This window comes from Ramlibacter albus, assembly GCF_014297445.1.
In the GTDB taxonomy this organism is placed as follows: domain Bacteria; phylum Pseudomonadota; class Gammaproteobacteria; order Burkholderiales; family Burkholderiaceae_C; genus Ramlibacter; species Ramlibacter albus.
The window spans coordinates 1-52,218 of record NZ_JACORU010000014.1 but is presented as its reverse complement, the minus strand read 5'-3'; the positions used below and the strand labels follow the sequence as shown (position 1 = coordinate 52,218).

Below are 52,218 nucleotides of genomic sequence, written 5' to 3'. Positions count from 1 at the left end.
CCTCACCCACACGTGCCGGCCCGTGGCATCGAGGATCTGCAGTTCCAGGTCGAACGGCGTGCCTTGAAGCACGCACTGGTCGAACGCCCTGCGGATCGTGTCGCGGCAATTCGGCAGGTAGAACTCGATGGCGCGCTCCACGGAGCACTTGTAGCCGGGGGCGACGCCATGGATCGCACAGACCTTGTCCGACCAGGTGAGGTCCATGGCAGGCACTTCGACCGACCAGGCACCGAGCCGCCCCATCCTCGCGGCCATCGTGAGCAGAGACTCCGCCCTGCGAACGTCCTGGTGGGTAAGCAACAACGCGTCGCCGCGGGAAGCGAGCATGCCCTTGAGGGCGCTGCCCGCGATCGCATCAGCTGCAGGACCTTTGAGCCTATCCATTGCCGACTCCCTGTACGACTGGGTGGGAAGGAATGGTAGAGCTGCGCCGCGAAGCGGGAGGCAGGAATTTTCTTATGGGGAGAACCCTAGTTCGCTGCGTGCCAGAAAGCCTCCGCGGCCCGCCCGATCGCCTCGCGCTGGCGATAGAGGCGAATCTCCAGGTCGACGCCCCAGGCATCCTCCGCCGCCGGCACGAGCCGCTTCAACGCGAGGTCTTCCTCGATCAACGTGTGCGGCAACCAGGCGATACCGCGGCCGTCCAATGCCATCGAACGAAGCACCGAAGCGAGGTGCGCGGTGAAGATGACATGGCCCGGGATCGCCTCCAGCTTGCGCCCGAGCACCGAGCGGACCACTCGGCCCATGCCGGACTCCTCGGAATAGGCGAGTACCGGCACGCTGCCTTGCGCGGGCTTCTTCTCGAGGCGATGCACGGGCTTGCTGCCGGATGACGGCTTCGACACGGCGACAAGGCGATCGCGGCCGATGACCGCGGACTGGTAGGCGTCAGTCTCGAGCGCGCCCTGGACCAACGGGTGCGAATGCGCGAGCACGAAGTGGACCTTGCCCTCTCGCATCTGGGCCTCGCAACGCGCCATCACGTCGGACGTGAGTTCGACGGGGCCGAGGGCCAGCGTCGATTCCAGCCCGCGCAGCCACTTCGGCAGGAACGTGAACGCCAACGTGTGCGTGCTCGCGATCCGAAGCGTGCCGGCGCTCGCTTCGGCAACCTGCTTCGCCTCGCCCGGCAGGCGGGTGGTGCGCGCGACGAGTTCCTGCGCCACCGCCCTGAACCATTCACCGACTTCGGTCAGCCGCGCCGGCTGCGTGCTGCGGTCCACCAGCGGTGCCCCGATCCACTCCTCCAGCGCGCGGATGCGGCGGCTGAAGGCCGGCTGCGAGCTGTGCCTGTCCTCGGCCGCGCGGGTGAAGTTGCCCGTGGCGGCGAGCGCCAGGAAGTCCTCGAGCCAGGTGAAGTCGAATTTCATAAGGGGCGGTTCGTGCCGCGCATCGTACGAGCCAAAACCAGCATTGGCCTTGCGGCCGCCGAACGACGAACATCACGGCCATCCCTTCCAACACCAGGACACCGTGCCATGAAGATCGTCGAAATCCGCGAAAAGACCGTTCCCATCAGCTCGTCGATTCGCAACGCCTACATCGACTTTAGCAAGATGAACCTCAGCCTCGTGGCTGTCGTCACCGACGTCATCCGCGATGGCAAGCCAGTCATCGGCTACGGCTTCAACTCCAACGGCCGCTACGGCCAGGGCAACATGATGCGGGAGCGGTTCATTCCGCGCATCATGGAGACGAACCCGGCGGACCTGGTGGACGCCACCGGGAACAACCTCGACCCGCACAAGATCTGGGCGGCAATGTTCAAGAACGAGAAGCCGGGTGGCCACGGCGAGCGCTCGGTCGCCATCGGCACGATCGACATGGCCGTGTGGGATGCGGTGGCCAAGATCGAAGGCAAGCCTCTGTTCCAGCTGCTGGCTGACCGGTACGGGGACGGCAAGCCCAACCGCCGGATCTTCGTCTACGCGGCCGGCGGCTACTACTACCCCGGCCAGGACTACAGGAAGCTGCAGGACGAGATGCGCAGCTACATCGACCGCGGCTACACGGTCGTGAAGAAGAAGATCGGCGGCGCCTCGCTGGATGAGGACCTGCGCCGCATCGACGCGATCATGGAAGTGCTGCAGGACGGCCAGAAGCTGTGCGTGGACGCCAACGGCCGCTTCGACCTGGACACGGCCATTGCCTATGCGAAGGCACTCTCGCAGTACGACCTGTTCTGGTACGAGGAGCCGGGCGACCCGCTGGACTTCGAGCTGCAGGCGACGCTGCGCAACTACTACAAGAACCCGATGGCGACGGGCGAAGACCTCTTCTCCATGCAGGATGCGCGCAACCTGATCCGCTACGGCGGCATGCGCCCCGACCGCGACTGGCTGCAGTTCGACTGCGCGCTGTCGTACGGCCTGGTGGAATACCTGCGCACGCTGGAGATGTTGAAGCAACACGGCTGGTCGCCCAGCCGCTGCATCCCGCACGGCGGCCACCAGATGTCCCTGAACATCGCGGCGGGCCTGGGCCTGGGTGGCAACGAGTCGTACCCCGACCTGTTCCAGCCCTATGGCGGCTTCCCCGATGGCGTGAAGGTGGAGAACAGCTACGTGACGCTGCCCGACCTGCCCGGCATCGGCTTCGAAGGCAAGGCCGACCTGTATCGCGAGATGAAGGCACTCGCCGGCTGACGGGAAATCCCCAGTAATACCCGAGGAGACAACATGACAGCAAAGCGCAACTACGTTGCGGCGCTCGCGCTCGTCCCGCTGATGGCGGCGGCGCAGGGCGACTTCCCGAGCAAACCGGTCACGCTCGTCGTGCCGTTCGCGGCCGGCGGCCCCAGCGACAAGATCGCCCGCGACCTGGCCGAGGCCCTGCGCAAGCCGCTCGGCCAACCGGTAGTGGTGGACAACACGGCCGGTGCCGGCGGCACCATCGGCTCGGCCAAGGTAGCCAAAGCCACGCCCGACGGCTACACGCTGCTCGTGCACCACATCGGCATGGCGACGGCGCCCGCGCTGTATCGCAAGCTGACGTACAAGGTGCCGGACGACTTCGAGATGCTCGGCGTGATCAACGAGGCGGCTTCCGTCGTGATCAGCAAGCCGTCGCTGGCTGCGAACACCTTCGCGGACCTGCGCAAGTGGATCGCCAGCACCGGCGACAAGGTGACGCTCGCGAACGCGGGCCTCGGCTCCGCGTCGCACCTGTGCGGCCTGATGCTGCAAAGCGCGCTGAACGTGAAGATGACGCCTGTGCCCTACAAGGGCACGGCCCCGGCGATGAACGACCTCATCGGTGGGCAGGTGGACCTGATGTGCGAGCAGGCGACCAACGCCGTGCCGCAGATCGAAGGCAGGAAGGTGAAGGCCTTCGCGCAGACGGGCGTGAAGCGCCTGGGTGTGCCGGCGCTCAAGGACGTGCCGACGCTGGCCGAATCCGGTTTGCAGAACGTCAACGTGCAGGTGTGGCACGGCCTCTACGCGCCGAAGGGCACGCCGCCCGCCGTGCTGGCGAAGCTGAATGCCGCGCTTCGCACCGCGCTGAAGGACCCGGAGCTGATCAAGCGCGAAGAGGCCCTGGGCCTGAGCGTGATCACCGACAGCCGCGTCGGACCCGCGGGTCACCGCAAATTCATCGAAGCCGAGGTGGCGCGTTGGGGCAAGGTGATCAAGGAAGCGGGCGAGTACGCGGACTGATCAGGCTGCGTTGGAGTTTCGTGAAACTCCGGACATATATGACCGCTTATCCGGCTTTATCGGTCATATATGTCCCTTTTTCACACCCCTACCGGTACCGCGCCGCCGTGATGAACTGCGAGAACGCCTCGCACCACACCACCACGGCGCGGTACTCCTCCAGCACCGTGCCGGCGGGCAGGTGCACGAGGAAATTCTCGAAGGTCTTGATGTCGCCCGCCATGAGCGAGCGCGCTTTCAAGCGCTGGAAGTCCTCGCCGGTCTCCACGAACTCGGGCACGAGGTAGAGGCGGTACGCAGGCCCGGGCGCGATGCGGCCTTCGAGGCTCACCGCCTGCGGCGAGATGCTCACGCGGCCTTCGCCCCAGTGCAGCGCGTCGCTGCCCTTCAGCGCGCGGCGGAATTCACCGTGGTAGCTCGCACCCTTGGAGACATCGCGCACCTGCGCCGTGGTCGGCGACGGCGGTGCCGCGAGGATGGGCAGGAAGTACACGCCGAGCGCGAACCCGGCCACGACAGCAAGCGCATGCGTCGCTGCGAGCACGAGCGCCCGGCGCTTCACAGCTCAATCGCCTTCCTGGTAATTGCGCCATCGCGCGAACGCATTGCGCATGGTCAGGATCTGCCGCTCGAAGTCCGGGCACGCCTTGCACGCCGCCAGGTGCAGCCGCAGCGCCAGGCGGTCGACCGCCGACAGCTCGCGGTCTTCGCGAGCCACCAGGAGGGCGGCGACCTCCTTGCAGGTGCGGCGCAGCATTGTCACGACGAGGCTTCCTTGTTACCGAACCAGTTCAGCTCCAGGCACTCGCGCAGGCGCAAGCGGGCGCGGTGCAGCTGGACGTACAGGTTCGTCGGCGTCAGCTGGAGTTCCTTACAGATGTCCTCGCTGGACAGCTCCAGCCACTCCCGCATCAGGAAGAGCCGGCCCATGGCGGGCGGCAGCTTGTCGGTGCACGCTTCCAGCACCGCGAAGAACTGGCGCCGGCTCAGGTCCTGCTCGGGGTTGCCCCAGTCGGCCGGCTGCTGCTGGAAGTGGCCGTCGGCCTTGAAAGCCAGCGCCTCCAGCTCCTCGCTGCCGTCGCCCTCGTCCGTGTCCAGCGCCACCTCGCGGCTGCGCTGCCGCAGCGCGTCGACAATCTTGTGCTTGAGGATGCCCACCAGCCAGGTCTTGAGCTGGCTGCGGTTGGCAAAGGATTGCGGCTTGGCGACGGCCGCCAGGAGCGTCTCGGAAACGGCATCCTCCGCCCAGGCGTCGTTGCGCAACTGCAGCCGGGCGTACCTCAGCAGGTACACCCGGTGGTCGGCAAGTTGGCTTTCGATGCTCATCGGTGTAAGACTTGATGATCGCACACGACCAAACGGTGCGAAACCCGTGGAGGTTCCATGAGCGATACCGAATCCCGGTTCAGCGTCCTGCGCCAGTCCGCCGACCCCGCCGCGGTCGCGGCCCTCGAGGCCCTCGTCCGGGACGGCGCCGACCCGGACCTCAACCGCGTCAACGTGATCGAGTTCGCCGAGCAGCGCAACCTGCCCATGGAGAAGGCACTCGACGCCTTCCTGCACGCTTCGCGGCTGGGCATGTTCGACATGTCCTGGAACATCCTGTGCCCCGGCTGCGGCGGCGTGCTGCACGCCAACGCCACGCTGCGCTCCGTCGACCGCAGCGAATACAACTGCGCGATCTGCGCGGCCCACTACGAGCCCACGCTCGATGAAGTGGTGGAGGTCTCCTTCACCGTCAACCCGCGCGTGCGCAGGATCGCGGCCCACACGCCGCACGAGCTGCCAATGTGGGAATACGTGCGCCAGATGTTCTGGGCGTCGGGCATCGTGCTGCCCCCGCCGGAGGATTTCGCGAAGCACATGCAGGACATGGTGCTGGACTGGGTGGAGATCGGCGCGGGCGAGAAAGCCACGATGTCCGTGCAGCTGCCACCGGGGTTCATCATCGCGTTCGAGCCCGTCACGCACGCGGCGGTCTTCATGGACATCCAGGGCGAGCCCACGCGCGAGCGGCAGGAGCTGGGCATCGTGTTCAACCAGGTGCAGTCGCCCACGGCCAAGCACATGATGCGGCCCGGCCCGCTGCGCCTGACGCTGGAGAACCGCACCGACACGCGCGTGCTGCCGGCCCTCTTCATCGCCGGGGACGCGCTGCACCACATGCTGGGCCGGCGCAAGCAGTTCCTCACCGCGCAGCGCCTGCTCACGCACCAGACCTTTCGCAACCTGTTCGGCGCCGAGACGCTGGCGCCGGACCAGCGGCTGAAGATCACCAACCTTGCTTTCGTGTTCACGGACCTCAAGGCGTCGACCGAGCTGTACGAGCGCGTGGGCGACCTCGCCGCGTACGAGCTGGTGAAGGCGCACTTCGGCGTGCTCGGGCACGCGGTGGCCAGCGAGTCGGGCGCGGTCGTCAAGACCATCGGCGACGCGGTGATGGCCACCTTCCCTTCATCGGACCGCGGCATCGCCGCCGTGCTGCGCATGCGCGAGGCCATGCAGCGCCTGAACGAGTCGCACGGCCGCGAGGACCTGATGCTCAAGATCGGCATGCACGAAGGGCCGTGCCTGGCCGTCACGCTGAACGACCGGCTCGACTACTTCGGCCAGACCGTGAACATCGCCTCGCGCGTGCAGGCGCTGGCCGATTCCGCGTCGGTTTTCGCGACCGAGCCGGTCATCTCGCACCAGGCCTCCAGCGAGCTCATTTCGCGTGCCGGCCTGAAGGCGACCCCGCGCAAGTGCGCCCTGCGCGGGATCGCCGACGACTACACCGTCTACGAGATCGGCTGATCAGCCGCCCGCCCGCATGTACGACAGCAGTTCCTGGAACTGCTGCACGGTGAGCATGTCGCCCTTGGCGCCCATCTTCCTCGCGTTCATGTCCCAGGCCATGCCCATCATGTCCATGAACTCCTTCTTGGACACCATGCCGTCCTTGTTCTTGTCCATCATCTTCATGGCCATGATCTCGGCGAAGGGGTAGTACTCGGCGTTGGTAGGGCCGGCGGCGAAAGCGCTGCCCGCGCACAGGATGGAAGTGGCAACCGCGATGCGGCCGGCGATTTTCTGGAAAGTCATTTCGATTCCTCAAGTTGAAGCAGACAGGCAAGGACCTCGCGCAAGTTCCCGAAGTGCGAGGCGATGTACGGCGCGACCCACTGCCGCACCGCGGTGCGCAGTGCGGCGTGCGGGCAACGAGCCGCGAACAGGGCCACAGCCCAGGAGCCTTCGCCGACCGCCCAATCGAACAGGTGCGGCGGCACATGGATGCCGCGCCTGTGCGCGCATCGCACGATCTCGGCGACGAACTCGTCGAGCTCCTCCACCGCGCGCAAGCGCGTGTCGGCATCGGGTTCGGCAGGGTGCAGCATCGAAAGCTCCCGGGCTGTGGGTTCGGCCATGAGCAGGCCGGACGGTGAACTGTCGTTGCGCGAGCCCCGCTCCTGTTGCCCGATCGGCCGCGAGTGTTTGCTATCCGGCCCAGGCGGCGGGCGGCAGGCCCACCACGCCCTTGAAGCGGCGCACGAAGGCGGCAACGCTGGTGTAGCCGACCCGGCCGGCGACGGTCTTCACCGGCACGCGGCGGCGCAGCAGCTGCTGCGCGACGCCGATGCGGTAGTGCGTGAGGTAGTCGTGCGGGCTGGTGCCCACCACCGCGCGGAAGCGCTCCACGAAGCGCGAGCGCGACATGCCCGCTTCGGCCGCGAGCGCGTCGATGTCCAGTGCGGTGGGGTAGCGTGTGTGGATGGCGCGCAGGGCCGCTGCGATCTGCGGGTCGCTGGCACCCGCCAGCGCGCCTGCAGCGCAGCGGCCGCTTTCGAGCGCATGGCGCGCGATGTAGCCGAGCACCACTTCGCACAAGCGGTCCGCGAGCTGCCGGCTGCCCGGCGCTTGTGACGCCGCTTCGGCGAAAAAGGCGTCAAGCAGTTGGCGGATGCCGTCGAGGCGCGCGAGCGGCATCACGAGCACTTCGGGGAACGACAGCGAGATGGCCTGGCTGAAGCCCTCGCCATAACTCGTGAAAGCGCACACGAGGTCGAAGCCCTCGTCGTCCATGGCGCGCACCCAGTGCGGGCAACCGAGCGGGAAGAACACCAGCGAAGGCTCCTCGATGCGGATCGGCGCACCTTGCCCGGTGAGCACCTCCGCGCGGCCCGAGCGCACGAAATGGATGGAGCCCGTCCGGTAATTGCGCAGCAGGTTGTCGCGGGAGCAGCGCGTGCCCACGAACACCACGCGCGCGGCCAGCTGGCCGCTGTCGAAGATCAGGTCGTACATGACGAGAGGTCGCACGCACGCGCCGCGCCTTACATCGCATGCGGCGTGTAAGAACCTGCGCGCAGCCCCGACAGACGCCCAACCAGCCGCTGCTGGTTGACCTTTCAACCCTTCAAGGAGCCATCGAACCATGAACCAACGTGCCCTGATCGCCGCCGCCGCGCTGTCCGTGCTGTCCACCACGCTGCTGGCCGGCCCCGCCGCGCCGCAACCCGGCAAGGACAAGTGCTACGGCATCGCCAAGGCCGGCCAGAACGACTGCGCCAACATCGCCGGCACGCACTCCTGCGCGGGCCAGGCCAAGGCCGACAACGACCCCGGCGCCTGGAAGTACGTCGAGAAAGGCAGCTGCAAATCCATGGGCGGCCTGACGGCCGACGAAGCCAAGGCCAAGGCCAAGAAGGCGTAAGCGGGCCATGACGCAGGTCGGCATCGGCTGGCGCCACGCGCACTACGGCGAGCTGCTCGAGCAGCGGCCCGCGCTGGACTTCATCGAAGTGCATTCGGAGAACTTCTTCGGTGAAGGCGGCGCCGCGCTCGCGGTGCTCGAGGCGGGCCGGCGCGAGTACCCGGTCAGCCTGCACGGCGTGGGGCTCTCGCTCGGTTCGGCCGCGGGTATCGACGCGTGGCACCTCAACCAGCTGGAGCGGCTGGTCGACCGCATCGACCCGGTGCGCGTGAGCGACCACGCGTCGTTCGCGCGCGGGTTGATCGGCGGCCGCTGCCTGCATGCGGCCGACCTGCTGCCCCTGCCCTTCAATGCGCAGGCGCTCGCCGTGCTGTGCGCCAACGTGCAGCGCGTGCAGGACCGCCTGAAGCGCCCCCTGCTCGTGGAGAACCTCTCCGCGTACATCACGCTCGCGGGCGCCGATCGCGACGAGCCGGACTTCCTGGCCGAACTCGCGCGGCGCACCGGCTGCCAGCTGCTGGTCGACGTGAACAACATCTACGTCAATGCGCTGAATGCCGGCGAGGCCGATCCTGTCGCGGCCTGCAACCGCTGGCTCGACCGCATCCCCACCGGCTGCGTCGGCGAGATCCACGTCGCGGGGCACAAGGTGCTGGACGACATCGTCATCGACGACCACGGCAGCCGCGTCGCGGCCGGCGTGTGGCGGGTCTACGAACATGCGCTGCTCTGCTTCGGCGAGGTGCCCACACTGGTCGAATGGGACACCGATGTGCCTGCGCTCGACACCCTGCTGGACGAAGCGGCCATCGCACAGCACGTGGCCCGCAACGTGCTGCAGCAAGTGGAGCTCGCCGCATGAACGCCCTCGCCGCCCAGCAACGGGCGCTGCTGCGTTCCTTGTGGTTGCCGGGGATCGAGACGGCGGCGTTGCTCGCCGGTCCGCAGCTGGCTCGCGCGGACGGGAAGTCGGTGCGAGGGTTGCGCGCTTATCGCGCCAACGGGCGCGCACTCGCCAGTCGCGCGCTGGCCGCCGCGTACCCCACCGTGCTGCACGTGCTCGGCGAAGAGAACTTCGACGGCCTCGCGCGCACGCACTGGCTGCGCCGCCCGCCCGCGCAAGGCGACATCGCACGCTGGGGCGCAAGGCTCGCGCAGCACATCGAGTCGATTCCCCAGCTGGTGGCCGACGAGCCGCAGCTCGCGCACCTCGCACGTGTCGACTGGGCGCTGCACTGCGCAGCAACGGCCGCCAACGACGCGCAGCAGTTGCCCACGCTGCAGCTGCTGGTGAACCTGCCGCCCGACCGCGTGACCTTGCGCCTCGCGCCCGCGACGGCGCTCGTGGGCGACACGCTGGTGTGGCGGCAGGGTTTCCGGCCCGTGTCGCGGCCGCTCGCGCAAGGTGAGGCCGAACTCGTCGCCGCCCTGCTCGCGCGGCAACCGCTCGCATCCGCGCTCGACGCCGCACCCGGCATCGACTTCGCGAGCTGGCTCGCATCCGCGGTGGAGCAGCAACTCGTGCTGCGTGCCTGCCGCATCCGCACTTTGGAGAAGCCTTCATGAAATACATCGACCGCATCCTGGCCGCCTGGCAGTCCATCGTCGCCGCGCTTGACGCCCTGCAGCCCCTCGCCGCGCTCGCCGCGAGGGCGTACGTCGCGCAGGCCTTCTTCCTTTCCGGGCTGACGAAGATCCGCGATTGGGACACGACCCTGGCGCTGTTCACGGACGAGTACCACGTGCCGTTGCTGCCGCCGCAGCTGGCCGCCGTGATGGGCACGGGTGGCGAGCTCGTGCTGCCCGTGCTGCTCATCCTTGGGCTGGGCGGCCGGTTCGCGGCGCTGGGGCTTTCGGTCGTGAACGTCGTCGCCGTGCTGTCGCTCCCGGAGATCGCGCCTGCCGCCTTGCAGCAGCACGTGTTCTGGGGCTCGCTCCTCGCCGGCATCGCCGTCTTCGGGCCGGGCAAATGGTCGCTCGAGCGCGTCGTCTGGCCGCGAATCACGGCCGGGCTGCGGCCTGCGTAAAGCCGACGCCCAGCCGGGCCGCAGGCACTACACTGTGGGTTCCACTGAGTCGGCTCTTCTGGTGCCTCCTGCCGACGGCTCATACCACCTCAGCCCGTTCTTGCACTCGCTCCTTCTGGAGGCACCGTGCAAGACACGCTCGATCACCCACCCGTCGCCCGCGGCGAATTCGCCCTCGAAATCGAGGACAAGAAGGCCCGGCTGCAGCAGCTGGAGCAACAGCGGCTGCGTGTCGTGGCGGACTCCAGGAATTCCATGGCCGAGTTCAGGCTCGAGAGCCAACGCATGGCCGACGCGATCCAGCTCGCGCGCCAACGGCTGGAGCGTTGCCGCGGCTCAGGCGGATGACGCGCGGCTACCGGTAGCGGCCTGCAATGCGTGCCAGACCCTTGCGGGCGTGGCAGGCATGTCGAGGTGGCGCACGCCTTCGGGCTGCAGCGCGTTGCAGACGGCGTTCATGGTGGCGCTCATCGCGCCCACGGTGCCCGCTTCGCCGACGCCCTTCACACCCAGTGGGTTGAGTGCGGTCGGCGTCTCGACATTCGCGCTGACCATCGGCGGCATGTCGTCCGCGCGCGGCATCGCGTAGTCCATGAACGAGCCGGTGAGCAGCTGGCCGTACTCGTCGTAGCGGATCTCCTCCATCAGCACCTGGCCGAGGCCCTGCGCGACGCCGCCGTGGATCTGGCCTTCGACCATCACGGGGTTCATCACCCGGCCGACGTCTTCGACACTGACGTAGAGCACGGGCTTCACCTGGCCGGTGGCGGGGTCGATCTCCACTTCGCAGATGTGGCAGCCGTTGGGGAACGTGGGCCGCTCCGGCTTGTAGGCGCCGGTGCCTTCGAGTGCCTCGCCTTCGCGCGCAAGCTCCATGAGCGCGACGCCGTGGTCCGTGCCTCGCACCTGGAATCGGCCGCGCACGAACTCGATGTCGTCCGCGTGGGCTTCGAGCTTGCGTGCGGCCGCCTTGCGCGCGTTCTCGATCAGGTTCTCGGACGCGTGCCGCAATGCGGAGCCGCCCTGGATGAGCGCGGACGAGCCGCCGTTGCCGCGGCCGACGGCGAGCAGGTCGGTGTCGCCTTGCTCGTAGCGCACGTTTTCGATGGGTATGCCGAGTGCATCCGCAACCAGCCTGGAGAATCCGGTCTCGTGACCCTGCCCCACCGACACCGAACCGACGCGCAGTGTGACGGTGCCGTGCGTGTTGACGGTCAGCCTCGCGTTGTCCGCGAGCAGGCCGCCGGCCATTTCGATGGGCATCGCGATGCCGATGCCGCGCAGCATGCCGCGCTGCCTCGCTTCGTCGCGGCGCTGCGGGAACTGCGCGTACTTCGCCAGCTCCATCGCCTTGTCGAGGTTGCGCTCGAACTCGCCGCAGTCGTACTCGAAGCGGAAGCTCGTCCGGTATGGCATCGCGCTGGCGGGGATCAGGTTGCGGCGGCGCAGCTCGGCGGGGTCGATGCCCATCTCGGCGGCGGCGACGTCGATGATGCGTTCGATGACGTACGTGGCGTCGGGGCGGCCGGCACCGCGATACGGTGCGGTGGGCTGCGTGTTCGTGAACCAACCGCGCACTTCGGCGGCGGTGACCGGCGTCGCATACACGCCGGAGATGCCGCCGATGTTGTTGACGGGCGAGGTCGAGCGCCAGTTCATGTACGCGCCGACGTTCACGTCGTAGCGCACCCGCAGCGCGGTGAAGCGGCCTGCGGCGTCGAGCCCCAATTCGGTGTGGATCCGGATGTCGCGGCCGTGTTCGTCGCTGAGGAACGACTCCGCTCGTGTGGCGGTCCAGCGCACCGGCTGCTTCATTCGCCGCGCGGCCCAGAACACGAGCACTTCCTCGCGCAGCGCGCCGGACTTCATGCCGAACGAGCCGCCGACGTCGCCGATGACCACACGGATGTCCGTGGGCGGCAGGCCGAAGCGCTTGGCCAGCTCGTCGCGGAACTGGTGCGGGCCCTGGTGCGACAGGCGCATGACGGTGCGGCCGTCCTCTCCCGTGTACGCGAGCGCCGAACGAGGCTCCATCGCCATCGCCGCGACCCGCGTCGATTTCGACGTGAGTCGCGCAACGTGCGCCGAAGCCGCGAGGGCCGCGTCCACGCCGGCCGCGTCGCCATGCCGCCAGTGGTAGGCGATGTTGCCGGGGCGGTCGTCCCACACGAGCGGGGTGTCGGCGGGCTGCGTCACGCAAGGATGCTCTTCGTAGTCGACCATCACGAGCTCGGCGGCGTCCTGCGCCGCGGCAAAGCTGCGCGCCAGCACCATCGCGACCGGTTCGCCCGCGAATCGCACACGGTCGCGCACCAGCAGTTGCCTCGGTGTTTCCACCGCCTCGGTGCCGTCGCCCTGCGGGAACCTGAATGGAGCGGGGCAATCGACGAAGCCGTCGGCGACGAAGTCCGCCCCGGTCAGGACGGCGACGACGTCGGGTTGGGCGAGCGCGGAAGCCGCATCGATCGAGCGCACCGTTGCCGACGGATACGGCGACCGCACGAAGAACGTGTGCAGCGCGCCGGGGCACTCGACGTCGTCGGTATATTCACCGCGGCCGGTGGTGAGCCGCGCGTCCTCGCGGCGGCCTTTGCTGGGGTGATGCGCAGGGTCGGTCATCGGCAGGTACTTCGTTGTTCGCGACACGCCATCGTATGCGCGAACGGCCGGCGCGCCGTGTACGCCGAAAGGCGTCAGCCGCGCGCCTGCGCCATCCGCAAGCAGGCCAGCGCCGCGGTCTTACGCGCTTCGCGCAGCATCCTGAGGCCCAATGCGGTCAGCCCGACGCTGCGGCCCGCCTCCTGGGCGGAGCGCGTGACGAGCCCCAGCTTCTCGAGCGGCCGCACCTGCACGAGCAGCCTCGAGCGGGAAACGCAGAGCGCTGCGGCCAGCTGCGGCTCCGGCGCCGCGCCGGGCGCGTCGTGCAGGTGCTGCAGCAGGACGAAGTCCGCCCAAGACATCCCGTGCAGCCTGCCCAGCGCTTCGTCGAGCCGGGATGTGGCCGCCGCGTGGACACGCTCGCGTTCGAACAGGGCCTGCAATTCCACGGCGCTCATGGCTGCGCTCCCCCGCAAAGGTCGGCCGCGTAGATCTCTTCGAGCGCCTTCAATTCGGCGGCGTAGTCGAACGCCGGGTCGGTGCGCTGCTTCACGAGTTCGAGCACGTCGAACGTGATCTGCGACGGGTCGTCGTTCCAGTTCGCCTGCAACGCCTTGTCGGCATGGCGGCCGAGCCGCAGCTCGAACTGCAGCCGGTTGATGGCCCCGTGCACGTTGCGGCTGGACGCGACGCGCAGCGTGCCGCTCGCGCGGTTGCGCACGGCGTAGATGCCCATGGGCGGGAAAGCGTCGCGCGCTTCACGCGACAGCCTGCGGCGCTCGGCACTCGATTGGGATGTGGTCACTCTGCACTCCTGGTGTCGGGGTCGTGTTCGGGGTCCGCGAGCTTCACGAGGTGCGCGCGGATGTCGGCCGGCCATGCCTTGATGCGGGTCCGGAAGGCCTGCATGTCATTTGCAAACAGGGCGCGCGCGGCTTCCTCGAAACCGGGCCGGTCCCCCGCCAGCGCCACCATCACCTTGTAGCTGCGCTCCTGCGCGCGGCGCATGCGCTCACGCCCGGAGCCGCTGCGACGTGCCTCCTGCACGAGCTTGCGCAGCGCCACCGACGCGCCGCCCGGCTGTGATGCCAGCCAGTCCCACTGGTCAGGCAGCAAGGTGACTTCACGAGCGACCACGCCGAGCTTCGGCCGCCCACGCGGGCGCGGCAAGGGCTCGTACCGGCTGCGCACGTCGCCCTCGCCGCCGCGCAGGTCCAGGTCGAGCTGGTCGCCGGTGGCATCACGGAAGATCAGCACGCCGGGTTCCGGCGCGGCACGCGCCGCGACGGCCACCTCCGCAAGCAGCCCCGATGCGAGAAGGCGGCCGCCCAGGAAGGCCGTGTAGGTCTGGTTCGGGTCCGGGTTCATGGGCGAGATTATTACCCGGACGAAATATTTCGTCAATAAATACCGGGTGAAATTCAACCCGGACTTGCAGAGCTCCCTAACTGCGGCCCCTCCAGAACCCCGGCCGCCGTCGATGGTGTGCGACGGCAACGACCCGGACCTCGGTCTCTCGCACGAAGTAAACGATGCTGTAGGGAAACCGCCTCAGGGGCAGTCGCCGGGTCTTGCGGCGCCAGATCGAGCCGAGTTCAGGGTACTCGATGAGCAACTTCGCAGAGCGATCGAACTCGGAGATGAAAGCATCGGCAATCAGCCGGTTGGCATGCCGCGCGTAGAAGACCGCTCCCTCTTCGAGCTCCCGCTGCGCATCAGCACTGAGCGAAATCCTCACTGGATCGCTCGGCGCGCACGTGCGACTGCATCCTCCAGACTGACGAGGGGGGCTCCGGCTTCGACTTGGGCAACGCGGCGTTCGACCTCTTCGGCCCAAGCGGCGTCGACGTCGGGCTCTGTGGACACGCTCGCGAGCAGGTGGTCGGCGAGCTGCACGCGCTCTTCCACGGAGAGCTTCAGCGCTTCAGCTTCGAGCTTCGAAAAAGAGGAGGCCATGGTCGATCGCGAAGTGGGTCGGGCCATCTTACTCCCTCCCCTTTCTTCGCCGCACCGCCGGCTTCGCGGGCGCCTCCAGCGGCAACCTGGTCTCCGCCTTCACCTCCTTCAGCACGACGCTCGAGCGCACGTGCGTCACGCCGGGCAGCTTGAACGCCACCTCGTGCAGGAAGGACTCGTACGCCTTGATGTCGGGCAACAGCACCTTGATCATGTAGTCGGCCTGCCCCGTCGTCGAATAGCAGCTGACAATCTGCGGGCAGGCGGCGACGGCGCGCTCGAACTGCTGCACGTCGTCTTCCTTGTGGCGGGTGAGGTTGACTTCCGCAAGCACGCAAAGCGTGAGGCCCACCTTCTCGCGGTCCACGAGTGCGGTGTAGCCGCGGATGATGCCGCTGCCCTCCATCTCCTTCACCCGCTTCCAGCACGGTGTGCTGGACAGGCCCGCGGCGGCGGCGAGCTGCTGCACGGTCTGGCGCGAGTCGCGCTGCAGCTCGGAGAGCAGCAGGATGTCCTGGCGGTCGAGTTGTTCCATTCCTGAAAACCCCATTCTGGAAGAACAACATTCTCCCAGCCTTCGAGAACGGGGGGAATGAAAGAAGCACTTTTTCACTTCGCGTGAGTAAGCTCGCCCCATGCAAACGAGCACCTCCACGCCGATCGCCCGCCCCGACTACCAGCTGGCCGACAGCCTGTGGGCCCGCAGCGGCGCGATCTTCCTCACGGGCACGCAAGCGCTCGTGCGCCTCATGCTGATGCAGCGCCAGCGCGACGCGGCCGCGGGCCTGGACACGCAAGGCTTCATCAGCGGCTACCGGGGCTCGCCGCTCGGCATGGTGGACCAGCAAGTCTGGAAGGCCGGCAAGAAGTTCGAGGAGGCGGGCATCCGGTTCCTGCCCGCGATCAATGAAGAGCTGGGCGCGACGGCGGTGCTCGGCACGCAGCGTGTCGAAGCCGACCCGGACAAGACCTGCAAGGGCGTGTTCGCGATGTGGTACGGCAAGGGGCCGGGCGTGGATCGCGCGGGCGATGCGCTGAAGCACGGCAACGCGTACGGCGCTTCGCCGCATGGTGGCGTGCTGATGATCGCGGGCGACGACCACGGCTGCGTGTCGTCGTCGATGCCGCACCAGAGCGACCAGGCGTTCCAGTCGTGGCATGCGCCGATCGTGTCGCCGGCTTCGGTGGCGGAGTACCTCGAGTTCGGGCTTTACGGCTGGCAGCTCTCGCGCTTCTCGGGCAACTGGGTCGGCTTCACGGCGCTGTCGGAAGTCGTGGAGAGCGGCTCGACGGTGGACCTCGACCTCGTCAACGCGCGGGTCGCGATGTGGCAGGACGCCGAAACCGTGCGCGCCGCGACGGGCTACGAGCCGCCTGCAGGTGGACTGCACTACCGCTGGCCCGACCTGCCGTCGCTGGTGATCGAGCAGCGCCTGCATGCCAAGCTGGACGCCGTGCGCGCGTTTGCGCGCGTCAACAGCATCGACCGGCACATCGTGACGAGCCCTCAAGCCACGGTCGGCATCGTCACCGCGGGCAAGGCGCATTACGACTTCATGGAGGTGCTGCGGCGCCTGGACATCTCGCCGGGCACGCTGGCGCAGCACGGCGTGCGCATCTACAAGCTGGGCCTGACGTATCCGATCGAGCCCACGCGCATGCGCGAATTCGCGAACGGGTTGAACGAGATCCTCGTCATCGAGGAGAAGGGCCCCGTCGTCGAGGAGCAGTTGCGCTCCATGTTCTACAACGACGCGGTGCGCCCGGCCATCGTCGGCAAGAAGGACGTGCAGGGCGCGCCGCTCGTTTCCGAACTCGGCGAATTGCGCCCCTCGCGCCTGATCGCGATCATCGCCAACTGGCTCGTCGCGCACTACCCCGACCTCGACCGCCGCCACCTCGTGCGCGACTTCACGCTCCCCGAGCTGCTGTCGAACGAAAGCGACTCGGTCAAGCGCCTGCCCTACTTCTGCGCCGGCTGCCCGCACAACACGTCCACGAAGGTGCCCGAAGGCTCGCACGCGCAGGCCGGCATCGGCTGCCACTTCATGGCCAGCTGGATGAACCGCGACACCGAGGGCCTGATCCAGATGGGCGGCGAAGGCGTGGACTGGGTGTCGCACGCGATGTTCACCAAGGTGCCGCACATCTTCCAGAACCTGGGCGACGGCACCTACTACCACTCCGGCTACCTGGCGATCCGCCAGGCAGTGGCCGCGAAGAGCACCCTCACCTACAAGATCCTCTTCAACGACGCCGTCGCGATGACGGGCGGCCAGCCGGTGGACGGCATCATCAGCGTCGACGGCATCGCGCGGCAGGTGGAAGCCGAAGGCGTGAAGAAGGTCGTCGTGCTGTCCGACGACATCACCAAGTACGACGGCATCCACGACAGGTTCCCGGCTGGCACGGAGTTCTTCGACCGCGCCGAGCTGGACCGCGTGCAGCGAGAGCTGCGCGAAGTGCCCGGCGTCACCGTGCTGATCTACGAGCAGACCTGCGCCGCCGAGAAGCGCCGCCGCCGCAAGAAGGGCGAGATGGTGGACCCGGCGCGGCGCGTCTTCATCAACGACCGCGTGTGCGAAGGCTGCGGGGACTGCTCGGTGCAATCGAACTGCGTGGCGGTGCAGCCGCTGGAAACGCCGCTGGGGCGCAAGCGCAAGATCGACCAGTCGTCCTGCAACAAGGACTATTCGTGCGCGAAGGGGTTCTGCCCCAGCTTCGTCGGCGTGCTCGGTGGCAAGCCGCGCAAGAAAGCGGGCGCGCTCGCTTCCGGGAGCACGGAGTTCATGAAGCACGTCGGCGCGCTGCCGCTGCCCGAAGCGTGGCAGTGGACCGGCCCGTATGACCTGCTGGTCACCGGCGTCGGCGGCACGGGCGTCGTCACGGTCGGTGCGCTGATCGCGATGGCCGCGCACCTGGAAGGCAAGAGCGCCAGCGTGCTCGACTTCATGGGCTTCGCGCAGAAGGGCGGCTCGGTGCTGTCGTTCGTGCGCATGGCCGACATTCCGTCGCGCCTCAACCAGGTGCGCATCGACACGCAGCAAGCGGATGCGCTGCTCGCGTGCGATCTCGTCGTCGGCGCGTCACCCGATGCACTGGCGACGGTGCGCCACGGCCGCACACGCGTGCTCGCGAACACGCATGAGACGCCGGTGGCCGAGAGCCTGCGCAATCCCGATGCTTCATTGAAGACACCCGCGCTGCTGGAGAAACTGCGCTTCGCAGCCGGCGCCGACCGCGTCGAGACCTTCGACGCGCAGGCGCTGGCCGAAGCCTTCCTCGGCGACTCCATCTATTCCAACATCGTGGCGCTCGGTTACGCGTGGCAGCGCGGCGTGGTGCCGGTGAGCCTCGAAGCATTGCTGCGCGCGGTGGAGCTGAACAAGGTCGCCGTCGACAACAACAAGCTCGCGCTCTCCATCGGACGCCTCGCTGCCGGCGAGCCCGAGCTGCTGGTGTCGCTGTTGGAAGAACCGGCCGGGCACCCGTCCATGAACGACTCGCTCGACCTCATCGTCGAACGAGGCATGAAGCACCTCACGGCCTACCAGAGCGCCGCGTACGCCAAGCGCTATGGCGACTTCATCCTGCGCGTGCACCAGCGCGAGCTCTCCGCCGGCGGCGACCTCTCGCTGCCTTTCACCCGCGCCGTCGCGCACAGCCTGCTGAAGCTGATGGCGTACAAGGACGAATACGAAGTGGCGCGCCTGTACACAGACGGCGAGTTCCTCAAGACCCTGGACGAGCAATTCGAAGGCAAGGTCGCGCTGGAGTTCTACATGGCGCCGCCCGCGCTCTCGCGCGCGAAGAACGGCCAGCCGCCGCGCAAGGTGCGCCTGGGCGGCTGGATGCTGCCTTTCATGCGCGTGCTTGCCCTCGGCAAGCACCTGCGCGGCACGGCGCTCGACCTGTTCGGCAGGACGGATGAGCGCCGGATGGAGCGCGAGCTGGTCACCGCGTACATGCAGCGCATCGAGTCGCTGCTGCCCACGCTCTCGGCCGACCGCATCAAGGCCGCCACCGAGATCGCCGCATTGCCGATGCAGATGCGCGGCTTCGGCCACGTGAAGCTCGCCAACGTCGCGCTCGCGCGCGTGCGCGAGGCCGAGCTGCTGCACAGGTTCGACCCGGTCGCGTACCCGCGGCCCACGAGCGCGCCGGTGGCCGGGCAGATCCGTGGTATCCGCGTCACAGCCGCGGCTTGACGAAACCCCGCGAGGCGCGGCAAACTCCGCGCCTTCTTCAACCACCTCCAGGAGACAAGCCATGACGAACACGCCCATTGCCCTCCTGTCGGCTGCGTAAACCAGCGCCTCTCGCGGGTCTCCGTTGATTCGCCGCGCTGCGCGGCCGACGTTTCCTTTCGCACATGCTCCGCGCCTGTTTTCGACGGGCGTGGCGGATACGTTCGCTTTTCAACATGACCCTCCATGATCGACATCGACTTCGACAAGCTGCGCCGCATCGGGCTGGCGCAAGGCATCACGAGCCGCCTGGGTGAGCTCGCTTCACCGGTACCCGGCACGCGCCTCGCCCGGGTGACGGAAACGCAGCGCGACGTGTTCACGCTGCATGACGGCACGCACGAGCTGCGCGCACGCGCTCTGGCGCGTGTCTCGGAAGTGCTGCAGGCCGACGGCGACGCGCTCACCATCGGCGACTGGGTGCTCGCCGCGCCGGGCGAGCACGGGCAATGGTGGATCCACGAGCGGATCGCGCCCGTGACGCAGATCGCGCGGCGCGCGAACGACGGGCGCAGGCAGACGCTCGCGAGCAACGTGGACACGGCCTTGCTCGTGATGGGCATGGACAACGACTTCAACCTGCGGCGCATGGAGCGCTACATCGCCATCGTCAAGGCGGCCGATGTGGCACCTGTGGTTGTGTTGACGAAGGCCGACATCGGGGCGCGTGAGCACTATCGCGAGATGTGCGACCGGTTGCCGGCGACCATCCCGGTGCTGGCGGTGAACGGCACGAGCCCATCCGCGCGCAAGGAGCTCGCACCGTGGCTCGCGCCTGGTTGCACGCTGGTGTTGCTCGGTGCGTCTGGTGCGGGCAAGTCGACGCTCACCAACACGCTGCTTGCGAGCGACGTCCAGGACACCGGTGAGGTGCGACGCGGCGACGGGCGCGGGCAGCACACGACGACTGCGCGTTCACTCCACTTGTGCGAAACCGGCGCCTGCATCATCGACACGCCGGGCCTGCGTACGTGGCGGCCGGACGCGGATGCGCAGTCACTTGCGGCGACTTACGACGACGTGCAGTCCTTCGCGCCGCTCTGCCGCTTCCGCGATTGCCGCCACGAAGGCGAGCCGGGGTGCGCGGTGCGAGAGCACGTGGCACAGGACCGGCTGGTGAACTTTCAGAAGCTGGTGCGCGATGCGGAGCGGGTGAACCTCACCGCGCTGGATCGCATCCAGGTGAGGAAGAAGTGGAAGAAGCTGCACAAGGCGGGCGCCGCGCGCACTCGCGACAAGCGAGGCTAGTGGCCAGCCAACTCGCGCAGCACGGCCTCGGTCTGTTCCCAACCAATGCACGCGTCGGTGATCGAGATGCCGGGCTTCAACGCAACGCCGGGCTTCAGGTCCTGCCGCCCAGCATGCAGATGCGACTCGATCATCAACCCGAGGATTCGCTTCTCCCCCGCGCGGATCTGCGCGCCCAGGTCTCGCGCCACCTCGACCTGCCGCTCGTAGTTCTTCTGCGAATTCGCATGCGAGCAATCCACCATCACCCGCTCCGTCACGCCGGCCTTGTTCAGGATCGCGCACGCGGCCTCGATGTCAGCCGCCGAGTAATTCGGCCCGCGCGACCCGCCCCGCAGGATGATGTGGCAGTCCTCGTTCCCCTCGGTTTCGAACACCGCCGCCAGCCCCATCTTGGTCATGCCCATGAACGCATGCGGCGAGCGGCACGCGATCAGCGCATCGGCCGCCATCTGCACGCCGCCGTCGGTGCCGTTCTTGAAGCCGATCGGGCAGCTCAAGCCCGAAGCCAGCTGGCGATGGCTCGGCGACTCGGTCGTGCGCGCGCCGATCGCGCCCCAGCTGATCAGGTCCGACACGTACTGGGGGCTGAGCAGGTCCAGGAACTCCGTGGCCGCCGGCAGCTGCATCTTCGCAATGTCGAGCAGCAGCTCGCGCGCGAGGCGCAAACCTTCGTTGATGTGGAAGGTACCATCGAGGTACGGGTCGTTGATGAAGCCCTTCCAGCCGACCGTGGTGCGAGGCTTTTCGAAGTACACGCGCATGACGATGAGCAGCTTGTCCTGCACCGCAGGCACCAGCGCCTTCAGCCGCCGCGCGTATTCCAGGGCTTGATCCCGGTCATGGATCGAGCACGGGCCGACAACGACCAGCAAACGCGGGTCACGGCCGTGCACGACGTCCGCCACCTGCCTGCGCGCGTCCTCCACAAAGCGCTGCACGGCCGCATCGGCAGGCAGGTCATATTGAAGGAGCGCCGGCGAGATGAGGGGCCGCACCTGGCGGATGCGGACGTCGTCGAGCGGGGTGGCGACGGGCTTGTCCTCGTCGATGGGGGGATGCGTCATATCCGCGATATCTTAAAGCCGGCTATCGCAAACCCGCATAACTGCTAGACCCCGCCCGACTTTGCCCAACCCGCGCGCGCGGGAAGAGAATTGCGCACCCTCCAAGGAGACCCCGCATGCAAAAACGATTCTTCCTGCGCACGCTCGCGGCCGCGAGCGTGCTCGCCGCTGCCGGAACGAGCGCCTTCGCCCAGCAAGCCCCGTTCAAGATCGGCCTGATCCTGCCGATGACGGGCCAGCAGGCCACCACCGGCCGGCAGATCGAAGCGGCCGCCAAGCTGTGGATGGCGCAGAACGGCGACACCGTCGCGGGCCGCAAGGTGCAGCTGATCGTCAAGGACGACACCAGCCTGCCCGACGTGACGCGCCGCGTGGCGCAGGAACTGATCGTGAACGACAAGGTGGACGTGGTGGCCGGCTTCGGCATCACGCCGTCCGCGCTGGCCGTGGCGCCGATCGCGACGCAGTCGAAGACGCCGCTGGTGGTGATGGCGGCTGCCACTTCGAGCATCACGGAAGCTTCGCCCTACGTCGTGCGCACCAGCTTCACGCTGCCGCAGGCCGCGGTGGCGATGGGCGACTGGGCGCCCAAGAACAACATCAAGACCGTCGTGACTCTCGTGACGGACTATGGCCCCGGCATCGACGCCGAGAAGTTCTTCAACGACCGCTTCCTGTTCAACGGCGGCAAGGTGCTGGAGAAACTGCGCGTGCCGCTGCGCAACCCCGACTTCGCGCCGTTCCTGCAGAAGGTGCGCGACCTCAAGCCCGACGCGCTGTTCGTGTTCGTGCCGTCGGGCGCGGGCGCGGCGGTGATGAAGCAGTTCGGCGAGCGCGGCATGGACAAGGCCGGCATCCGCCTGATCGGCACGGGCGACGTGACGGACGACGACCAGCTCAACGACATGGGCGACGTGGCCCTGGGCGTGGTCACCTCGCACCACTATTCCACGGCGCACAACTCGCCCGCGAACAAGAAGTACGTCGAGGCCTTCATGAAGGCCAACAACAAGCTGCGCCCCAACTTCATGTCGGTGGGCGGCTACGACGGCATGCGCGTGATCTACGAAGCGCTGAAGAAGACCGGCGGCAAGGGCGGCGGCGACGCGCTGCTGGCCGCGATGAAGGGCCAGATCTTCGAGAGCCCGCGCGGCCCGGTGTTCATCGACGCGCAAACGCGCGACATCGTCCAGAACATCTACCTGCGCAAGGTGGAGAAGAAGGACGGGCAGCTGTGGAACGTGGAGTTCGACGTCATCAAGGACGTCAAGGACCCCGGTAAAACGAAGTGAAAACACGGCCCTGAGGGCCGTGTCCTTCCATGTTGACCATACTGTTCGACGGCGTTGCCTACGGCATGCTGCTGTTCATCCTCGCCGTCGGCCTGGCGGTGACGATGGGGTTGATGAACTTCATCAACCTCGCGCACGGCGCATTCGCCATGGTGGGCGGGTACATCACCGTGCTGCTGATGCAGCGCGCGGACGTGCCGTTCCTCGTGTGCCTGCCACTGGCGTTTGCCGGCTCGGCGCTGCTCGGCGCGGTGCTGGAGCGCACGCTGTACCGGCCGCTCTACAGCAAACCCCACCTCGACCAGGTGCTGTTCTCCATCGGGCTGGTGTTCATGGCCGTCGCCGCGGTCGACTACTTCGTCGGGTCCACGCAGCAGATCCTGCAGCTGCCCGAGTGGCTGAAGGGCCGCACCGAGATCGGCTCGCTGGGCATGGGCCATTACCGGCTCTTCATCATCGTGATCTGCGCCGCGTTGACGGTGGGCCTGCAGTACATCCTGTCGAAGACGCGCTTCGGCAGCCGGCTGCGCGCGTCGGTCGATGACCAGCGCGTGGCCGCGGGCATGGGCATCAACGTCAACGTGGTGTTCCTCTCGACGTTCGCGTTCGGTTCCGGCCTCGCGGGCCTCGGCGGCGCACTCGGCGCTGAAGTGCTCGGCCTCGACCCGATCTTCCCGCTCAAGTTCATGATCTATTTCCTGATCGTGGTGGCCGTGGGCGGCACGTCGTCCATCACGGGGCCGCTGCTCGCGGCGCTGCTGCTCGGCATCGCCGACGTGGCCGGCAAGTACTACATCCCGAAGATGGGCGCGTTCATCGTCTACACGCTGATGATCGTGATCCTGATCTGGCGGCCGCAGGGCCTCTTCGTTCGGCAAGGCGGCAAGGCATGATCGAAGCGCAGAAATCCCTGCTGAACGCCAGCCGCATCAAGACGTGGGAGCCGGCGATCTGGCTGGTGGCGTTCGCCGTGCCGATGCTGCTGCCGAAGTCCGCGCTCATCGTCAACGAGATCGCGATCGTGGCGCTCTTCGCGGTGTCGCTCGACCTGGTGCTCGGTTTCACCGGCATCGTGTCGCTGGGGCATGCGGCTTTCTTCGGGCTGGGTGCGTACACCGCAGCCCTCTTCTGCAAGCACGTGAACCCCGATCCGCACCTGGGCCTGCTCGTGTCCATGGGTGCCGCCGCGGTGCTCGGCTTCTTCGCCGCGTTCACGGTGCTGCGCGGCACCGACCTCACGCGATTGATGGTCACGCTGGGCGTCGCGCTCATCCTGCTCGAACTCGCGAACAAGCTCGACTGGCTCACCGGCGGTACGGACGGCATCCAGGGCCTGATGTTCTCGCCGCTGCTCGGCAAGTTCGAGTTCGACCTGGCCGGCATCACCGCGTCGTATTACTCGCTGGTGGTGCTGCTGGTCCTGTTCTTCATTGCACGACGCCTCGTCAACTCGCCCTTCGGCGCCACGCTCATGGCCATCCGCGACAACCGATTGCGTGCGATGGCGATCGGCATCCCGGTTCATGCGCGGCTCGTCGCGATCTACACCATTGCCGCCGCAATGGCAGGCGCTGCCGGCGCGCTGTTCACGCAGACCTCGGGCTTCTCGTCGCTCGACGTGTTCGAGTTCCACCGCTCCGCCGACCTGATGCTGATGCTCGTCGTGGGCGGCACAGGGTGGCTCTATGGCGGTGTCGCGGGCGCCGTCCTGTTCAAGCTGATGCAGGACGCGATCTCGTCCGTCACGCCGCAGTACTGGACGTTCTGGCTGGGCCTGTTCCTCGTGGTGCTCGTACTCGTCGGCCGCGACCGCTTGTTCAAACCGTGGACGTGGTGGAAGAAGTCATGAGCGACATCGTCCTCTCCGCGCAGGGCCTGGTGAAGAAGTTCGGCGGCATCACGGCCACCAACAACGTCACGCTCGACGTGCGCCGCGGCGCACGCCACGCCCTCATCGGCCCCAACGGCGCCGGCAAGACCACGCTGATCAACCTGCTCACCGGCGTGCTCGAGCCCACCGAAGGAAAGATCGTCCTCGAGGGCGAGGACATCAGCAACCTCGCCCCGCACCAGCGCGTGCGGCGCGGCATGGTGCGCACGTTCCAGATCAACCAGCTGTTCGCGTCGATGACGCCGCTGGAAACGCTGGCGCTCGTCGTGTCGCAGCAGCGTGGCTTCGGCGCTTCGTTCTGGAAGCCGCTGGGTGCACGCGCCGCCGTGGCCGAGCGCGCCGAGCAATTGCTGCAGCAGTTCCACCTCGCCGAAGTGATGAACCAGCGCACGGAACACCTGGCTTACGGCAAGCGCCGGCTGCTGGAGATCGCGATCGCGCTGGCCTGCGAGCCGCGCGTGCTGCTGCTCGACGAGCCCGTCGCCGGCGTGCCTGCGGGCGAGCGCGAGGAGCTGCTGCAGACGGTAGCCGCCCTGCCCGCCGACGTTTCCGTGCTGCTGATCGAACACGACATGGACCTCGTCTTCAGCTTTGCCGACCGCATGACCGTGCTCGTCAACGGCGGCGTCCTCACCGAGGGCAACCCGGAGGAGATCGCGAACAACCACGAGGTGAAGGCGGTGTACCTGGGCTCGGACGTGGAGGCGATGCATGCAGCCTGACCTGCTCCGAGTCGAAAAGCTCAGTGCCGGCTACGGCGAGGCTGTCGTGCTGCACGACGTGAATTTCTCGCTGGGCGAAGGCGAGACGCTGGCGCTGCTGGGCCGCAACGGCACCGGCAAGACGACGCTGATCAACACGCTGGCCGGCGCGACTCGCCAACATGCCGGCACGATCGCGCTCGGCGACGCGGCGCTGCACAAGCTGCCCTCGCACGAGCGCGCCGCAGCGGGCATCGGCTGGGTGCCGCAGGAGCGCAACATCTTCAAGTCGCTCACGGTGCACGAGAACCTCACGGCGGTGGCACGGCCGGGCAAGTGGACGCCAGCGCGTGTGTACGAGATGTTCCCGCGGCTGGCCGAGCGCAAGGGCAACCTCGGCACGCAGCTGTCGGGCGGCGAGCAGCAAATGCTGGCTGTGGGCCGCGCGCTCGTGGTCAACCCGAAGCTGCTGCTGCTCGACGAGCCGCTGGAAGGGCTTGCGCCGATCATCGTGGCCGAGCTGCTCAAGGCGATCCACCGCATCACGCGCGAGGAAGGCCTGTCGGCGATCATCGTGGAGCAGCATCCGCAGGCGATCCTGCGGATTTCGCATCGGGCGATCGTGCTGGATCGGGGGACGGTGGTGCACTCGAGCGGCGCAGACGAGCTGCTGCACGCGCCGGAGCTTCTCGACCGGCTGCTCGGTGTGGCACGATGAGGGAATGCTGAATCGCCGGCAGGCGGCCGCCGCAGTTGCCGCCTTTGCTACCGCAGCTGCCCGAGCGCAGGCGCCGTATCCCAGCCGGCCCGTGCGCATCCTCGTGCCCTTTGGCGCCGGCGGCATCGCCGACCTCACCGCCCGCGCCGTCGGCGACGCACTCTCGAAGCGCATCGAGCAGTCCGTGATCATCGACAACCGCCCCGGTGCCGGCGGCGTGGTCGCGGGCGAGCAGGTGGCGCGCGCGGACCCCGACGGCTACACGCTGCTGCTCATGAGCAACGGCACGGCCGTGAGTGCCAACCTCTTCAAACGCCTGCCCTTCGACGCGCAGAAGGACTTCGCGCCGATCTCGCTGATCGGTGTCTTCGACCTCGCCATCGTCGTGCCCGCGCAATCGCCGATCCGCAACATCGGGGAGCTGTTCTGGGCGGCGAAGGTGAAGCCGGGCAAACTGAACATCGCGACCATCAACGTCGGCAGCACGCAGAACCTCGCGGCGGAACTGTTCAAGTCCACCTCCGGCATCAAGGTGCAGGTGGTGCCGTTCAACGGCACGCCGGCTGTGATCACGGCGCTGCGCAGCGGCGAAGTGGACGCGGCCGTGGAGATCCTCGGCCCGGTGCGGGCGCAGGTCGACGCCAAGGCCCTGCGAGTGCTGGCCACGATGGGCGAGAAGCGCAACAAGCGCCTGCCCGACGTGCCCACGGTCGCCGAGAGCGGCGGCGCGCTCGCGAAGTTCAACGTGACCTCGTGGAACGGCCTCGCCGCACCCGCGAAGACGCCGCGCGAAGTCGTGCAGCGCCTGAGTTACGAGCTACGCTCGGCGCTGTCGATGCCCGACGTGCGCGAGAAGCTCGCGCAACTGGACGTCGAGGCACGCGCCAGCACACCGGAGCAGCTGGCCGCGCTGCTCGCGAGCGAAACGAAACGCTGGGGCGCCGTGATCGAGCGCGCCGGCATCCAGAAACAGTAGGAGCCCGCCCATGAAATTCCAGCGCCTCGGCCTTGTCGGCTACGGTGAAGTCGGCAAGATCTTCGCATCGGGCCTGAAGCAACGCGTCGAGCAGGCAAGTGCCTGGGACCTGAAGTTCGAGGCGCGCGAAACGCGCGACACCGAGCGCTCTCACGCCGCCACGCAAGGCATCAAGGCGTGCAATTCGATGCGCGAGCTGTGCATCGAGAGCGACCTCGTCATCTCCGCCGTCACGGCATCGAACACGCTGGCCGTTGCGCTCGAAGCCGCGAAGGTCATCAGGCCGGGCACCGTCTTCCTCGACCTCAACTCCGCCTCCCCCGGCACCAAGCAGCAGGCCGCCGCCGCCATCGACGGCGCGGGCGCGTACTACGTCGAGGCCGGCGTGATGACGTCGGTGCCGCCGTACGGCATCCAGGTGCCGATGCTGCTGGGCGGCGCGCGCGCGGAGGAACTTGCCGCCCTGCTGCAGTCCTGGGACATGGACGCCAGGGCCGTGAGCGACCGGCTCGGCGTGGCCAGCGCGATCAAGATGTGCCGCAGCGTGATGATCAAGGGCCTGGAGGCGCTCGTGATCGAAAGCTACACGACCGCGCGCGCCTACGGCGTGGAAGACCACGTGCTGCCCACGCTGCAGGAGACCTTCCCGTCCATCGACTGGCAGAAGCAGGGCGCCTACTTCTTCAGCCGCGTCGTGCAGCACGGCAAGCGGCGCGCCGAGGAGATGCGCGAGTCGGCCAACACGGTGAAGGAAGCCGGCTTCGAGCCGTTCATGGCCCGCGCCATCGCCGACAAGCAGCAGTGGGTGGCGGACCAGGCGGCCGACGGCGTGTTCAAGCAGGTCGACAAGGCCGCGCGCTGGCAGGAGTACGCCGACGCGCTGCTCGCGCAGCGCCCGCCGCAAGGTTGACGGCCGTCAACTTGCAAGGGGGCGCCGCGCGGCAGCATGCAGGCGAAGGAGTCACCATGAAGACCAATATCGGAACGATCGACCGCGGCGTGCGCGCCGTCGCCGGCCTCGTGCTCATCGCCCTCGCCGCCACGGGCACCGTGGGCTGGTGGGGTTGGCTGGGCATCGTGCCGCTCGCCACCGCGGCCCTGGGCTGGTGCCCGCCGTATGCGATGCTGGGCATCAGCACCTGCAAGCGCCCCACGTGACACGCGCGCGGCGCGATTTCGGCTAGATTGGGGGCTTCTTGTCGAGGAGGCCTCCGTATGACCGACCCCTGGCGCAGCTACAAGATGCCGGCTCCCGGCGAGCGGCTTCGCGAGTACACCGACCCCCTGCCGCAGCCACAAGGCACCGAGGTGCTGGTGCGCGTCGGCTCCAGCGGCGTGTGTCACAGCGACGTTCACATCTGGGAAGGCTTCTTCGACCTTGGCAACGGCCGCAAGGCGGAGCTGGGCAAGAACACGCCGATGCCCCACACGCTCGGGCACGAGATCGCGGGTGAGGTGGTCGCCGTGGGGCCCGAGGCGCGCGTGGCCAGGGTGGGCGACCGGCGCGTGGTCTATCCGTGGATCGGCTGCGGCCAGTGCGCCGCATGCAAGAGCGGCAACGAGCACATCTGCACCGGCATGCCCCGAGACCTGGGCGTGCGGGCGGCGGGTGGCTTCAGCACGCACGTGCTCGTGCCGCACGAGCGCTACCTGGTGGATGCAGGCGAAATCCCGCAACAACTCGCGTGCACCTACGCGTGCTCGGGCCTCACTGCGTTCAGCGCGCTGAAGAAGGCGCTGCCCGGCCCGCTCGTGATCGTCGGTGCAGGCGGCGTGGGCCTCGCCGCGGTGCGCATGGCGAAGGAGTTCCACGGCATCGCCGCGTACGTCGCCGACATCGACCCTGCCAAGCGCGAAGCTGCCTTGCAAGCCGGCGCCGCGCAGGCGTTCGATCCGCGCGAGAAGCAATCGGTGAAGGACATCCTCTCGGCGACGGGCGGTGGCGCCGCGGCGGCGATCGACTTCGTCGGCGCGCCCTCCAGCACCGGCTTTGCGATGCAGGTGGTGCATCGCGGTGGCAAGGTCGTGATCGTCGGCCTGTTCGGTGGCGCCCTTGAGTTGTCGTTGCCGCTGCTGCCATTGCGCGCGCTCACGTTGCAAGGCTCGTATGTCGGCTCGCTCGCGGACCTGCAGGAGCTCGTGACCCTCGCGCGCACGAAGGGCGCGCCGCAGATCCCGATCACCGAGCGGCCCCTCGACGCCGCACAGCAGAGCCTCGACGACCTGCGCGAGGGCCGCGTGGTGGGCCGCGTGGTACTTCATCCTTAGCAACAAGCCTACACACGCACAGGTCCTCATCCGCTGGCCGCCTGCGTGCGGCCAAGGTCCAATGGGTCAACTGGAGACCCATCATGAACAAGAAGACCCTGCTCGCACTGGCCGTTGCCGCCGGCGCCGCGGCCACGTCCGCATCCGCCCAGAACCTGGGCAGCATCCTGTCCGGCATCTTCGGCACCCAGCCGTCCACGCCTGCCGTCGTGGCGTCGCCGGGCTACGGCTCGATCTACACCGACTCCTACGGCCGCCGCTTCCAGTACGACCAGTACGGGCGCCAGGTCTATCTCGATAGCGCGGTGCAACCCGGCGCGGTCTACACCGACGCGTCCGGCCGCCAATTCCAATACGACCAGTACGGCCGCATCGTCTACCTGAACAACGGCGCAGTGCCTTACAGCTCGCCGTATGGCGTGGCTCCCGCGGCACCCGGTGGGCACATGATCAGCCGCTTCTACCTCGCGCAGGGTTCGCTGCAACCCGGCAGCGAAGCCGTATTCGTGCTGATGGGCCGCCCGGGCGGCAATGCGTACATCGACATGCCCAGCGGCATGCGCGTGCAGATGCGCGAGCTGCAGCCGGGCGTGTACGAGGGCCGCTATGTCGTGCAGTGGAACGACAACGCCGCGGCGATGTCGCAGGTGTTCGGCGCGCTGAACGTCGGCAACGCGACGACCACGACCCAACTCGAGAACCGCGCCACGACGGCGCAAGCGATGCAGCAGCGCCGCTGGCCCTGGTAAGGCCCGCCGTCAACCCCCGTTTTCACAGGGGTGACGCAGGCGCGAAGCGTGCTTAGCATGGGACAGGAGGTGTTCCATGCAGTCCGTTGTCCGTTCGCTCGCCCTTTCCACGCTGCTGGCGGCCGCCACATGCGGCGCCATCGCGCAAACGAATGATGCGCAGCCCGCATCCTCCGCGGTAAGCGCCGCCGCCACCGACCCCGACACGTTCTTCAAAGGCCGCATGGGCGGCACGTTCGGCAAGAACATCATCGAGGTGATGCCCGCGGGCAAGCGGATCGCGGTCGCCGCGTTCCGCGTCGCCTTCATCACGGACAACAGCGTCACCGCGCAAGTGCGCGGCGCGTACCTGCCCGGCGGCATCGACATGAGTGGTGCGCGCTCTTCGCTGTTCGTGGCGCTCAAGGGCGTGGACCCGAAGACCATGCAGGCGCTCACGGACAAGGCGTACGAGGACCTGCTGGCGCAACTCGCCGCGTCGGGCCGCGAGGTCGTGCCCCTCGACCCGCTGAAGGACATGATCGGCGAGCTGAAGGCGTCGAAGCCGGGCTACACGAAGGAGCAGAACGGCCAGACCGCGGCATTCTTCTCGCCGACGGGGCTGCCGCTGGTGTTCACGCACTTCGAGGGTGCGTGGGGCGACGGCGGCATGCTGGATTTGCACAACTACCGCAAGCTGCAGGAGATCTCGGGCAAGCACAACACCGTGGTGATCGCGCCGATGCTGTTCGTCAACTTCGCGAAGATGCGATCGAGCGGCAACCAGAGCGGCCTGGTCGCGCGCGCGGCGGAGACGGGCGCGGAGCTGGGCATGTCGGTGGCGGCGCTCAACAGCTACTACGTGCGCACCACCGAGTTCCGCAATGGCATGCACATGCAGGGGGACGAGGGCAACTTCTCGCTCGCGCAGGCCGTGACGAGCGCGATGCAGTTCGGCACGCTGAAGGAAACGGCCAGCGAGGACAACACCGCCGTCAAGACCGCGTTCGACGTGCTCGGCAAACTCGCCGGCATGCAGAACGCCGGTGGCGCTTCGCGCAGCTCGAAGAAGGCCGTGGCCGAGAGCACCGACGAGGCCTATGCCGCCGCGGCGCGCGACGTCTTGCAGCGCACGAACGGCTTGCTGGCCCAGTGGTTCAGGAAGTACCCGCCGGCGAACTGAGTGTTTCGAGGTCGACGAGGCGCGCGGAAACCTTGCCGCCGCCGACGACCAGTTCGCCGATGCTGATGGGCAGGTTGAACCGGCGTGGGCCGGCGCTGCCCGGGTTGAAGTAAAGGACGCCGTCCACTTCGTCGCAGCGCGGCCGGTGCGAGTGACCCGAGATCACGACCCGCACGCCGGCCGCCTTCGGGTCGATGTCGATCTGCTTGAGGTCGTGGATGATGTAGACGGCCACGCCGCCGAGTTCGACCCGTTCCGTCTCGCGCAGCTTGCGTGCCCAGTCGCCGCGGTCGTTGTTGCCGCGCACGGCGGTCACGGGTGCGATCTTCGCGAGTTCGTCGAGCACTTCCGCGCCGCAGATGTCCCCCGCGTGAAGGATGCGGTCGCACCCCTGCAGGAACCGGAAGGCAGCCGGCCCCACGAGGTCGTGCGTGTCCGAGATCACACCCAGTCGCAGTTGCATGCCTTCATTGTCACCGCAGGAGCACGCGGCCGGAGCGACAATCGCCGCATGCTCCGTCGCTCGCTGCTCGCCGCGCTGTTCGCACCCGCCGTGCTGCCCGCACAGGAGGCGCCACGGCCGAGCTTGCGCGTGTCCGCGGCGCAGATCTACAAGGCGCTCTCGGCGCGCTTTCCGGTGCGCTGGGGTGTGCCGGGCGTGGTGGAGCTCTCGGCCGATGCGCCGCAGCTCCTTCTGGCCCCGGCCCGCCAGCAGATCGGCGCGACGTTGCAGCTGAACGCATCGGGCCCGCAGATGCCCGAGCCGCAGACGGGCGAGGTCGATCTCCTGTTTGCGTTGCGGTACGAGCCGTCCGACCGCACGCTGCGCGCCTACCGGCCTGACTTCCACGACGTGCGCTGGTCGCGCATGCCCGAGCGCACCTCGCAGGCCGTGCGGCGCTTGCTGCGCGAGATGGCCCGGCAGGCCGTCGGCGAGTTCGTCGTGCACAGGTTCACCGACCGCGAGCTCGCGCTCGCAGACACGATGGGCGTGCAGCCGCAGACGATCACCGTCGTGGACGACGGCCTGCTCGTGCAGTTCGGGCCGAAGGCTGCGTCGTAGCTCTCGGCGCGCGGGCGCCTACCGCCGACCCTATCCTTTCGGCTGCTTCCAGCCCCTCCATTGCGTCGAAGCCGTGTCGATGGCGTTGGACGCCTTGGTGACCGCGTTCGAGTTCTATTTCGAAGACAACCGCGAAGTCCCGGAACCTTCCCGCGTGAAGAAGGGACAGGTTCCCGTCGAAGTCCCCCCATCGCCGCGAAGGTGCTGCTTCTCAACGAGATGGCCAGGCAAAGGGTGCGGCCTTCGGAGCTCGCGCGCAAGCTGGGAACCTCGCCCCAGGACGTGAACCGGCTCACGACCCTGAGGCACGCAACGAAGATCGACGGCATCGACGCTGCACTGCAGGTGCTCGGCAAGCGGCTCGACATCCGAGCCGTGTAGGTCACGCGCAGTTCACGACACCAGCGCCTCCGCAGGCCTGCGCAACCCGCGGTCGAACGGGTTGATCTGCGCCGACAGCGTGCGCGCCTCGCGCTGCAGCAGGTCGACCACCACCTGCAGCCGCTCGCCCTTCACGCGCTCGGCCAGCGTGCCGATGCTGAGCGCCGCCACCACCTCGCCGCGCGCATCGAATACCGGCACGCCCACACCGGCCATGCCTTCGATGAGCCCCGAGTTGGTCGCGGCATAACCGAGCTTGCGCGCCTTCGCGATCTCGGTGCGCAGGTACACGCCATCCATCGGGCCGCGCCCCGCGAGCCGCGGCACGTTGTGGCGGATCACCTCCTCGCGTTCGGCCTCGGGCAGGTTGGCGAGGATCGCCATCGACCCCTGCCCCACGCCGAGCGGCACGCGGCCGCCGATGTCGCCGGTGAAACTGCGGATCGGGAAGGGACCCTCCCACCGGTCCAGGCACATCGCGTCGAAGCCCGCGCGCACGAGCAGGAACACGCTGTCGCCCAGCGCGGCGCCCAGCCGCAGCAACGAGGGCCGGCATTGCGAACGCAATCCGCCGCGCTCTCCCGCACGCGCGGCGAGTTCGAACAAGCCGAGCGCGAGTGCATAACGCTTGTCGGGCAACTGCTCGACCAGGCCCTCCTGCACCAGCTGCTGCAGCAACCGGTGCGTCGTGGCCTGGGTGTAGTCGAGCGTCTTCGCAAGATCGCTCACGCGGCCGGCGCCGCTCGCGAGGGCGCGGAGCACCGCCACCGCGCGCTGCAGGCTGGAAACTGCCGGGTCTTCGGATTTCACTGTTTCGAATACTCTCTCGTTCTGGTAGCCCTATTCTTCCGATATTCGGAAAAACTTTCAAGTTCCTCTCGGTTAGCGGGATTCAACCCTTGACGCGCGGCGCGGCGTGGAAGGAAACTGGAATTGCCATGTCCTTCCTCGTCATCCAGGGCCTCAGCAAGAGTTACGGCGGCGTCCACGCGCTGGTGGACTTCGACCTGAGCGTGGAGCGCGGCGAGTTCATCAGCCTGCTGGGCCCCTCCGGCTGCGGCAAGACGACGACGCTGCAGGCCCTGGCCGGCTTCGTCAGCGCGACGCGCGGCCGCGTGGTGCTGGACGGCAAGGACATCACCGACGTGCCGCCGGAAAAGCGCGGGCTCGGCATCGTCTTCCAGAGCTACGCGCTCTTCCCGCACATGACCGTGGCGGACAACGTCGCCTTCGGCCTCGAGATGAAGGGCGTGCCACGCGCGGAGCGCGACCAGCGAGTCGCGCGCATGCTCGAGCTCGTGCACCTGGGCGAGTACGCGCAGCGCTATCCACGCGAGCTGTCCGGCGGCCAGCGCCAGCGCGTCGCCGTCGCGCGCGCTCTCGTCATCGAGCCCCCGGTGCTTCTGCTCGACGAGCCGCTCTCCAACCTCGACGCGAAATTGCGCGAGGCGATGCAATTCGAACTGCGCCGCATCCAGCGCAAGCTGGGCACCACCACGCTGATGGTCACGCACGACCAGGCAGAGGCACTGTCCATCAGCGACCGCGTCGTGGTGATGCACGGCGGGCGCATCCAGCAGGTGGACGCGCCGCATCGCCTGTACGAGCAGCCGCGCAGCCGCTTCATCTCCGGCTTCGTCGGCAAGACCAACCTGCTGCAGGGGCGCTGGAAAGACGGCTCGGTGGAACTCGCAGGAGGCGCGCGCATCGCCGCGCCCGGCGACTACGCGGACGGGCAGGAGCTCACGCTCGTGCTGCGCCCCGAGAAGATCCTGCTCACACCAGAAGGCGGCAGCGGCGTGCGCGGCCGCATCACCGAGCGCTTCTTCCTCGGCAGCCAGTGGCTCTACCGCGTGGAGTGCCCGCTCGGCGAGCTGGAGGTGGCGTGCGCCAACGATGGCCGCGCGCCCTGGCCGGAGCAAGCCGAAGTCGCGCTCGACTGGGCCCCCGACGCGGCCAGCGTGCTGCCGCCGGAGTCCGCATGAAACAGCCACGCGCCACGCCGTACTGGCTGAGCGCGCCCGCGTTGGCCCTGTTCGCGCTGATGGTGTTGCTGCCGCTGGCGCTCACCACCATCCTCTCGTTCCAGCGCTTCAACCACGAGACGGGCGTGCAGCCCGGCTTCACCTTCGCGGCCTATGCCACGGTGCTGGGCGACTCGTTCTACTGGGAAGTGTTCGGCCGCACCGGCTGGATCGCGCTCCTCGCCACGCTGCTGTGCGTGGTGCTGGGCGTGCCGGAGGCGTACATCCTCAGCCGCATGCGCTCGCCGTGGCGCTCGGTGTTCCTGCTCGTCATCCTCGCGCCGCTGCTGGTTTCGGTCGTCGTGCGCGCCTTCGGCTGGAGCTTGGTGCTCGGGCCGAACGGTTTCGTCAACCAGTTCTTCCAGTGGGTGGGCATCGGCACGGTGCGGATGCTCTACACGCCGACGGCGGTCGTGGTGGCGCTGGTGCACGTGATGCTGCCCTTCATGGTGATCCCGGTGTGGACCTCGCTGCAGAAGATCGACCCGATGGTGGAGAACGCGGCGCTGTCGCTCGGCGCGTCGCGCTTCACGGTGCTCTGGCGCGTGGTGTTGCCGCAGGTGGTGCCGGGCGTGCTGTCGGGCGGGCTGATCGTGTTCGCGCTGAGCGCAAGTGCCTTCGCCATCCCGGGCCTGCTCGGCGGGCGGCGCATCAAGATGGTCGCCACGCTCATCTACGACGAGTACCTGCACGAGCTGAACTGGCCCCTCGGCGCCGCCATAGCGCTCGCGCTGCTGGTGATCAATCTGGTGGTGATGCTGGGCACGCAGGCGGTGCTCGAGTCGGCTTACCGCAAGCGGATGGGCACATGAGGAACGGTCCCCTCGCCGTCGCGTTCCACACGCTGGTGGTCGCCTTCATGATGGCGCCGCTGGTGGTGGTGTGCCTCGTGGCCTTCACGCCCGCGGACACGTTGTCCATGCCGTGGAGCGACTGGTCGCTGCGCTGGTTCCGCGCGGTGTTCGAGCACGGCGACCTGATGGCGTCGTTCCGCAACAGCCTGGTCGTCGCCGCGCTCGCCGCGACGGGCGCGGTGCTGTTCGCCGTGCCGGCGTCGCTGGCCATCGCGCGCTACGAATTCCCCGGGCGGCAAGCGCTCAACGGCCTGCTCATGAGCCCGCTGATCGTGCCGCACCTCGTGCTGGGCGTGGCGATGCTGCGCCTGTTCGCACTGATGGATGCGCGCGGCTCCGCGTTCTGGCTCACGGTGGCGCACGTTGTCATCGTCACGCCGTACGCGCTGCGGCTGATGCTCGCGGCGCTGGCCGGCGCCGACGCGTCGATCGAGCAGGCCGCGCGCTCGCTCGGCGCGAGCCGCTGGACCGTGTTCCGGCGGATCACCTTGCCGCTCATGCTGCCGGGCGTCACCGGCGGCTGGCTGCTGGGTTTCATCAACAGCTTCGACGAAGTGACCATGTCCGTCTTCATCACGTCGCCGCAAACGGTGACGTTGCCCGTGCGCATGTACATGCTGGCCACGGAATCCATCGACCCGATGATGGCTGCGGTGTCGGCGCTCATCGTTGCGTTGACTGCCGGCGTGATGTTCGTGCTGGACCGGCTGTATGGCTTGGACCGGGTACTGGTGGGGCAGCAATGAGAGCGTTGATCAAGCGCGTGGTGCAGGGGTCGCGCGCGCAAGTGCCGTTCACGCTCGACGGGCGTTCGTGCCAGGCGTACGAGGGCGACACCGTCCTCACCGCCGTGCTCGCAGAGGGCGCGCGCGTGCGCGAACACGAGACGAGCGGCCGACCCCACGCAGGCTTCTGCGCGATGGGCGCTTGCCAGGATTGCTGGATGGACACGGCCACGGGCGAACGCTTGCGGGCGTGCACGACGCCGCTCCTTGCGGGCATGCAGCTTCTCACACGGCCGCAGGAAACTGCGTGGCAGCGCGCGCCCGGCAAAGAAGGCACGCCATGACGACAGTTGCCATCGTCGGCGCCGGCCCGGCGGGCTTGAGTGCCGCCATCGAAGTTGCAGCCGCCGGCCTGCGGCCGGTGCTCATCGACGAAGCACCGCGCATCGGCGGGCAGGTGTACCGGCAACCGCCGCCGGAGTTGCAGCGGCCTTTCACAGCGCTCTACGGTGCGCAGGCGGCGCAGGCGCAAGACTTGTTCGCACGCTGGTCGACCGTGGAACATGAAGTCGAGCACCGGCCGAACACGCTGGTGTGGCAGCTGGAAGACCGCACCCTGCACCTGCTGGAGAACGGCCGCGCGGGCATGCTGCCCTTCGACGCGCTCGTCATCGCCACCGGCGCGACCGACCGCATCCTGCCCTTCCCCGGCTGGACGCTGCCGGGTGTGTTCACGCTCGGCGGCTCGCAGGTGCTGCTCAAGTCACAAGGCAGTGTGATCGGCCCGCGCGTGGTGTTCGCGGGCAGCGGCCCGCTGCTGTACCTCGTCGCCTCGCAGTACGTGAAGGCCGGCGCGCAGGTGCTCGCCGTTCTGGACACGGCGCCTGCCGATGCGCAGCGGCGTGCGCTCCCTGCGATGCTGGCGCGCCCGCGTCTTGCCGCCAGCGGCGCGGCGATCCTGTGGCGGCTGCGCACAGCCGGCGTGCCCGTGCACCGCGGCGTGAAGCTGTTGCGCGCCGAAGGCGAAGGCGCGGTGGCGCGCCTTGTGTGGGAGAACGAAGGAAAGGCGCACACGACGGAGTGCGACGCTGTCGCTTTTGGGCACGGGCTGCGCAGCGAGACCCAACTGGCCGACCTAGCCGGCTGCGCCTTCGACTTCGACGCGATCGACCAGGCATGGCTGCCGCGTCGGGACGAGCACGGCCGTACCAGCGTGCCCGGCGTGTACATCGCGGGAGACGGCGCGAGCATTCGCGGCGCCGACGCGGCCGAGCTCGCGGGCGCGCGCGCCGCGCGTGCGCTGCTGCAGGACATGGGCCGGCCGGTGCGCGCGCAAACCGATGCGCCGATGCAGCCCCACGACCGCTGGCGCGAAGCCATGGCGGTGCTCGCCGCGCCACCCGCGAACTGGGCAGCGGATGCACCCGACGAACTCGTGGTGTGCCGCTGCGAGCACGTCACCGCCGGTGAGCTGCGCGCCTGCGCCACCGCCACCGGCGCCCAGGAATTGAACCGATTGAAAGCGCAGAGCCGCGTCGGCATGGGCCGCTGCCAGGGGCGCATGTGCGGCGCGGCGGCGGCGCGATTGCTCGCGCACACGACTGGAAGCGATCTGCAATCCGTCGGCCGCTTGCGCACGCAGCCGCCGGTGAAGCCGGTGCCCGTCGCCGTCATCGGCGCCGCGCTGGCGCAACCCACGCCCGTGCCCGCCGAGGAAAGCGATGACTGAGGCCGACGTCGCCATCGTCGGCGGCGGCATCGTCGGCGCATCGGCCGCGCTCTTCCTGCGGCGCATGGGCCTGTCGGTTGTGCTGCTGGAGCGCGGCCTGTGCGGCGCGGCGGCCAGCGGCGTCAACTACGGCGGCGTGCGCGTGCAAGGCCGCATGCCCGTGCAGTTGCCGCTGGCGCTGCGCTCGCGCGAGATCTGGGACCGCCTGCCCGAGTACATCGGCATCGACGGCGAGTACGTGCGCTCGGGCCACCTGAAGCTCGCGCGCAGCGAGGCGCAGCTCGAAAGCCTGGAGAACTACGCGCGCGTCGTGCGCGAGCACGGCCTGGAGCTGCAGATGATCACCGGCGCCGAATTCCGCCGCCGCTACCCCTGGCTCGGCGCGGCCGCCATCGCAGGTTCCTGGTGCCCCGGCGATGGCCACGCCAACCCGCGCCTCGTGAGCCCCGCCTTCGCACGCGCGGCGCGCGCGGCGGGCGCGACGATCATCGAGCAATGCGAGGTCACCGAGCTCGCCCACGACGGCCACCGCTTCGTGCTCGGCGACGGCAAGGGCCTGCAGGTGCGCGCGCCCTGGCTGCTCAATTGCGCCGGCGCCTGGTCGCTGGCGGTGGCGCGCGCTTTCGGCGACGATGCGCCGATGGAAAGCATCCACCCCGGCATGGCCGTCACCGAGCCCATGCCGCGCTTCATGGACATCAACATCGGCGTGGAAGGCGGCGGCATCTACGGCCGCCAGACCGCGCGCGGCAACTGCGTGCTCGGCGGCAGCCGCGGCGCATCCACGTCGCCGCTCTTCGCGCGCCCGCGCGCGCACGCGATCGCCGAGCTGTGCCAGCGCATGGCCAGCCTGTTCCCGCCGCTCGCGCACGCACAGGTCATCCGCTTCTGGAGCGGCGTGGAAGGCTCGCTGCCCGACCACCAGCCCGTCATCGGCCCCGGCACGCGCCACCCGCAGCTGCTGCACGCCTTCGGCTTCTGCGGCGCCGGCTTCCAGACCGGCCCCGCCGTCGGCGAAGCCCTCGCGCAGTGGATCCGCGACGGCCGCCCGCAAGTGCCGCTCGCCCCGTTCGCTATCGATAGATTCACCGTCCACTGAAAGGAGCCACCATGTCACTACTTCGCACCTCCATCGCGCTCGCCGCACTTGCGCTCGCGGGCGGCGCCTTCGCGCAAGGCAAGACGCTCTACATCGGCATGAACGGTGGCGTCATGGAGCAGTCGTACACCAAGTACGTGTTCCCCGCGTTCGAGAAGATCCACAACGTGAAGGTGGTGGTGGTGCCCGGCACTTCGTCGGACATCCTGGCCAAGGTACAGGCCAGCAAGGAGAAGCCGCCGGTGCACGTGATGTTCCTGGACGACGGCGTGATGATGCGCGCCATCAAGCTGGGCCTGTGCCAGAAGATGAACGATTCGCCCGTGCTCAAGGACCTGTACCCCAGCGCCCGCATGGCCGGCGGCATGGCCGCGGGCGTGAACGTGGGCATGACCGGCATCGGCTACAACAAGAAGATGTTCGACGAGAAGAAGTGGCCCGCCCCCACTTCGTGGATGGACTTCGCCGACCCCAAGTTCAAGGGCAAGGTGGTGTTCCAGTCGCTGCCCTCCAGCAGCTTCGGGCTGCACGGCTTCCTGATGTTCAACCGCATCCAGGGCGGCACCGAGAAGAACGTGGACCCCGGCTTCAACAAGTGGGGCAGCACCATCGGCCCGAACGTGCTGGAGTACATCCCCAGCTCCGCGAAGCTCAGCGAGATGGTGCAGACCGGCGACGCGGCGATCTTCCCGCTCACGCCCACCAGCGTCGCGACGCAGAAAGCCAAGGGCATCCCGATGGAATACGCGCAGCCCAAGGAAGGCTCGGTGCTGCTGATGGTGGCCGAGTGCGTGACCGCGCGCAACGACAACCCCGAGCTCGCGCAGAAGCTCGCCGAGTTCCTGCTGACGCCGCAGGCGCAGGCCGCCGCGCTGGAGTTCGGCAACCAGATCCCGAGCAACCTCAAGACGCAGCCGTCCTCGCCCGCCGCGAAGGCGACGATGGATGCCTTCAAGGGCTACATGAAGACCGTGGTCACGCTCGACTGGGACACGATCAACGAGCTGCGCCCGGGCTGGAACACGCGCTGGAACAAGTCGATCGAGCGCTGAGTACCAAGCGGGGCCGGGGTCAGGCGCCCCCGAGCCCCACTTCGCGCAGCAGTTCCTGCGTGTGCTCGCCCAGGCGCGGCGCCATTTTCACGGGCAGCGCCTCGCGGTCGATGCGCACCGGCGGCGCGGGGAAGCGCACCTTGCCCATCTTCGGGTCGTCGAGCGTGCGGAAGAAGCCGGTGGCGACCATGTGCTCGTCGCGCTCCAGGTCGTCGAGCTTGTTCACGGGTGCAGCGGGAATCTCGAGGCGCTTGCACGCCTCCAGCCACTGCGCCGTCGTGCGTGAAACTGCGCATTCAGCCGCCAGCTCGTAGAGCGACGCGATGTTGCGCGTGCGCTCGGCCATGTTCGCGAAGCGCGGGTCTTCCGCGGCGTCGGGCCGGCCGGCTTCGAGGAAGAACCTCTTCCAGTGCGCGTCGGTGTACGGCATCAGGCACACGTAGCCGTCGCTCGTGCGGTACGGCTTGCGATGCGCGGCGAAGATGCGCGGGTAGCCGGTGCCGGCCAGCGGCGGGTCGAAGTGGTGGCCGTAGTAGTGCTCGACGAGGTTGAAGGCCGCCATGGCCTCGAACATCGGCACTTCCACATAAGACCCCTTGCCCGTGCGCTCACGCGCGAACAGCGCGGCCAGGATGGCATGCGTGGCCACGAGGCCGCAGGTCTTGTCCGCGGCGATGGTGGGGAAGTACTGCGGATGCCCGGACTGCCGGTCCATCAGGTCCGCGCAACCGGACATGCCCTGCACGATGTCGTCGTACGCGGGCAGGCCGCCGTACGGCCCGTCCTCGCCGAAGCCGTGCAGGCCGACGTAGACGAGGCGCGGGTTGCGCGCCATCAGCGCATCGGGGTCGAGGCCGATGGCCTCGAGCTTCTGCGGCCGGATGCTGTGCATCAGCACGTCGGCCGTGTCGACGAGGCGCATCAGGGCTTCGCGCGCATCGGGCTTCTTCAGGTCCAGCACGATGCTGCGCTTGCCGCGGTTCACGCCGAGGAAGATCGCCGCCATGCCGGCCTCGGTGCTGGGGCCGGTGTTGCGCGTGGAGTCGCCTTCCGGCGGCTCCACCTTGATGACGTCGGCGCCGTAGTCCGCGAGGTTCTGGCTCGCGTAGGGCCCGAGCACCACGGCGCTCAGGTCCAGCACGCGCACGCCTTCCAGCGGCAGCTTCATTCGATGGTCACTCCGGAAGCCTTGACCACCTGCGCCCAGCGCGCGATCTCCTTCTTCACGTAGGCCGCGTACTCCGGCACGGTGGAGCCCAGCGGCTCCGCACCCTGCACGGCCAGCTTGGCCTTGACGTCCGGGTTGTTCAGCGCCTTGTTGATCTCGGCATTGAGGCGGTCCACCACGGCCTTCGGCGTCGCGGCCGGCACCATCACACCTTGCCAGGCACCGACTTCGAAGCCGGGCATGCCGGATTCCGCCAGCGTGGGCGTGTCGGGGAACAGGGACATGCGCTTGGCGCTCGTCACGGCCAGCAGCTTCAGGCGCTTGTCCTTGATGAAAGGCATGACGGAATTGATCGTGTCGGTGAGGAACTGGATCTCGCCGGCGACCAGTGCCACGTCGGCCGGCGCGCTGCCCTTGAACGGCGCGTGCACGGCGTCGATGCCGTTGGCCTGCACGAACTGGAAAGCGCCCAGGTGCGTGACGTTGCCGTTGCCCGCCGAGCCGTAGGTGAGCTTGCCCGGGTTGGCCTTCGCGTACGCGACGAACTCCTTGACGTTGTTGGCGGGAATGCTCGGGTGCACGACGAGGGCGAGCGGCACCACGGCCGTCAGCGCGACGGGCGCGAAGTCCTTCTCCAGGTTGTACGGCAGGTTCTTATAGAGCGCGGGGCTCAGGGTGATGGACGACGTGTTGTAGAGGATGGTGTAGCCATCGGCCGGCGCGCGCGCGACGGCCTGCGCGCCGATGTTGCCGTTGGCCCCGCCCTTGTTGTCGACGATGACGTTCTGGCCGAGCTGCTCGCCGAGTTTCTGTGCGAGCACGCGCGCCACCAGGTCCGTCGGGCCGCCCGGCGGGAAGGGGACCACCATCGTGATCGGCTTCGTAGGCCAGGCCTGCGCGAATGCGCCGCCGGCGGCGGTGAGTGCAAGAGCCGCGGCGACGAGCGCGCGGCGGGAGATGACGGTCATGCTTGTTGTCTCCTTGTCAGGACTTCACGAAAACTTCGGGGTGCGCTTCTCGACGAAGGCCTTCACGGCCTCGTGGTGGTCGGGCTGCAGGTGCGCGATGGCCTGGTAGGCGGCCGAGATCTCCAGCAGCGACTCCAGCGATTGCTGCTGGCCTTCGCGGATGAGGCGCTTGGTCATGCGCAGCGGCCCGCCCGGGTTGGCGGCGATCTTGCGCGCGACGCCGAGTGCGGTTTCCATCAGCTGCTCGGCAGGCACCACGCGCGACACGAGTCCGCAGGCCAGCGCCTCCTGCGCACTCACGGCTTCGCCGGTGAAGGCCATCTCGGACGCCTTCGACAGGCCCACGGCGCGCGGCAGCAGCCATGCGCCGCCGTCGCCGGCCACCAGGCCCACCTTCACGAAGCTCTCGGCGAACGAGGCCTTCTCGCTCGCGATGCGGATGTCGCACATGCACGTGAGGTCGCAGCCCGCGCCGATGGCCGGGCCGTTGACGGCGGCGATGACGGGCACGTCGAGGTTGTAGAGCGCCCTGGGGATGCGCTGCACGCCGCGGCGGTATTCCTCGCGGATGTCTTCCGGCGACAGCTGCTGCTGGAAGTACTTCTGCATGTCCTTGACGTTGCCGCCGCTGGAGAACACCGGGCCTTCGCCCGTGATGACCACCACGCGGATGCTGCGGTCGGCCTGCACTTCGGCGCAGGCCTGCTCGAACTCCGCCGCGGCCGTGTTGCCGGTGACGGCGTTGCGCGTCTCCGGCTGGCTCATGGTGAGGATGAGGATGGCGCCTTCGCGCGTTTTCTTCAGGAAGCTCACTTCAATCTCCTTGGTGGATGTCTGTGGTCGCGCGGATCAGGTCCAGCGCCAGGCCGTTGCGGCGGTCGACGAGTTCCTCGCCGAGCACTTCTTGCCAATAGGACTCGGAACCCGCGGCCTGCCGCCATGCGTGCAGGCGGCGGGTGTAAAGCTGCAGATCGTATTCCGCCGTGAAGCCGATGGCGCCGTGGATCGAGTGCGCGAGCGCGGCGACTTCGATCGCGGCCTCGCAAGTGCGCGACTTGGCGACGGCGACACGCAATCGGTCGGGCGTGGCCATGGCCGAGTGGCAGCCGATCTGCGCGGCCATGCGCGCGGCGAACGTGTGCTCGGCCATCACGCTCAGCTGGTGCTGGATGGCCTGGAACTTGCCGATCGGCCGGCCGAACTGCTGGCGCTCGTTGGCGTATTGCAGGGTACGGTTGAAAGTGTTCATCAGCGCGCCGGAGAGCTGCGCGGCGGCCGTACAGGCCTGGAGCGCTTCGAGGTCGTGTGTGCCGGGGATTCGCTGGGCGCGTGCAACGGCGGCTTCGGTCCAGCGCAGAGTGGCATCGAGCGGGAAGACGTCGCGCTCCGCATTCGCCTCCGCGACGGGCAGCAGCACCGTCGCACCGTTGACACCCGTGAGCACCCAGTCCGCGACAGCGCCGAAGGACACCCGGGCTGCCATTCCGGAGCTCGTGGCGATTGCGATGCTGCCCTGCGGCCGTGCAACACCAGCATTGGCGAGCAAGGCACGGGCGAGCATCGTGTGCGCCAACGGCACCGGCACCGCGTACGAACCGCACAAGGCAAAGAGAGGGAACACGTCACTCAACCCCAGTCCCGCCCCGCCTTGCTCCTCCGGCACCATCGCATCGGCAAAGCCGGACTCCTCGATCTGCGCCCACAACTCGCCCGGCGATTGCCCGGCCTCCACCGCACGCACGAGCTGCGGCGTGCACTGGTCTTCCAGCAACTGGCGCAGCGCATCGGAAAGAAGGTCGTCCATCGTCAGCTCCTTTCAGCGCAGCCCGAGGCCGCGCGCGATCATGCCGCGCAGGATGTCGCGTGTGCCGCCGCGCAGCGAATACGACGGCGCCACCTGCGTGACGTAGTTGAGGGTGCGCAGCAACTCCAGCGGCACTTCGTGCGCGGGGCGGCGGAACAGGTCGTCGGCGATCAGCGTGGGGATAAGCTGCTCCACACCGGTGCCGAGGTCCTTCACCAGCGCGGCTTCGACCACCGGGCTTTCACCCTTCGCGAGCTTGCTCGTCACTGCGACGGACATCGCCCGCAAGGGCGCGAGCTGCGCCACGATCTTGCCCGCCAGCCGCAGCGCCTGCGGCGTGCGGCCCTGCGGCGTGCGCACGTACGCCAGCCACTCGTCGAACAGCACGATGCTGGAAAAGAGGCGCTCCGGCCCGCTGCGCTCGAAGGCCAGCTCGCTCATCACCTGCTCCCAGCCGTCGCCCTCGCGGCCGAGCACGGCGTCCGGCGCGAGCTGCACGTTGTCGAAGAAGACCTCGCAGAAGTGCGAGTCGCCCGACAGGTCGGTGATCGGCCGCACGGTGACGCCGGGCAGCTTCAGGTCCACGATCACCTGCGACAGGCTCTTGTGGCGGTCCTCGGTGGTGCCCGAGGTGCGCACCAGCGCGATCATGTAGTGGCAGTTGTGCGCGTTGGTGGTCCAGATCTTCTGGCCGCTGAGCAGCCAGCCTTGGTCGTTGCGCGTGGCGCGCGTCTTGACACTGGCGAGGTCCGAGCCCGCGTTGGGCTCGCTCATGCCGATGCAGAAATACATCTCGCCGCGGCACACGGCCGGGATGAAGTGCCGCTTCTGCGCCTCGGTCCCGTACTTGAGGATGAGCGGCGCGCTCTGGCGCTCGGCGATCCAGTGCGAGCCCACGGGCGCGCCGAAGTTGAGGAACTCCTCGACGACGACGTAGCGGTCGAACGGGCTGCGGCCGCCGCCGCCGTATTCCTTCGGCAAGGTGAGCCCGAGGAAGCCGCGCTTGCCCAGCTCACGGCTGAGGTTGCTGTCGTAGCCGCCCCAGGAGCGCGCGCGGATGTGGGCCGGGATTTTCGAGACGGCCTCCTGCAGGAAGGCGCGCACCTGCGAGCGCAGGGCTTCGGCTTCGGGCGGCAGGGCCGTGAGGGTGAGCGAATCGAGCGCGCTCACCGCCGGACTCCGTTTCGTATCATGGCTGGGCTCCTGGTGAATGCCCACGATATCGGGCGGTGCGCAAGCCGTCCAATACCGAATCGCCGGGCAGCGATACGCCACACGAATCGTGACCCCACCCGCCCTCCGAACGCTCGACCTGCGCCGCATCCGGCATTTCGTGGTGCTGGCCGAGGCATTGAACTACCGCAAGGCCGCTCAGCTGCTGCACATGACGCAGCCGCCGCTGACGGTGTCGATCCAGAAGCTGGAAGCCGAGCTGGGCGTGCGCCTCTTCGAGCGCGATGCGAAGGGCGTGCAGCTCACGGGCAGCGGGCGGGCGGCGCTGGCCGAAGCGCGCCTGATCCTGCAGCACGCGGAGGGCTTTGCGGAGATGGCGACGCTGGCCGACACGGGACGTGCGGGCGTGCTGCGCATCGGCTTCACGGGCTCCGCCACGCACGGTGTGCTGCAGCGGCTGGTGCCGCGGGTTCGTGCCGAGATGCCTCGCGTGGAGCTGCAGCTGCGCGAAGGGTCGTCGATGGGCATCGTGCAGGCGCTGGCCACCGGCGACATGGACGCCGGGTTTCTGTGGACGCCAGTATTGAAGCCGATGGGCGCCGAGTTCCAGGTTCTGCAACGCGACACGCTCGTGGCGGCACTGCCCAAGGGCCACAAGCTCGCGTCGAAGAAAGTGCTTCGCCTGGCCGACCTGGCCGGCGAGCCCTTCGTGAACTACGACGCGCTGCAAGCCGAGGGGATGCGCAGCGTCTGCATGATGGCTTGCCAGCGCGCGGGCTTCGTGCCGCGTGCGGCGCAGGAGGCCGTGCAGGTGCGCACGGTGTTGACGCTCGTCGAATCGGGCCTCGGGGTTGCGCTGGTCCCGGGTGTCGTGCGCAATCCGCCCAGCGAGCATGTCGTCTTCAAGGTGCTGGAAGACATGAAGGGCGACACGCCGATCGGGCTGGCGCTGGCTTACCGGCCGCAGCCGGCCCACCCCACCGTCACTGCGCTGCGCGAACTCGCGGCGCGCGAATTTCCACAGGAGACTTCACCATGATCCAGACCCGACCCCTCTTCGAGCTGCGCCTGCAGGTGCCCACCATCGTCGACGTGGGCGATACGCCCTTGGGGCGGCGCCGCATCGCAACCGTCGCCGGCGGCGAGTTCACCGGCGAGCGGCTGCGCGGCACCGTGGTGGGCACGCCGGCCGGCGACTGGCTGCTGCAGCGCAATGACGGCGTGACCGTGCTCGATGTGCGCCTGCTGCTGCGCACGGAAGACGGCGAGCTCATCTACATGTCGTATCGCGGGCTGCGGCATGGGCCGGCGGACGTGATGGCGCGGCTGGCGGCGGGCGAGGTGGTGGACCCGGCAAGCTATTACTTCAGGATCGTGCCGGTGTTCGAGACGGCGTCGAAGAAGTACGGGTGGTTGAACAAGGTGGTGGCGGTGGGGACCGGGAGGAGGGAGCCGAGCGGGCCTATCTACAAGGTGGAGGAAGTGCTTTAGGCGTGCGATTCAGGCCGTGGCGCACGACACCGTTCACGATGAGCCGGATGTCGGCCTCCGGGTGCTCTTCCTCGCTGTTCGGCGAGGGCACGTTTTCAAGTTGCTCGGCACCGCCCTGCGACGTGGGTTTCGTCTCTGGCGGTTTCCTCGGCGCGTTCATGACGGATGAGGATGCGCGGCATTACGGCATCCTCCACAGGCACTCACGAACCCTATCGCCGTGGCCAGTGGCGATGAGGTGTGAAGGAACACTTCCATCCAATGCCGGGATGCTGCGCTGCAGCCATGACATGCTCTGGGCGCCCATGTGAAAGAAAAGGGCCCATGCGATGTCTTCGGCACCGCCGCATGCCGCGATGAGCTCCCCCTGGAACGAGCACTTGTCGAATTCAGGGCGACAGGCTTGTGCAAAAGTGAACCAGCGCGGATCCATGAGCTCGCTTCCAGCACGAGTTGCTAGTCGACCGGCGTCGGGCCGGACACGAGATTCATGTCGGGAATCGATGGCAGCTCGGCGAGCCACGGCAACGCGAGATTGCGCCAAAGCTGGGCGTGAGGCCGAAGTTGCGCGCGCTGGGTCACGCAGCCCAGGCGGATGACTACGGAGGAAGGGCTCTCGGCTGCGGCGGCGAAGATGGGAGTGCCGCACTCCGGGCAGAACGCCTGGACCCAGGGTTTGCCGTGCTGCAACGTCGCGTATCGCTTGGGCTCACCCCGGAGTGTGAACTGCGTGATCGGCACCTCGACGACGGTCCTGAAGGGTGCACCCGACATGACCTGGCAGTCGGTGCAGTGGCAGACAGTCACACCTTGGGGATCGATCTCGGCGGTGAACGAAATCGACCCGCAGTGGCACGTTCCGTCGATGTGCATGAAGAGCACGCTCAGCGCGAGGCGGGCGTCTGCGGCGCGGCGGCCGGGGGCGCGGGCTGCCGCGAATTGTGGAACTGCACCACGGCCCAGCGGTCGCCTCGCTTTTGCATCACGGCAGTCATGCGCAGCGGCCCGCTCGAGTTGAGCTTGCCGTCGACGGTGCGCTCCGACACCCAGCTGCCGGCCACGAGCACCACGGTGTCCGACAGCGCCGTGGCCGTCAGCCCGATGGGGCGCGCCTGGACCGGTACCGGGTTGTCCAGTGCCCCCGTGAAGTACTTGAGCACGCCGTCCGGCGTGGTCACCAGGTCCATCGAATTGGTGCCGTAGAACTGGGCACCGGGTGCGAACAACGCCGCCACTTGCGCGTGGTTGCGCGAGACGAACAACTTGAAGAATTCCGAGAACGCGGCCTGCGCGTCCTCGGCGGGCCCGGCGAATGCGCCCGAGCACGCCAACGCCAGCACGGCCGCGGCTGCCTTGCTTCTTGTCCCCATGCTTCGCTCCTCATCGGGTGAGATCCCTCGCGGAATGTAGCCCTTGGCGCGGCGCTGCGCCAGAGCCGTGCTCGACTCTCGGCATGTCAGCCCTGGTGCCCCACGAACGCGAATTCATGCATGGCCCGCCACCGGCCGGATGAATTCTCCAGCAATGTCACGGTGCCACAATGGGCGGACACGGGCCCATGACGCTCGAGATCGGCGCGAAGCTCGAGCTCCGCATCGTCGGCCGCTCGGACGTCGCCTTGCGCAATCGTGAGGTGCGGAACGATGGATGGATGCGCCCCGCCGTACGGCGGATAGTCCGGGAACGCGTGTGCCACGGCCTTCGTGAGTTCGACGAAGGGTGCGGCGAGAACGGGCGCCAGGTATGCCGTTTCGGCAAATCGCTGGACCTCGGCGAGCACGCACCTGAAAGGCGAGAAGCGCCTGAAGAGAAGCTTGAGCCGGCGCTGCACGTCCGAGTCAACCAGCTCCGGCGGCATGAACGGGAACAGGATGGTGACGTGCGCTGGAACGCCGAGCCTGGCCTGGGGGTCGAACTTGCGCCGCAACTCGCCGAAACGCGCGTCGGCTTCCGGGATGACAACGACCAATCCGCTTTGGTTCATGAGACCCGATTGGGCCACACTCCACGCTGGGTCGACTTCACCGGATCGATAGAAGGAGTAACTCGATGCCCCGATACCTGATCTCGTTCGACGACGGATCGATGGACCACATTTCACAGGCAGACCTGCCCGCTGTGGGTGAGGCAGCGCGCACCGTGATGCGCGAGGCGAAGGCTGCTGGCGTGTGGATCTTCGGCGCGGGAGTCCAGCGCCAGCAATCGACCATCGTTGCGACGGATGGAACCCGTACACGCGGGCCGGTGCCGGAGACGAAGGCGGTCCTCGGCGGGTTCTGCATCGTCGAGGTGCCGTCACACGAAGTGGCGTTGGGATGGGCAACCCGGTTCGCCAAAGCCTGCCGGTGCGCACAGGAGGTCCGCGAAATCCTGTTCGACCCGGAGTCTTGATGCAAGCGCAAGGGCGACGTTGTTCGCGCCCTTACACGCTGCCCCCTCCAGGGTTGCGCGACCGTGCCGCTTCGCACGCTGCGACGATTGCTTCGTACGCCGCAACAGGATTTGCCGCCGCCGAGACGGCTCGCCCCACGACGATGTGCGTTGCGCCCGCACGCACTGCCGCGGCGGGCGTAGCGACGCGAACCTGGTCGGTATCGCCCGAGTCGGGCAGTTGTATGCCCGGGCAGACAATCAGCGCATTCGGCGCAAGCGACTCGCGCAGGAAAGAAGCCTCCTGCACTGACGCGACCACGCCGTGGCAGCCGGCCGCCGAAGCCAGGCCTGCCAGCCGGCGAACCTGCTGTTCGACGGAAGGCGCCAGGCCGACTTCGGGCAGGTCGGCGTCTGCCAGGCTGGTGATGACCGTCAGGCCCAGGACACGAAGCTGGGGAAACGGCCTGGCGGCCTGCACGGCAGCTTTCAGGACTGACGAGCCTGCGGAGGCGTGGACCGTGACGAGCGAGACGCCGAGATCGCCTGCGGCACGTACCGCGCCAGCAACGGAATTCGGGATCTCGTGGAGCTTCAAGTCCAGGAAGACCTGTTTGCCGTTCGCGACAAGGTTGCGCACGAGGCGCGGACCCGCTGCCGTGAGTGCCTGCAGACCAACCTTGTATGAGACTGCTGCGGGGCCAAGGCGTTCGACCAGCGACATCGCCTCGCGTTCGGTATCGAAGTCCAGTGCAACGACAACAGCGGTTCCCATGGGGCTTTACGTGGACCGCCGGCGCCACTACTTCCAGTTCAGATTGAGTTTTCTATGGGAGGCGGCGCAGTCACGCAAATACAGATTGATCAGGCTTTGATACGGGATGCCGACCTCTTCCGAGATCGCCTTGAAGTAGTCAATCGCTTCTTCGTCGAGGCGAATCGTGATCTGCTTCTTTAACTGCGACGCGTACGGGTTCTTTCGCGCGGTCGAAAAGTCGTATTCCTTACGCATGTAGCCACCCTCCAGAACTCGCTGCGCCTCCGCACCCGAAATCCGGGGCAGCTTAGGCATGACGGGGGTTGGGTACCGTGAAGACGGTCACGACGGGGTGGCCCGTCGACGGAAGCGGGAACTCGGACAAGTACCGAGACGTTGCCTCGCGCAGGTTGGCCACGGCCTCTTCGATCGTTTCGCCTTGGGTCGTCGTCCCCGTCTCCGGGTTGAGGGCGACAAAGCCGCCTTCTTCGGCGGGGGTAAGCACAGCAGTGAGTTCCATGATTCGGCTCCCGTACGAAGTTGATTATCGCTTGGTGGCTCCGTGAGGTCTAACGTGAAGGTAACCGACGACTTGCGCCAGGGGCGCGCGCAGCGCGCGCACGCCGCGAGGCGTCCGTGTTGACTGACATGTTCGACCGCACTGCTCAGACCTTGGGCGCGCTGCCGCGCCGCTCATGCCAGAAGGAGACAATCTCCAGGGCGTTGCGGCGAACTCGGTAGTAGACCCAGTAGCGGATGCGACCAAGATAAAGGCGCCGTACGACTTCAGCGCGAGGCGTTTCGACCTTGCTTCCGATGCCTGGCTCGCGAGTCAACAGTTCCAAGGCACCTCGAAGGTCGGCCATAACAGCACCGGGGGCTGCAGGGCGGTTCTCGGCCCACCAAGCAGCCGCCGCCTCGATTTGGCGCTCAGCGCGCCGCTTGACCCGAACTTGGAGCAAGTTCAGCAGAAGCGCTGTAGCCGAACAAACAATTCCTCGGCGGAAATTCCATCTTCGACGTCCGCTTCGTCGAGCGCTTCAAGCAATTCCGCTTCATCTGCGGGCGACAGCTTCACTGCAAGCTCATCGTCACGGGTCAATACCGTGACGCTCGTACCCTCGGGCAGGTCAAGGCCTTCGACCACGACCTTTCCGTTTACGACAGTGCCAGTTGCGAGTTGCATGACCACATCCTACCTCGGCGCGCTACCACCGTCCACCGTGCGGTTGAACGTGAAGGTGACCGGCTCGTTGCGGCAAGGGGCCGCACTGTGCCGTCGGAAATCCTGCACATTGCGGCACCTTGCCGCAACGCGCCGGCGACAAGTATCGCAGCGATGGGTGCAGCCGTCGATGGTTGTAGAAGTTGATGTAGCTTTGCAACGTGCGGCGCAGCTGCTGTTCGGTGTCGAACTTCTTGCCGTACAGCTCTTCGCACTTCATCGAATGGAAGAACGACTCCATGTGAGCGTTGTCGTTCATCCGGCCTGGCCGGTTCATGCTCTGCACCATGCCCAGTTCGCTTAGCTGGTTCCTGAATTCGAAGTTGGCGAACTCGATCCCACGGTCGCTGTGGAACACGACCCCCGGCCTAACGCAGCGGCTCCACGCCGAGTGCACGAGAGCCTCGCGCGTGAGCGCGGCATCGCGCCGCTCTCCCAAGCTCCACCCGACGATGCGGCGCGTATGCTTGTCCATCACCGCGGCCATGTAGCGCCACTGGCCAGCGACCTTCAGATACGTCACGTCGCCCACCCAGACCTGGTCCTGCTGCTGCGTGCTGGCCGACTCCGGCAGGTACGGCACACCGGCGTAGAAGGCACGCTGCAACACCTTGGAGTGACGATACAGGATACAGGCGGGCACTCCTGCCCTGGAGGCATACCTCGCGCATCAGGCGGGCCACGCGTCGCCGCCCGATGCTGCTGCCGTCCAGGCGCAATTGCCCGGCCACTCGAGGGCTGCCGTAGAAGCCGCGGCTGTCGGCATGGATCTGGCGAACCTGCGCCATCAAGGCCTCGTCGTCACGGGCACGCTGACTGGGCTGGCGCTTGCACCATGCGTAGAAGCCCGAGCGCGTCACCCCGTGCAACTCGCACATCACTTGGACCGTAAGCGTCCGGCCAACCCACCCTTGAGCGCAGCCCCGTAAGCGGCAAGGATGGTGTCCATCTATGGAGTTAGGTGGACACCATGAAGGATTGGAGGAAGGAGCCTCGGCGCCGGCACAGCGAGGAGCTGAAGGCGCAGGTTCTTGCCGAGTGCGCGCAGCCGGGGGCCTCGGTGGCGGCAGTGGCGATGGC

General features: G+C 67.8%; 67 protein-coding genes and 1 pseudogene (1 of these 68 only partly in view). 34 read left to right on the top strand and 34 right to left on the bottom strand.

Annotated features, from left to right (window positions below):
- Positions 1–387, bottom strand: partial view of a sensor histidine kinase gene (locus H8R02_RS26395; protein ID WP_187084509.1) — the 5' end (the start) only. 1,212 nt of this gene lie to the left of the window's left edge; the window shows 387 of its 1,599 coding nt (coding positions 1–387); it begins with the start codon at positions 385–387; its stop codon lies off the left edge, out of view.
- Positions 388–473: 86 nt separating this feature from the next.
- On the bottom strand, positions 474–1,376 hold the full coding sequence (locus tag H8R02_RS26390) for a LysR substrate-binding domain-containing protein (protein WP_187084508.1): 903 nt from the start codon (positions 1,374–1,376) through the stop codon (positions 474–476).
- A gap of 108 nt (positions 1,377–1,484) precedes the next feature.
- On the opposite strand from H8R02_RS26390, the gene H8R02_RS26385 reads away from it, so the two are divergent.
- Positions 1,485–2,651 (top strand): mandelate racemase/muconate lactonizing enzyme family protein, encoded by a 1,167-nt coding sequence (locus tag H8R02_RS26385; RefSeq protein ID WP_187084507.1) that lies wholly within the window; start codon positions 1,485–1,487, stop codon positions 2,649–2,651.
- Between the two features lie 33 nt (positions 2,652–2,684).
- On the top strand, positions 2,685–3,662 hold the full coding sequence (locus H8R02_RS26380; RefSeq protein WP_187084506.1) for a tripartite tricarboxylate transporter substrate-binding protein: 978 nt from the start codon (positions 2,685–2,687) through the stop codon (positions 3,660–3,662).
- Positions 3,663–3,750: 88 nt separating this feature from the next.
- Here H8R02_RS26380 and H8R02_RS26375 read toward each other — a convergent pair whose 3' ends face one another.
- Genes H8R02_RS26375 through H8R02_RS26365 form a run of 3 tightly spaced genes read right to left on the bottom strand, consistent with a single transcriptional unit; the run spans position 3,751 to position 4,988 of the window.
- On the bottom strand, positions 3,751–4,224 hold the full coding sequence (locus tag H8R02_RS26375; RefSeq protein WP_187084505.1) for a DM13 domain-containing protein: 474 nt from the start codon (positions 4,222–4,224) through the stop codon (positions 3,751–3,753).
- A 3-nt stretch (positions 4,225–4,227) separates the two neighbouring features.
- The gene (locus H8R02_RS26370) at positions 4,228–4,419 is read right to left on the bottom strand and encodes a zf-HC2 domain-containing protein (RefSeq protein ID WP_187084588.1); all 192 of its coding nucleotides are present in this window, start codon (positions 4,417–4,419) and stop codon (positions 4,228–4,230) included.
- A 2-nt stretch (positions 4,420–4,421) separates the two neighbouring features.
- Positions 4,422–4,988 (bottom strand): sigma-70 family RNA polymerase sigma factor, encoded by a 567-nt coding sequence (locus H8R02_RS26365; protein ID WP_187084504.1) that lies wholly within the window; start codon positions 4,986–4,988, stop codon positions 4,422–4,424.
- Positions 4,989–5,045: 57 nt separating this feature from the next.
- On the opposite strand from H8R02_RS26365, the gene H8R02_RS26360 reads away from it, so the two are divergent.
- On the top strand, positions 5,046–6,458 hold the full coding sequence (locus H8R02_RS26360; RefSeq protein ID WP_187084503.1) for an adenylate/guanylate cyclase domain-containing protein: 1,413 nt from the start codon (positions 5,046–5,048) through the stop codon (positions 6,456–6,458).
- Here the strand turns inward: H8R02_RS26360 and H8R02_RS26355 are convergent, their stop codons facing one another.
- The 3 genes from H8R02_RS26355 to H8R02_RS26345 all read right to left on the bottom strand — a co-directional run bounded on the left by H8R02_RS26355 (position 6,459) and on the right by H8R02_RS26345 (position 7,961).
- Positions 6,459–6,746 (bottom strand): EF-hand domain-containing protein, encoded by a 288-nt coding sequence (locus H8R02_RS26355; protein ID WP_187084502.1) that lies wholly within the window; start codon positions 6,744–6,746, stop codon positions 6,459–6,461.
- On the bottom strand, positions 6,743–7,069 hold the full coding sequence (locus tag H8R02_RS26350; RefSeq protein ID WP_187084501.1) for a hypothetical protein: 327 nt from the start codon (positions 7,067–7,069) through the stop codon (positions 6,743–6,745). The genes H8R02_RS26355 and H8R02_RS26350 overlap by 4 nt, the downstream gene beginning before the upstream one ends.
- A gap of 70 nt (positions 7,070–7,139) precedes the next feature.
- Entirely contained in the window at positions 7,140–7,961 is an 822-nt protein-coding gene (locus tag H8R02_RS26345; protein ID WP_187084500.1) for a helix-turn-helix domain-containing protein, read from the bottom strand.
- 115 nt (positions 7,962–8,076) lie between these two features.
- On the opposite strand from H8R02_RS26345, the gene H8R02_RS26340 reads away from it, so the two are divergent.
- The 5 genes from H8R02_RS26340 (at position 8,077) to H8R02_RS26320 (ending at position 10,730) form a co-directional block, all read left to right on the top strand.
- On the top strand, positions 8,077–8,355 hold the full coding sequence (locus tag H8R02_RS26340) for a BufA1 family periplasmic bufferin-type metallophore (protein WP_187084499.1): 279 nt from the start codon (positions 8,077–8,079) through the stop codon (positions 8,353–8,355).
- Between the two features lie 7 nt (positions 8,356–8,362).
- Complete coding sequence (gene bufB, locus H8R02_RS26335) at positions 8,363–9,217, top strand: MNIO family bufferin maturase (RefSeq protein WP_187084498.1); 855 nt, start codon at positions 8,363–8,365, stop codon at positions 9,215–9,217.
- A complete protein-coding gene (locus tag H8R02_RS26330) occupies positions 9,214–9,921 on the top strand; it encodes an HvfC/BufC family peptide modification chaperone (RefSeq protein WP_187084497.1) in 708 nt (235 codons plus the stop codon). The genes bufB and H8R02_RS26330 overlap by 4 nt, the downstream gene beginning before the upstream one ends.
- Positions 9,918–10,382, top strand: a complete 465-nt coding sequence (locus tag H8R02_RS26325) for a DoxX family protein (protein WP_187084496.1) — start codon at positions 9,918–9,920, stop codon at positions 10,380–10,382. Before H8R02_RS26330 ends, H8R02_RS26325 begins: the two co-directional genes overlap by 4 nt.
- Positions 10,383–10,508: 126 nt before the next feature.
- The gene (locus tag H8R02_RS26320; protein WP_187084495.1) at positions 10,509–10,730 is read left to right on the top strand and encodes a hypothetical protein; all 222 of its coding nucleotides are present in this window, start codon (positions 10,509–10,511) and stop codon (positions 10,728–10,730) included.
- Here the strand turns inward: H8R02_RS26320 and H8R02_RS26315 are convergent.
- From H8R02_RS26315 to H8R02_RS26285, 7 genes are all read right to left on the bottom strand, one after another.
- Positions 10,719–13,028: a xanthine dehydrogenase family protein molybdopterin-binding subunit gene (locus H8R02_RS26315; RefSeq protein WP_222622656.1), complete on the bottom strand. Its 2,310-nt coding sequence runs from the start codon at positions 13,026–13,028 to the stop codon at positions 10,719–10,721. The genes H8R02_RS26320 and H8R02_RS26315 overlap by 12 nt on opposite strands.
- Before the next feature lie 47 nt (positions 13,029–13,075).
- The gene (locus H8R02_RS26310) at positions 13,076–13,438 is read right to left on the bottom strand and encodes a MarR family transcriptional regulator (RefSeq protein WP_187084494.1); all 363 of its coding nucleotides are present in this window, start codon (positions 13,436–13,438) and stop codon (positions 13,076–13,078) included.
- A complete protein-coding gene (locus H8R02_RS26305) occupies positions 13,435–13,785 on the bottom strand; it encodes a GIY-YIG nuclease family protein (protein ID WP_187084493.1) in 351 nt (116 codons plus the stop codon). Before H8R02_RS26305 ends, H8R02_RS26310 begins: the two co-directional genes overlap by 4 nt.
- Positions 13,782–14,348, bottom strand: a complete 567-nt coding sequence (locus H8R02_RS26300) for a DUF2239 family protein (RefSeq protein WP_187084492.1) — start codon at positions 14,346–14,348, stop codon at positions 13,782–13,784. The genes H8R02_RS26305 and H8R02_RS26300 overlap by 4 nt, the downstream gene beginning before the upstream one ends.
- Positions 14,349–14,424: 76 nt before the next feature.
- On the bottom strand, positions 14,425–14,718 hold the full coding sequence (locus H8R02_RS26295; protein WP_187084491.1) for a type II toxin-antitoxin system RelE/ParE family toxin: 294 nt from the start codon (positions 14,716–14,718) through the stop codon (positions 14,425–14,427).
- Positions 14,715–14,936, bottom strand: a complete 222-nt coding sequence (locus H8R02_RS26290) for an addiction module protein (protein ID WP_187084490.1) — start codon at positions 14,934–14,936, stop codon at positions 14,715–14,717. The genes H8R02_RS26295 and H8R02_RS26290 overlap by 4 nt, the downstream gene beginning before the upstream one ends.
- 28 nt (positions 14,937–14,964) lie before the next feature.
- Complete coding sequence (locus tag H8R02_RS26285; protein WP_187084489.1) at positions 14,965–15,471, bottom strand: Lrp/AsnC family transcriptional regulator; 507 nt, start codon at positions 15,469–15,471, stop codon at positions 14,965–14,967.
- Between the two features lie 100 nt (positions 15,472–15,571).
- Here H8R02_RS26285 and H8R02_RS26280 point away from each other — a divergent pair, with 100 nt between their 5' ends.
- A complete protein-coding gene (locus tag H8R02_RS26280; protein WP_187084488.1) occupies positions 15,572–19,144 on the top strand; it encodes an indolepyruvate ferredoxin oxidoreductase family protein in 3,573 nt (1,190 codons plus the stop codon).
- Between the two features lie 225 nt (positions 19,145–19,369).
- The gene (rsgA, locus tag H8R02_RS26275; protein WP_187084487.1) at positions 19,370–20,431 is read left to right on the top strand and encodes a ribosome small subunit-dependent GTPase A; all 1,062 of its coding nucleotides are present in this window, start codon (positions 19,370–19,372) and stop codon (positions 20,429–20,431) included.
- Here the strand turns inward: rsgA and H8R02_RS26270 are convergent.
- Positions 20,428–21,498: a 3-deoxy-7-phosphoheptulonate synthase gene (locus H8R02_RS26270; protein WP_187084486.1), complete on the bottom strand. Its 1,071-nt coding sequence runs from the start codon at positions 21,496–21,498 to the stop codon at positions 20,428–20,430. The genes rsgA and H8R02_RS26270 overlap by 4 nt on opposite strands.
- Before the next feature lie 116 nt (positions 21,499–21,614).
- On the opposite strand from H8R02_RS26270, the gene H8R02_RS26265 reads away from it, so the two are divergent.
- From H8R02_RS26265 to H8R02_RS26215, 11 genes are all read left to right on the top strand, one after another.
- Positions 21,615–22,790, top strand: a complete 1,176-nt coding sequence (locus tag H8R02_RS26265; RefSeq protein ID WP_187084485.1) for an ABC transporter substrate-binding protein — start codon at positions 21,615–21,617, stop codon at positions 22,788–22,790.
- A 29-nt stretch (positions 22,791–22,819) separates the two neighbouring features.
- Positions 22,820–23,683 (top strand): branched-chain amino acid ABC transporter permease, encoded by an 864-nt coding sequence (locus H8R02_RS26260; protein ID WP_187084484.1) that lies wholly within the window; start codon positions 22,820–22,822, stop codon positions 23,681–23,683.
- Positions 23,680–24,639 (top strand): branched-chain amino acid ABC transporter permease, encoded by a 960-nt coding sequence (locus H8R02_RS26255; protein WP_187084483.1) that lies wholly within the window; start codon positions 23,680–23,682, stop codon positions 24,637–24,639. The genes H8R02_RS26260 and H8R02_RS26255 overlap by 4 nt, the downstream gene beginning before the upstream one ends.
- On the top strand, positions 24,636–25,403 hold the full coding sequence (locus tag H8R02_RS26250) for an ABC transporter ATP-binding protein (protein WP_187084482.1): 768 nt from the start codon (positions 24,636–24,638) through the stop codon (positions 25,401–25,403). The genes H8R02_RS26255 and H8R02_RS26250 overlap by 4 nt, the downstream gene beginning before the upstream one ends.
- Entirely contained in the window at positions 25,393–26,100 is a 708-nt protein-coding gene (locus H8R02_RS26245) for an ABC transporter ATP-binding protein (protein WP_187084481.1), read from the top strand. The genes H8R02_RS26250 and H8R02_RS26245 overlap by 11 nt, the downstream gene beginning before the upstream one ends.
- A gap of 4 nt (positions 26,101–26,104) precedes the next feature.
- Complete coding sequence (locus H8R02_RS26240; protein ID WP_187084480.1) at positions 26,105–27,076, top strand: Bug family tripartite tricarboxylate transporter substrate binding protein; 972 nt, start codon at positions 26,105–26,107, stop codon at positions 27,074–27,076.
- Positions 27,077–27,086: 10 nt separating this feature from the next.
- The gene (locus tag H8R02_RS26235) at positions 27,087–27,986 is read left to right on the top strand and encodes a DUF1932 domain-containing protein (RefSeq protein WP_187084479.1); all 900 of its coding nucleotides are present in this window, start codon (positions 27,087–27,089) and stop codon (positions 27,984–27,986) included.
- A gap of 56 nt (positions 27,987–28,042) precedes the next feature.
- On the top strand, positions 28,043–28,234 hold the full coding sequence (locus H8R02_RS26230; RefSeq protein WP_187084478.1) for a YgaP family membrane protein: 192 nt from the start codon (positions 28,043–28,045) through the stop codon (positions 28,232–28,234).
- Positions 28,235–28,291: 57 nt separating this feature from the next.
- Complete coding sequence (locus H8R02_RS26225; RefSeq protein WP_255429569.1) at positions 28,292–29,344, top strand: alcohol dehydrogenase; 1,053 nt, start codon at positions 28,292–28,294, stop codon at positions 29,342–29,344.
- Between the two features lie 83 nt (positions 29,345–29,427).
- The gene (locus H8R02_RS26220; RefSeq protein WP_187084477.1) at positions 29,428–30,093 is read left to right on the top strand and encodes a hypothetical protein; all 666 of its coding nucleotides are present in this window, start codon (positions 29,428–29,430) and stop codon (positions 30,091–30,093) included.
- 76 nt (positions 30,094–30,169) lie between these two features.
- On the top strand, positions 30,170–31,255 hold the full coding sequence (locus tag H8R02_RS26215; RefSeq protein ID WP_187084476.1) for a hypothetical protein: 1,086 nt from the start codon (positions 30,170–30,172) through the stop codon (positions 31,253–31,255).
- Here H8R02_RS26215 and H8R02_RS26210 read toward each other — a convergent pair.
- Positions 31,230–31,718 (bottom strand): metallophosphoesterase family protein, encoded by a 489-nt coding sequence (locus H8R02_RS26210; protein WP_187084475.1) that lies wholly within the window; start codon positions 31,716–31,718, stop codon positions 31,230–31,232. The two genes, H8R02_RS26215 and H8R02_RS26210, sit on opposite strands and share 26 nt — an antisense overlap.
- 48 nt (positions 31,719–31,766) lie before the next feature.
- Between H8R02_RS26210 and H8R02_RS26205 the strand changes: the two genes are divergently transcribed.
- The 3 genes from H8R02_RS26205 to H8R02_RS26200 all read left to right on the top strand — a co-directional run bounded on the left by H8R02_RS26205 (position 31,767) and on the right by H8R02_RS26200 (position 32,699).
- Positions 31,767–32,318, top strand: coding sequence for a DUF1439 domain-containing protein (locus H8R02_RS26205; RefSeq protein WP_187084474.1), 552 nt, complete (start codon positions 31,767–31,769; stop codon positions 32,316–32,318).
- 79 nt (positions 32,319–32,397) lie between these two features.
- Positions 32,398–32,604 carry a hypothetical protein gene (locus tag H8R02_RS30975; protein WP_494338109.1) on the top strand — a complete coding sequence of 69 codons (207 nt, stop codon included), beginning with the start codon at positions 32,398–32,400 and terminating at the stop codon, positions 32,602–32,604.
- Entirely contained in the window at positions 32,520–32,699 is a 180-nt protein-coding gene (locus H8R02_RS26200; RefSeq protein WP_187084473.1) for a hypothetical protein, read from the top strand. Before H8R02_RS30975 ends, H8R02_RS26200 begins: the two co-directional genes overlap by 85 nt.
- A gap of 12 nt (positions 32,700–32,711) precedes the next feature.
- On the opposite strand, the gene H8R02_RS26195 is transcribed toward H8R02_RS26200, so the two are convergent.
- A complete protein-coding gene (locus H8R02_RS26195; RefSeq protein ID WP_187084472.1) occupies positions 32,712–33,509 on the bottom strand; it encodes an IclR family transcriptional regulator in 798 nt (265 codons plus the stop codon).
- A gap of 128 nt (positions 33,510–33,637) precedes the next feature.
- On the opposite strand from H8R02_RS26195, the gene H8R02_RS26190 reads away from it, so the two are divergent.
- The 7 genes from H8R02_RS26190 to H8R02_RS26160 are packed head-to-tail and all read left to right on the top strand — an operon-like array spanning position 33,638 to position 40,182.
- On the top strand, positions 33,638–34,684 hold the full coding sequence (locus tag H8R02_RS26190; RefSeq protein ID WP_187084471.1) for an ABC transporter ATP-binding protein: 1,047 nt from the start codon (positions 33,638–33,640) through the stop codon (positions 34,682–34,684).
- On the top strand, positions 34,681–35,535 hold the full coding sequence (locus H8R02_RS26185) for an ABC transporter permease (RefSeq protein ID WP_187084470.1): 855 nt from the start codon (positions 34,681–34,683) through the stop codon (positions 35,533–35,535). Before H8R02_RS26190 ends, H8R02_RS26185 begins: the two co-directional genes overlap by 4 nt.
- Positions 35,532–36,323 carry an ABC transporter permease gene (locus H8R02_RS26180; protein ID WP_187084469.1) on the top strand — a complete coding sequence of 264 codons (792 nt, stop codon included), beginning with the start codon at positions 35,532–35,534 and terminating at the stop codon, positions 36,321–36,323. Before H8R02_RS26185 ends, H8R02_RS26180 begins: the two co-directional genes overlap by 4 nt.
- On the top strand, positions 36,320–36,646 hold the full coding sequence (locus H8R02_RS26175) for a (2Fe-2S)-binding protein (protein ID WP_187084468.1): 327 nt from the start codon (positions 36,320–36,322) through the stop codon (positions 36,644–36,646). Before H8R02_RS26180 ends, H8R02_RS26175 begins: the two co-directional genes overlap by 4 nt.
- Positions 36,643–38,031 carry an FAD/NAD(P)-dependent oxidoreductase gene (locus tag H8R02_RS26170; RefSeq protein WP_187084467.1) on the top strand — a complete coding sequence of 463 codons (1,389 nt, stop codon included), beginning with the start codon at positions 36,643–36,645 and terminating at the stop codon, positions 38,029–38,031. Before H8R02_RS26175 ends, H8R02_RS26170 begins: the two co-directional genes overlap by 4 nt.
- Positions 38,024–39,130, top strand: coding sequence for an NAD(P)/FAD-dependent oxidoreductase (locus H8R02_RS26165; RefSeq protein WP_187084466.1), 1,107 nt, complete (start codon positions 38,024–38,026; stop codon positions 39,128–39,130). Before H8R02_RS26170 ends, H8R02_RS26165 begins: the two co-directional genes overlap by 8 nt.
- Before the next feature lie 11 nt (positions 39,131–39,141).
- Complete coding sequence (locus tag H8R02_RS26160) at positions 39,142–40,182, top strand: ABC transporter substrate-binding protein (RefSeq protein WP_187084465.1); 1,041 nt, start codon at positions 39,142–39,144, stop codon at positions 40,180–40,182.
- A 19-nt stretch (positions 40,183–40,201) separates the two neighbouring features.
- On the opposite strand, the gene H8R02_RS26155 is transcribed toward H8R02_RS26160, so the two are convergent.
- Genes H8R02_RS26155 through H8R02_RS26135 form a run of 5 tightly spaced genes read right to left on the bottom strand, consistent with a single transcriptional unit; the run spans position 40,202 to position 45,292 of the window.
- Positions 40,202–41,350, bottom strand: a complete 1,149-nt coding sequence (locus H8R02_RS26155) for a CaiB/BaiF CoA transferase family protein (RefSeq protein ID WP_187084464.1) — start codon at positions 41,348–41,350, stop codon at positions 40,202–40,204.
- Positions 41,347–42,318 carry a Bug family tripartite tricarboxylate transporter substrate binding protein gene (locus tag H8R02_RS26150; RefSeq protein WP_187084463.1) on the bottom strand — a complete coding sequence of 324 codons (972 nt, stop codon included), beginning with the start codon at positions 42,316–42,318 and terminating at the stop codon, positions 41,347–41,349. The genes H8R02_RS26155 and H8R02_RS26150 overlap by 4 nt, the downstream gene beginning before the upstream one ends.
- Positions 42,319–42,342: 24 nt before the next feature.
- Positions 42,343–43,131, bottom strand: coding sequence for a crotonase/enoyl-CoA hydratase family protein (locus H8R02_RS26145; protein ID WP_187084462.1), 789 nt, complete (start codon positions 43,129–43,131; stop codon positions 42,343–42,345).
- A 1-nt stretch (position 43,132) separates the two neighbouring features.
- Entirely contained in the window at positions 43,133–44,122 is a 990-nt protein-coding gene (locus H8R02_RS26140; protein WP_187084461.1) for an acyl-CoA dehydrogenase family protein, read from the bottom strand.
- 12 nt (positions 44,123–44,134) lie between these two features.
- Positions 44,135–45,292 carry an acyl-CoA dehydrogenase family protein gene (locus tag H8R02_RS26135; protein WP_187084460.1) on the bottom strand — a complete coding sequence of 386 codons (1,158 nt, stop codon included), beginning with the start codon at positions 45,290–45,292 and terminating at the stop codon, positions 44,135–44,137.
- Positions 45,293–45,404: 112 nt separating this feature from the next.
- On the opposite strand from H8R02_RS26135, the gene H8R02_RS26130 reads away from it, so the two are divergent.
- Both H8R02_RS26130 and H8R02_RS26125 read left to right on the top strand, forming a co-directional pair.
- Positions 45,405–46,334 carry a LysR family transcriptional regulator gene (locus tag H8R02_RS26130; RefSeq protein ID WP_354004977.1) on the top strand — a complete coding sequence of 310 codons (930 nt, stop codon included), beginning with the start codon at positions 45,405–45,407 and terminating at the stop codon, positions 46,332–46,334.
- Positions 46,331–46,786: a DUF3237 domain-containing protein gene (locus H8R02_RS26125; protein WP_187084458.1), complete on the top strand. Its 456-nt coding sequence runs from the start codon at positions 46,331–46,333 to the stop codon at positions 46,784–46,786. Before H8R02_RS26130 ends, H8R02_RS26125 begins: the two co-directional genes overlap by 4 nt.
- Before the next feature lie 181 nt (positions 46,787–46,967).
- Here H8R02_RS26125 and H8R02_RS26120 read toward each other — a convergent pair whose 3' ends face one another.
- From H8R02_RS26120 to H8R02_RS26105, 4 genes are all read right to left on the bottom strand, one after another.
- Complete coding sequence (locus tag H8R02_RS26120; protein WP_187084457.1) at positions 46,968–47,219, bottom strand: antitoxin Xre/MbcA/ParS toxin-binding domain-containing protein; 252 nt, start codon at positions 47,217–47,219, stop codon at positions 46,968–46,970.
- 23 nt (positions 47,220–47,242) lie between these two features.
- A complete protein-coding gene (locus H8R02_RS26115; protein WP_187084456.1) occupies positions 47,243–47,659 on the bottom strand; it encodes a GFA family protein in 417 nt (138 codons plus the stop codon).
- Between the two features lie 11 nt (positions 47,660–47,670).
- Complete coding sequence (locus H8R02_RS26110) at positions 47,671–48,156, bottom strand: nuclear transport factor 2 family protein (RefSeq protein ID WP_187084455.1); 486 nt, start codon at positions 48,154–48,156, stop codon at positions 47,671–47,673.
- 86 nt (positions 48,157–48,242) lie between these two features.
- Positions 48,243–48,788 carry a 2'-5' RNA ligase family protein gene (locus tag H8R02_RS26105; RefSeq protein WP_187084454.1) on the bottom strand — a complete coding sequence of 182 codons (546 nt, stop codon included), beginning with the start codon at positions 48,786–48,788 and terminating at the stop codon, positions 48,243–48,245.
- Positions 48,789–48,835: 47 nt separating this feature from the next.
- On the opposite strand from H8R02_RS26105, the gene H8R02_RS26100 reads away from it, so the two are divergent.
- A complete protein-coding gene (locus H8R02_RS26100) occupies positions 48,836–49,177 on the top strand; it encodes a YciI family protein (protein WP_187084453.1) in 342 nt (113 codons plus the stop codon).
- A 31-nt stretch (positions 49,178–49,208) separates the two neighbouring features.
- Here the strand turns inward: H8R02_RS26100 and pyrF are convergent, their stop codons facing one another.
- The 7 genes and pseudogenes from pyrF to H8R02_RS30890 all read right to left on the bottom strand — a co-directional run.
- Positions 49,209–49,931, bottom strand: coding sequence for an orotidine-5'-phosphate decarboxylase (gene pyrF, locus H8R02_RS26095; protein WP_187084452.1), 723 nt, complete (start codon positions 49,929–49,931; stop codon positions 49,209–49,211).
- Positions 49,932–49,958: 27 nt separating this feature from the next.
- The gene (locus H8R02_RS26090) at positions 49,959–50,228 is read right to left on the bottom strand and encodes a BrnA antitoxin family protein (protein WP_255429568.1); all 270 of its coding nucleotides are present in this window, start codon (positions 50,226–50,228) and stop codon (positions 49,959–49,961) included.
- The gene (locus H8R02_RS26085; protein WP_187084451.1) at positions 50,221–50,433 is read right to left on the bottom strand and encodes a type II toxin-antitoxin system HicB family antitoxin; all 213 of its coding nucleotides are present in this window, start codon (positions 50,431–50,433) and stop codon (positions 50,221–50,223) included. Before H8R02_RS26085 ends, H8R02_RS26090 begins: the two co-directional genes overlap by 8 nt.
- 145 nt (positions 50,434–50,578) lie before the next feature.
- Positions 50,579–50,875: a type II toxin-antitoxin system RelE/ParE family toxin gene (locus H8R02_RS26080; RefSeq protein WP_187084450.1), complete on the bottom strand. Its 297-nt coding sequence runs from the start codon at positions 50,873–50,875 to the stop codon at positions 50,579–50,581.
- A 2-nt stretch (positions 50,876–50,877) separates the two neighbouring features.
- The gene (locus H8R02_RS26075) at positions 50,878–51,099 is read right to left on the bottom strand and encodes a hypothetical protein (RefSeq protein WP_187084449.1); all 222 of its coding nucleotides are present in this window, start codon (positions 51,097–51,099) and stop codon (positions 50,878–50,880) included.
- A gap of 22 nt (positions 51,100–51,121) precedes the next feature.
- Positions 51,122–51,745, bottom strand: coding sequence for an IS3 family transposase (locus H8R02_RS26070; protein ID WP_255429567.1), 624 nt, complete (start codon positions 51,743–51,745; stop codon positions 51,122–51,124).
- Positions 51,746–51,785: 40 nt separating this feature from the next.
- Positions 51,786–52,016, bottom strand: a pseudogene (locus H8R02_RS30890) (IS3 family transposase); the annotation flags it as partial.
- Positions 52,017–52,218 lie beyond the last annotated feature (202 nt).

Bases quoted from the DNA above. Each gene is read 5' to 3' on its own strand.
- H8R02_RS26225 (WP_255429569.1), top strand. From the start codon at position 28,292: ATGACCGACCCCTGGCGCAGCTACAAGATGCCGGCTCCCGGCGAGCGG.
- H8R02_RS26280 (WP_187084488.1), top strand. From the start codon at position 15,572: ATGCAAACGAGCACCTCCACGCCGATCGCCCGCCCCGACTACCAGCTG.
- H8R02_RS26300 (WP_187084492.1), bottom strand. From the start codon at position 14,348: ATGAACCCGGACCCGAACCAGACCTACACGGCCTTCCTGGGCGGCCGC.
- rsgA (WP_187084487.1), top strand. From the start codon at position 19,370: ATGATCGACATCGACTTCGACAAGCTGCGCCGCATCGGGCTGGCGCAA.
- H8R02_RS26325 (WP_187084496.1), top strand. From the start codon at position 9,918: ATGAAATACATCGACCGCATCCTGGCCGCCTGGCAGTCCATCGTCGCC.
- H8R02_RS26100 (WP_187084453.1), top strand. From the start codon at position 48,836: ATGCCCCGATACCTGATCTCGTTCGACGACGGATCGATGGACCACATT.
- H8R02_RS26265 (WP_187084485.1), top strand. From the start codon at position 21,615: ATGCAAAAACGATTCTTCCTGCGCACGCTCGCGGCCGCGAGCGTGCTC.
- H8R02_RS26205 (WP_187084474.1), top strand. From the start codon at position 31,767: ATGCTCCGTCGCTCGCTGCTCGCCGCGCTGTTCGCACCCGCCGTGCTG.
- H8R02_RS26310 (WP_187084494.1), bottom strand. From the start codon at position 13,438: ATGAGCGCCGTGGAATTGCAGGCCCTGTTCGAACGCGAGCGTGTCCAC.
- H8R02_RS26260 (WP_187084484.1), top strand. From the start codon at position 22,820: ATGTTGACCATACTGTTCGACGGCGTTGCCTACGGCATGCTGCTGTTC.
- H8R02_RS26155 (WP_187084464.1), bottom strand. From the start codon at position 41,350: ATGAAGCTGCCGCTGGAAGGCGTGCGCGTGCTGGACCTGAGCGCCGTG.
- H8R02_RS26215 (WP_187084476.1), top strand. From the start codon at position 30,170: ATGCAGTCCGTTGTCCGTTCGCTCGCCCTTTCCACGCTGCTGGCGGCC.
- H8R02_RS26290 (WP_187084490.1), bottom strand. From the start codon at position 14,936: ATGGCCTCCTCTTTTTCGAAGCTCGAAGCTGAAGCGCTGAAGCTCTCC.
- H8R02_RS26380 (WP_187084506.1), top strand. From the start codon at position 2,685: ATGACAGCAAAGCGCAACTACGTTGCGGCGCTCGCGCTCGTCCCGCTG.
- H8R02_RS26090 (WP_255429568.1), bottom strand. From the start codon at position 50,228: ATGCCTAAGCTGCCCCGGATTTCGGGTGCGGAGGCGCAGCGAGTTCTG.
- H8R02_RS26180 (WP_187084469.1), top strand. From the start codon at position 35,532: ATGAGGAACGGTCCCCTCGCCGTCGCGTTCCACACGCTGGTGGTCGCC.
- H8R02_RS26285 (WP_187084489.1), bottom strand. From the start codon at position 15,471: ATGGAACAACTCGACCGCCAGGACATCCTGCTGCTCTCCGAGCTGCAG.
- H8R02_RS26240 (WP_187084480.1), top strand. From the start codon at position 26,105: ATGCTGAATCGCCGGCAGGCGGCCGCCGCAGTTGCCGCCTTTGCTACC.
- H8R02_RS26085 (WP_187084451.1), bottom strand. From the start codon at position 50,433: ATGGAACTCACTGCTGTGCTTACCCCCGCCGAAGAAGGCGGCTTTGTC.
- H8R02_RS26370 (WP_187084588.1), bottom strand. From the start codon at position 4,419: ATGCTGCGCCGCACCTGCAAGGAGGTCGCCGCCCTCCTGGTGGCTCGC.
- H8R02_RS26125 (WP_187084458.1), top strand. From the start codon at position 46,331: ATGATCCAGACCCGACCCCTCTTCGAGCTGCGCCTGCAGGTGCCCACC.
- H8R02_RS26365 (WP_187084504.1), bottom strand. From the start codon at position 4,988: ATGAGCATCGAAAGCCAACTTGCCGACCACCGGGTGTACCTGCTGAGG.
- H8R02_RS26165 (WP_187084466.1), top strand. From the start codon at position 38,024: ATGACTGAGGCCGACGTCGCCATCGTCGGCGGCGGCATCGTCGGCGCA.
- H8R02_RS26185 (WP_187084470.1), top strand. From the start codon at position 34,681: ATGAAACAGCCACGCGCCACGCCGTACTGGCTGAGCGCGCCCGCGTTG.
- H8R02_RS26385 (WP_187084507.1), top strand. From the start codon at position 1,485: ATGAAGATCGTCGAAATCCGCGAAAAGACCGTTCCCATCAGCTCGTCG.
- H8R02_RS30975 (WP_494338109.1), top strand. From the start codon at position 32,398: ATGGCGTTGGACGCCTTGGTGACCGCGTTCGAGTTCTATTTCGAAGAC.
- H8R02_RS26170 (WP_187084467.1), top strand. From the start codon at position 36,643: ATGACGACAGTTGCCATCGTCGGCGCCGGCCCGGCGGGCTTGAGTGCC.
- H8R02_RS26220 (WP_187084477.1), top strand. From the start codon at position 29,428: ATGAACAAGAAGACCCTGCTCGCACTGGCCGTTGCCGCCGGCGCCGCG.
- H8R02_RS26255 (WP_187084483.1), top strand. From the start codon at position 23,680: ATGATCGAAGCGCAGAAATCCCTGCTGAACGCCAGCCGCATCAAGACG.
- H8R02_RS26140 (WP_187084461.1), bottom strand. From the start codon at position 44,122: ATGGACGACCTTCTTTCCGATGCGCTGCGCCAGTTGCTGGAAGACCAG.
- bufB (WP_187084498.1), top strand. From the start codon at position 8,363: ATGACGCAGGTCGGCATCGGCTGGCGCCACGCGCACTACGGCGAGCTG.
- H8R02_RS26230 (WP_187084478.1), top strand. From the start codon at position 28,043: ATGAAGACCAATATCGGAACGATCGACCGCGGCGTGCGCGCCGTCGCC.
- H8R02_RS26250 (WP_187084482.1), top strand. From the start codon at position 24,636: ATGAGCGACATCGTCCTCTCCGCGCAGGGCCTGGTGAAGAAGTTCGGC.
- pyrF (WP_187084452.1), bottom strand. From the start codon at position 49,931: ATGGGAACCGCTGTTGTCGTTGCACTGGACTTCGATACCGAACGCGAG.
- H8R02_RS26115 (WP_187084456.1), bottom strand. From the start codon at position 47,659: ATGCACATCGACGGAACGTGCCACTGCGGGTCGATTTCGTTCACCGCC.
- H8R02_RS26160 (WP_187084465.1), top strand. From the start codon at position 39,142: ATGTCACTACTTCGCACCTCCATCGCGCTCGCCGCACTTGCGCTCGCG.
- H8R02_RS26355 (WP_187084502.1), bottom strand. From the start codon at position 6,746: ATGACTTTCCAGAAAATCGCCGGCCGCATCGCGGTTGCCACTTCCATC.
- H8R02_RS26190 (WP_187084471.1), top strand. From the start codon at position 33,638: ATGTCCTTCCTCGTCATCCAGGGCCTCAGCAAGAGTTACGGCGGCGTC.
- H8R02_RS26360 (WP_187084503.1), top strand. From the start codon at position 5,046: ATGAGCGATACCGAATCCCGGTTCAGCGTCCTGCGCCAGTCCGCCGAC.
- H8R02_RS26390 (WP_187084508.1), bottom strand. From the start codon at position 1,376: ATGAAATTCGACTTCACCTGGCTCGAGGACTTCCTGGCGCTCGCCGCC.
- H8R02_RS26210 (WP_187084475.1), bottom strand. From the start codon at position 31,718: ATGCAACTGCGACTGGGTGTGATCTCGGACACGCACGACCTCGTGGGG.
- H8R02_RS26120 (WP_187084457.1), bottom strand. From the start codon at position 47,219: ATGGATCCGCGCTGGTTCACTTTTGCACAAGCCTGTCGCCCTGAATTC.
- H8R02_RS26270 (WP_187084486.1), bottom strand. From the start codon at position 21,498: ATGACGCATCCCCCCATCGACGAGGACAAGCCCGTCGCCACCCCGCTC.
- H8R02_RS26150 (WP_187084463.1), bottom strand. From the start codon at position 42,318: ATGACCGTCATCTCCCGCCGCGCGCTCGTCGCCGCGGCTCTTGCACTC.
- H8R02_RS26245 (WP_187084481.1), top strand. From the start codon at position 25,393: ATGCAGCCTGACCTGCTCCGAGTCGAAAAGCTCAGTGCCGGCTACGGC.
- H8R02_RS26235 (WP_187084479.1), top strand. From the start codon at position 27,087: ATGAAATTCCAGCGCCTCGGCCTTGTCGGCTACGGTGAAGTCGGCAAG.
- H8R02_RS26110 (WP_187084455.1), bottom strand. From the start codon at position 48,156: ATGGGGACAAGAAGCAAGGCAGCCGCGGCCGTGCTGGCGTTGGCGTGC.
- H8R02_RS26340 (WP_187084499.1), top strand. From the start codon at position 8,077: ATGAACCAACGTGCCCTGATCGCCGCCGCCGCGCTGTCCGTGCTGTCC.
- H8R02_RS26175 (WP_187084468.1), top strand. From the start codon at position 36,320: ATGAGAGCGTTGATCAAGCGCGTGGTGCAGGGGTCGCGCGCGCAAGTG.
- H8R02_RS26075 (WP_187084449.1), bottom strand. From the start codon at position 51,099: ATGCAACTCGCAACTGGCACTGTCGTAAACGGAAAGGTCGTGGTCGAA.
- H8R02_RS26330 (WP_187084497.1), top strand. From the start codon at position 9,214: ATGAACGCCCTCGCCGCCCAGCAACGGGCGCTGCTGCGTTCCTTGTGG.
- H8R02_RS26350 (WP_187084501.1), bottom strand. From the start codon at position 7,069: ATGGCCGAACCCACAGCCCGGGAGCTTTCGATGCTGCACCCTGCCGAA.